Genomic DNA, 57671 nt, shown 5'->3' on the forward strand with positions numbered 1-57671 from the left:
TCCACTTTACTATGCATGATTTGTTTTTCTTTAAATTGAATCTTCCCCTCATACACACCTGCACAATAATAATGAAAAATCGTTTGATTCAAATATGTACTCATGTAACCTTTCCTCTCTTACCCCCAAACGGCTTCAAATACTCTCAGCCAATTTCCCCTGATGATTTTCCTAAAACAGCCTCCATTATTTTGAAACACGATGCCATTGTTAACAATTCCTCTACTTCTTGTTGATTAATCACTAACAAATTGCCCACTCCCGTTAAAACACCGTTATGGATAACTTTTTCATAATTTCATTTATTGTATCGATAATTTTACGAAAATTCAATCACCGAGGTTAAAAGTAAAGCAGTAGATAGCTATCCTCATAAAAAAAATAGCATGGTGAGAAATTGTTACCCCTCTCCATGCTATTTTTTATTTGCTTCGGTAAGTTATTATTGATGCTTCATTACTCTAAAATTCCTACTTTATTAAATCCGTTTGCAGCTGCGGCCACTTCTGAACTTCCTTCTCCATAAAGGTCTACAGCTGATTGGATGATAGATTTACGAGCCGCACTAAAATCAGATGTTGGTGTTAAATAAGTAGTTAATGCGCGGTAGTAGATTTTGCCTAATTTTTCACGACCAATATCCTGTGCTGTCAGGTATGCAGCATGGTTGATGATCGAGGAATTAATATGAACGCCTCCATTATCTAAATTTCGTGGAAGATCGTAAAACTCATTCATATGAGAAGGATATTTACCCTTTCCATTCCCATATGCGACATAGGCTGCTCCAACTCGATATTTACTTGGGTCACTTAAGCTGCGCAACGACTCTCTGCCATCCGCTTTAGCACCAGGTCCCATAATATCTTCTCCAATTTCCCAATTAGCATCATCAATTAGAGCACCAAAAATATCCGAAAATGCTTCGTTTAACGCTCCAGGCTGAAAACGATATTGTAAATTTGCTGTATTTGTCGTAACACCATGGGTCATTTCATGGGCAGCTACATCAAGGCCAGCAGAAAGAGAAATCATGTATGATCCATCCCCATCGCCATAGGTCATTTGACGGCCATCCCAAAAAGCGTTGTTGTAGTTCGTTCCATAGTGAACGTAAGAATTGATGGCCATCCCTTTATCATCTAGTGAGTTTCGGCCGTGTTCATCAAGGTAATAGTGATAGACTTTTTCTGAATTATAATGAGCATCGACGGCAGCCCTGTCATAATCCTTTTTAAATGAAGCACTATTACTTGTAAATAAAGAACCTGTTGGTGCATCATAGGTAAAAATTCCACCTAAGTTATTATGAGCATAATCTGCTAATTGAAAAACGGTACCCTCTTTTGGATTTTTCTTTTGAGAGATATGTAGAAGTCTATGTGCCCCTAGTACACCTGTACCATTCCCAGTTTGTGTGTTGATTTCATCAGCATCCATTATCGCATTATATTGGTCAATGACTTTACCTGTATGGGCATCGACAAAAACAAACCAATTGCCGGGTTCTTTCCCATGAAAATTAACATTTACTTTATAGGCTAAACTATGCTCTCCCTCGAATGGATAGACGACAAGTTCCGTCGTTGGGTCGTATTGTAATTGGGCTGGAGCGTCTACAGATTTTTTTGCCACCGCCAACGCATTCTCACTGTTTACTTCAGGTTTTGTATTTAGGTTTAAATTATCTAAATCGGTGTTAACGGAACCGTTGACCGCAACAATCTGATTATTTTCATTGTAATGGACGATTACTTCAGCACCTTCTACAGGTACACCATTTTTCGTTTGATTAAAACGAACATGCGTCATTCTAAGATGATCTTTATTCGTATTTTTCTCTTGAAACTCTGCTTTTGGATTCTTGATTCCTAGTTGTTCCTTCTTTTCTTCCAAATAGTTAAGAGCATCGCTAGCATTACTAGCATTCCGTTTTTCTAATTGTTTCTCACGAACAAAGATTGGAACATTCGCCTTTTCACTCCATTTTTTTGTTACAGAAATGGCTGCAGTTTCCTCTGGCTGTTTCGCTAGAACATTACTAAATGGAATGCTCCCTGCAAGAAGTACAGTAGATAAAACAATTGGTGCAATAAGTTTGTTCTTCAAAATATTACCCCCTTTTGATTAATCAAATTTAGTATATGTTTATTCGTTCACAATTGCATGAATAGTTTGATTTATCTTTTAATTCATCTTTGCTAGGACTGAATTTCTATGAAATACTCTGTTTCTATGAAAAATGAAGGATAGATGGCGATTATTCAATAAATTTCGATTCTCGTAATAATTCAATAGAACTAATTTATGTCGAAATTTAGGAGGAGAAAGAAATATGTCTTTTTTCGGGGGTGATGTGCGAAATATACAAGTTGTCAACGTATTTTACTAGGTCTAAGTGATTAGAAAAAAATTTTATTAATAATAATTAAGAGCACCAATCACCAGCCAATCTTTGGATGAGTGAACTTAATCCAGGAAAATAATAAAAGGATCAGAAGTCACGGGTTTTCATATTTTCTTCTGTCTCCGCATATCGTTTTATGATGGGAAAGGAGAATAAACTTATGGTCAGTATTGGAGTAAGCAAGAAAATTGATAGCATCGCTCATCCAAAGGTACGTAACATTGTTAGAATATGCGTGGAACAAGGCTGCATGTTTAAACCACATCCAAGCAATCCTAATTTAGTTCATTTGTTTGATCCTGTACAAAGAAAAAAAATCATTGGAGATATTAACCTGTTAAGTGAGCGAGGGTATTTTACCCTAGAAGTGAATAATGGACGGTTCAAAACCTTCAGAAATGAAATTTTGGGATTGGATATAAATCACGAAAATTTTGAAGAACATGTACTAAAACGGTTGAAACGATAATCCTGTTTATTCCACTCAAATTCGAAAAAAGGGAATAGTGCTTAACACCGTTCCCTTTTTTTGGGTGCAAAATAGATTTACTTACTTCCGGTTTCATTTCTTTTTCTAATAGGGCGATCTGAACGACGATTATACTCTGATAAAAGGAACTGTTCACTCGATGTTCTTGACAGTCCATAATTGAGCTTGAATATTATTCTGGGTCCAGAGACGTAAAAAGGGTCAGTCTCTTATGCACAAAAAGTACTAAAAGACTGACCCTCTCTAGTCACAAAAATTAACCATGCTAACCAAATAGCGGTAAAGTTACGATGACCATCAAAAGAAACAAAATCGTAATATAATTGACCGAATAAATAAAAATCACGCGCGCCCATTTTTGATCATTTTTCGTAAAAAATCCGTATATTCCCAAAGCTAACCAGGTGATATTTAACAAGGTGGCAATAACAATAAAAGTTGTCCCAAGCGATACTAAATAAAACGGCAATGGCAGTAAACAGGCAACATAGACAAAAATTTGCCGTTTCGTCATCGCAAATCCGTGTACAACCGGAAGCATCGCAACCCCTGCAGCTTTATATTCATTATTTTTCCGCATTGCGATGGCAAATGTATGTGGCATTTGAAAAATAAATAATATAAGAAACAACACAACTGGGACCAAATGAAAACCAGATTGAATTGCGGTCCAGCCAATTAAAGGTGAAACCGCACCAGAAACACTTCCAATAACTGTATTAAGTGTATATCTTCTTTTTGACCACATCGTATACAAAATCACATAGGTAAACCATCCTACGAATGCCCAAATGGCTGCTTCAATGGTTGTAAAGAGCAGAAGGATAAAGCCAAATACAGAAAAGGCAATTCCCAACGTTAAAACGACCTTTAAGGAAATATTCCCTGTTACGGTAGGGCGATTCTTCGTACGATCCATCACCGTATCAATATCAACATCGTACCAGTTATTAATAATGAGTGCCCCAGCTATAACCATCGTTCCACCAATCATCGTTAACAAAAATAAATTCCAGTTTGCGCTAAACGAAGTATTGGAAAAGGCTAGTGATAACCAGTAACCTGTAAAGACTGGCAGCACATTAGCGAGTAAAACATTGGCCTTAAAAAGTGCTTTTAAATCTGTTATTAGGGTAGAAGTATTATTCTCCTTCGAAAATGCATCTAACCCATCCTTCAGTGGAGAAGGTATTCCCTCTTTATTCAATTAATATCCTCTCCTCGGATTTGATTCTAAAATTTTTTACAATGATAATGTTTTTCACTATTTTATTTTAACATAATTATTACCTAACCCCTACAGAAAAACTCAAAAAGCCCTCCTTAGAAAAGCTCCTTACTATTAAATAATGAAGCCCACCAGAAGTGGTGGGCTTTAATGGGAATAATTTATAAAAATCTGCTCAATGAACGTGGTGTCCGTGATGGCGCTTAAATAATCCTTGGTCGCTGTACTGATTGATAAACAAAAATCCGAGGTTTATTTCAACAAGACCAACTCCTAAAAATGTTGGCTGCAGCCAGCTTTGCCAGCCAATCCAATACACTTGAACCGAAATCCAGATTATCATGGCAATTCCGAGTACAAACGTTGTCTTTCCAATAAACCGGTGGGTTCTAAATGCTAAAAATGCGCCAATTAAACTAGCAATTCCATTAATAGAAAACAAAGCTATTCCTGGGATTAAGTAGTCAGCAAATGGAGAATTCCCCAAAAAATCAAGCGGTAATCCTAGAGCTTTTCCGCTCGGTTCCATAATTAACCCCCATCCAGCGCTAACTGCCCCTACACCAACAAATGCCAATAACGTACCGGTACAGTAGGATAAAACCTTTAATTTGTTTACTTTATTCACTTTCTCCATCTTCCTTCGATTAGATTTAGAAATCTTTGCCGAAACTAATGGAGCAACTTTCCTTTCTTTCATATTACACCTTTTTGCAAAAATGATGAAAATTAACTCAAAAATGTTTTGCATCCTCCTTAGCTTTTCCCTTTATATTAAAAATAATAATAGCTCTAGTGTAAAAGTCACAGTGAATGAAATTTTTATTTTTATATGATTTTTTTGTGAATATTCTTCGTAATACCCCAAAAAGTCTGTTCTTTATTTTAAAATATTTCTAGATTACGATAAATGAGGGGAATCGCTTTGAAATCGCTGCAGTTATTACAGGATAATCTTTTGATTGATGCTTATCATGATGCCATACGGCTCAACCTTTGTTCTGACTTTATTGACATACTTCTAATTGAGATAAATCAACGAAATTTATTGAATGATTAAATATTACAAGCAAAAATAACCACCCATATTGAATAAAGGGTGGTTATTTTTACTTGTTCCAAATGGCCCTATAGACAAACATATAAACGGTGGAATTTTTTTATAAACCGTTTATCTTTATTTAAAACGGTACATCTTTTTTATAAATGGTACGACTTTATTTCAAATTAAAACCAAACCACATTACCCTTAATGTATGTCACTATCGGATAAATTTTTTTCACTAATAAACAATTTCCCTATACAAAGAAAACCTCAGCAACGTAGATTATTAGGAGAGGTGGAAGTGCGGAGACAAATATGGTTTTATCGGTTTTGCTCTTCCCTTTTAAAAGAAAAGAGGTGAAAATATTGAGCAATTTTACTCCAGATGATATTCAAAATGCGGCAGAAGAAGTAAAAAATTCTGGGCATGGTGACTTCATGTTTAGGGATCCAGGTTTAACGCGTAGATCACATCAAAATAAACATTCCAGACGAAAGCCTCCACATCCTCGCAGGTCTGCAGGAAGATTTACTTCGAGACTTCGAACTCTAGAACCTGAAAATACATCCCATAGGAATACCTCTAGAAGAAATACTTCTAGAAACCTTCCAACTTCCGTTATTTTGACTTCCAGACATAATACTTCTAGAAACCGACATCCTTCTGTCATCGTGACTTCCAGACATAATACTACTAGAAACCGACATCCTTCTGTCATCGTGACTTCCAAACATAATACTTCTAGAAACCGACATCCTTCCGTCATCGTGACTTCCAGACATAATACTTCTAGAAACCGACATCCTTCCGTCATCGTGACTACAAGACAGCGTAAAAAATCACGCCGGAACAATATTGGACAAGGAAACTGGGGATGGAGCACAACTCCAGATGATGATTTCCAAATGGAAGGATATTATCGTGAAAATAACATCTGGTGGCCAAAAAAGAGCTAATTCTCTTTCAAGAGAACAGTGGAATAATTAAAAAGATGCCAATTGGCATCTTTTTTGAAGTAAATTCAATAAAAAAATGTAAAATCCTTTTTTATTGCGTGAATTGTTCATTTCTGTGTAAACGGGGCAGAGAGACGCAAAATGAATCCATTTATTTTGCCTTAATGAAAAATATACATGTATCACATTGAATGGGGTAAAACTTAGCTCTGCTCACACACCCATTATTATGTGGGTGTACCACTCTATTCAATTCATTTCGATGATTGGGGTGGGAGTTGAAACTTAGGATAGATTTAATAAAAATAAAAAGGACCTAAGATGTCCTTTCAGATTTTCATTAACTATTGATTTCTATTCTAATTTTGTTAATTTCCTCTGCAGGTACTTTCTTCTTTCCTCAATATACTCTGTGATAACCGCTAATTCCTTATCAAAGTCATCCATATTTTGCTTTTTGTATGGGTCCTGTTTGACATACGGCCGAATCAATTGAAGTAGTTTCTCAACCCTTGGAATCATAAATTCAACTGTGAATTGATGATTCAATGTGCTTATGAGCAAGCTTCGATATTGCTTTCGAAAACCATCCACGTCTAACAGCCTTGCTGTTAAGGTATTAAAACCATCAATAGGGACATAATTTGCTTCCATTCGTTTACCGTTTACATCCCTTCCCCATGTGGCATCGTAATCCCATGGGATAACTTCAAATAAGCCCGTTTCCCTATTCCTGTAAAGTGCATAGTTATGCACGAACCCATCATAGTTTGATGTAAATATAATTCCTGCAATCCAACGAAGATACTTTTCGACATCGACAAATTTTGAAATTTCCTTTTCAAATTCACTATTTGAAATCGTATTGATTTTATAGATAAATTCCTGTAAGTAATAATCATCTAATTTACTCCCACATTTTCTTTCATAGCCTAATTCAAGTGATTTTTTTGTTTCCTTATCTAAATCACTCATGAGAGAGAAGTTTGCGTCACCATCAACTGCATAAAAAATGCTGCCATTAGGTAGGTTTCTCTTTTTCAAAAAATTTTCATCAACTGATTCGATTTCCAAATAAACCCCTTCTACTTTACCGTTTTGCGTTAAAAAAATATGGTGTGTTTGTGGCGCTAGGACGCCTAATTCTGAAAAAAAATCAAATGACAGCTTATTTCTTATCATGGACGGATCCTTGAATTCGGCGTTAAGATGAATTTGTTTTGCACCTTTGAATTTTAATGGTTTATAGAAAGAAATTTGATAAGACTTTTTCGAAAAATCTCGGATATGGGATCCGCGATAACTTAAATCAATTTCAAGCCTTTTTCCCCCCACCGTTAACTGAGCAGGAATCGGATCGTTTATCCAAATATCTCTTCTAAGCTCTTTTAAGTCAAAGGGTTTAATAAAAAGCTTATAGTGCAGTAATTTTTCAGCCTCGTCCATTTTATATCCCTCCTTGTTTATTCGTATGTAAGAAAAAAGAAGGAGGTAACCCCAAAATAGCATTTTTTCTTTTATTAGGCTTATGTCTTATACAAATGCATTCAAACAAACGTAAATTGGTAAAAGAAGAGTGAGTTTTATAGACGCATGGTTTAACAGTTTTCGTGCTCCCTTTTCTACATCAAAAGGAGGTGCAAAAATGAGTGAATTTTCAGCAGAAAATATTCAAAATGCAGCAGAAGAAGTGAGACGCGGCGGTTTCGGGGATTTCATGTTCAGAGACCCTGGTCAGAATCGTGGTAACTCGCGTAGAAGAACTTCCAGACAAAGGACTTCTAGACAAAGGACTTCTAGACAAAGAGCTTCCAGACAACGGACTTTTAGACAAAGGACAATTAGACAAAGAACTTCCAGACAACGGACTTTTAGACAAAGGACTTCTAGACAGAGAACTTCCAGACAACGGACTTCTAGACAAAGAGCTTCCAGACAACGAACTTCCAGACAAAGGACTTCTAGACGACGGACTTCTAGACAACGAACTTCCAGACAACGGACTTCTAGACAACGAACTTCTAGACAACGGACTTCTAGACAACGGACTTCTAGACAACGAACTTCTAGACAACGGACTTCTAGACAACGGACTTCTAGACAACGGACTTCTAGACAACGGACTTCCAGACAACGGACTTCCAGAAAAAGGACTTCGAGACAAAGGACTTCACGAAGGAACACTTCTAGACGTCGATCAACAAGAAGGAATACATGCAGTCAAAGACGCTGCCAAACTACGATTCAAGGCAATTGGCAAATTAAAAAATGTTGGGATGGCAGTAATCAGTCCTATTTTAGATTGAAAGGAAAATAACATCTTAATCATTCACAAAAAATGTTCCAATACACTATTAATAGGAAAAATGGGAAAGGAAATGTATCGTTCCTTTCCCATTTTTATTTTCTCAAGGATTGTTCTCCTGTTTGTAACATTTATGATATCGACAATCCTATTTTTTTTCTGGAATGATACAGTTCCCATCTGCACAGCTTGCATCCTCATTGGTTGAAAGATCCTGTAGTACTGGGGAAGCAGACTCTTCCTCCCATACTTTTTTTAGAGCACCGATGAAGGTTTCGGTGGGTTGGGCACCGGAAATGGCATATTTTTGATTAATCACAAAATAAGGAACACCGCGAACCCCATATTGCTGGGCAAGGGATTCATCTTGACGGACATCATTGGCATAAGCATTTTTATCATTAAGCACATTTAATACTTCTTGAAGATTTAAACCTGCGGACTCGGCAATATCTGCCAAGGTCTTATCCTCGCCTATATGCTTTGACTCTGTGAAATAAGCATGGAGAAGTTTTTCAGAAACCAATGCCTCTTTCCCTTGTGTTTTAGCAAATTTCGCCAAGCGATGTGCATCGAATGTATTGGTTGGTTTCATCTCATCAAAATTAAAGGTTAAACCAACCGTTGCTGCCTGCTGGCCAACACCCTGATTCGCTTGTCTTGCCTGTTCAATACTCATTCCATATTTTTTTGCTAAAACCTCGTGAATATTTTGACCAATATTTTTTGGCGAATTTGGATCAAGTTCAAAACTTTTGAATTCAACCTCCACTTGATCCTTATTCGGAAATTGTTCTAACGCCTCTTCTAACCTTCTTTTACCTATATAACAAAAGGGACAAACATAATCAGACCAAACTTCAATTTTCATGCCAACACCTCGTTTTACTTTGATTAGCTATTATAGTAACACATGAAGAATAAAAATCATTAAAAGTTGCTCAAGGTGAAAATGGTTGATTTTACCTCTAATTGGGGTGAAATCAACTAGTTATCATAATTTTCTTAAAAATGGAGGTGTCCAACAATCAGATACTTTTTAAAAGGCATAATCGGCTTTGTTGTTTTAGATTATATTTTTACTTAGACTGATGTTTATCTTTGTCCTTTGGTTTAGTAGTTTTTATTCATTTCGCAAAAATTCTGAGCTGAATATCCCATTTTCTGCATAAGGAAATCTCTAAAAAAAATCGAAGAAGTGCCCTGTACTTTTGATACGGGCACTTTTGTTTATTTTTTAAAATTATTCCTTTTCATGCTCAAACTCATCTTCCAATCTTTTAATCTCTTCAATTGATTTTTCAAGGGCAGCTTGCGGACCTTTGAAGTGGTTCTTGTAATAACCTAAGTCCATGATAATCAACAGGATTAACATTCCACCCAAGGCATAGGCGGCCATTTGATTTGGCGGAATCACCATCATAATGGAAATAAAAAGAATCCAGATGATGCTGAGAATATTAATCGGCTTACTCCATCTCCCAAGACTCCAAGGTCCGTAATGTTTTGGTAAAAAGATTCCTTTCGCCTCGGCTTCTAGTTTAAGGTATATCGGAATTCCATAAGCAACATACAACCCAACCACACTAACCCCAGTCAAGAAGGCAATTGTTGAATAACTAGCATTTGGATTCATGATTTTTGTAAGGTAATCAATTAACGCTAAGGCAAAAGAAAGAATAACAGCCAACCAAATTGCTTTTGCCGGTGTACGGAATTTGCGGCTGATTTCTGCCCAATGACGGCTAAATGGCATGCCTTTGTCTCTAGAAAAGGCATACATCATCCGCGAAAATGAGGTAATCGATGACAAACCACAGAAGAACATGGCGAAAGTGACGAGCCAGAGAACAATAGAACCAAATGTCCCCCCCAATGCCTGGCTGATAACATAGATAAAGGCATTGTCAGAGTTGACCGCGCCGGCGGCATCATGAATCGAAAGGGTAACAAATGAAAGCATGATAAATCCGAATACAAATGAAAATGCTACTGAGTTGTAAATTCCCCATGGAGCACGAACACGTGGATGAACAGTTTCTTCAATTGTATGGGCCGAAGCGTCATAGCCCGTAAAGGTCCATTGTGCCTGTAATAATCCAATTAAGAATGCTAAGAAATATGGTTTATCGGAAAATGTTTGCCCAACTTGGAATAAGTAATCGATAGGCTGCAAACCATTTTTTGTGAAAAATGCTAAACTAACAACTAAGATAGCGACGACTATCATATGATACCAGGCAGAGAAGTCATTTAATTTAGCAACGATTTTAATGCCAACGTGGTTGAGGATACCGTGTAATAGGAGAATTACGCCAAAGACAATTAGAATCGTAGTATCAGTGGAAGAATAACCAAAAACTGTTGCTAGAAGTGGGTCGGCAAATAAGGCGCAAGAGTAATCAATTCCGGCGACAATTCCAATTTGTCCAATCAGGTTAATCCAAGCGGTATACCAGCCAATCCTTCTACCTTTTAGGGTGGCAGCCCAGTGGTAAAGAGCACCAGCGGTTGGAATCGCCGATGCCAGTTCAGCGAGTGAAGCGGCGACTAAAAGTACGAAAAAGGCGACAATCGTCCAGCCAAAGCCCATCATCCCCGGTCCGCCATAAAGTAATCCATGACCATAAAGTGAAACGGCACCTGTTAGAATGGAAATGATTGAAAATGAAATGGCAAAGTTTGAGAATCCACCCATGTCACGCAATAGCTCTTGTGCATATCCATAACGGTTTAACTGCTTCCTATCCTCCAGCAATTGTTGGTCTTTACTTTTCATTCCTTTCTCCCCATTCCTGTTTAGTTTCTAGCATCCCTATCGACAAAAATTTCATGTTCTTCCTCTTTAAACGCTCGAACGTTTTTATTTGCATTCATTCCAATGGCAGTTCCTACGCAAAGGGTAATCACCACTAAAGCAAAGCCGATAAATACCTCCATTCTACTAACCTCCTTTCTATTTAGGTCATTTCCTCTCTAATAAACTTAGATGTACTTGTGCCAGAATCACTGCCAACTCTTGTATTAGCTTCTGGGCCCAAACCCATCTTACTCCCATACTAAAAGACGTCTCGGATTCCCCCTGGGTGCTGTAAAATAAATTTTGCAACTTTCACCAAAGCGATTCTGTTTTTCATACTATATTTTCTCATCCATTGATAGGACTGCTCCTCAGTTAGCAGCCGTAACTCCATTATTTTTCCCTTTGCCTTTTCAATCAGCTGGCGCTCTTCTAATTTTTGCTTAAGAGACTGTAAATCTCTTGAAAGACACTCAAATTGTTGCTTTTGACTCATCGCGATTTCGATAGCAGGAATTAAATCAATCTCAGTTACAGGCTTGACAAGATAGGCCGTAACCCCTGATTCCTTTGCATCTTCAATCAGCTCCCTCTGACTGTAGGCTGTTAATAATAGAATTGCCGTGTCCAATTTTTTCCGAATAACTTTTGCTGCTTTTATCCCGTTTAGAATTGGCATTTTGACATCCATAATGATTAAATCGGGTTTTAGCGCAAGGCATTGTTGAACTGCTTCTTCCCCGTTTTTGCATTCCTTAACAACCTGATACCCCTCATCCTTTAGCATTTCACGCAAATCCATCCTGGTGATGGGATCATCATCCACTATCATGATTTTATAGGTCATCCTCTTCCTCCTCCCCTTCTGGAATTGGAAAGCTAATGGTCACGTTTGTTCCTTTTCCCGTATTTGTGAATTGAATGGATCCATTTAAGTCTTCGTGTATTAAGGTATGGCAAATTTCTAAACCTAGGTTTCCTACCTTTTCAGAATTATAATCGAATCCCCTACCGTTATCTGAGACGATCATTTCAACCATTCCGTCAGCGTTTCTTATCCCAATCATTATTATTCCCGTAGAAGCCTCCGTAAAGGCGTGGTTCATTGCATTTTGGACAAGTTCATTGATAATTAATGCCAAAGAGCTGGCAGTCCTCGAGTTCAGAAATAGGGAATCCCCCTCGACCACGACACGAATTGATTGCTCGTTATCCTTCATTGAAGTTACAATCCCTTTACACATGTAGTCAAAGATTTCCTTGCAATCTACTTCATCTAAGCCATCCTGTGATAAAACCTCGTGAATGATGGAGATGCTCATAATTCGATTGATGCTTTCGCGAAAAACTCGTTCAACCTCCTCAGAGTTTGATCGTCGCATTTGCAGCCTTAAAAGACTAGCAATGGTTTGCAGATTGTTTTTCACCCGGTGGTGAATCTCTTTTATGACCGCGGACTTGAATCTGATTTCTCTATCTTTTTCTTTCATTTCCGTTAGGTCCCTCAATAGTAGAATTCCTCCAACTTTTTGCTCTCCACGATGGATACAAACGGCATTTATTTTTACAAAAAGATTCCCCCGTTGAAACTCCTCTGATACTATGCCATGCTGTTCGATTTGTTCCATTGCAAACCTGCCGAAGCAAAGCTTGTTCACATTCGTTCCAATCAGCGGGCTACAATGACCAAATTCTATTAAAATAGAATGGGCACGGTGGTTAGCAAAGGTTATCAAACCCTCGGCATTGAAAAGAAGCAAACCTTCATGAATTAATGCCGGGATCTTATTTTCGGTCATCGCCTGCTGAAATATGGTTTCACTTAGCTGCTCCGTTGTTTCCAGGAGTACTTCAACATGTTTTTCCTGTTCAACCATGTCAGTAATGTCTCGCTCCATAATGAGAGCGGCAATGGTTTGATTTTTGGTATTTTTGATAGGTGTCACATTCTGCTGGATATTTACATTTTCCTGTGAAATCCCTCTTGAATCGATAACAGATTCCCCTGTTTGCAAGCAATGGAGCACGCCTGGTTCATTTTGTCTTAAGGCGATTTCACCCTTGACTGACAGCTGATATAGCGACTTTCCTGTTTGTGGATGTGCCTCTGCTACAACAATTGCCGCATCTTTTGTAGGAATCAAGCAATCGATAAACACATCTGCTTGGGAAACATCCGCCCATAATTGGAGCTTGCTGGAAATTTCCCAGATGATGCTAACATCTTCCTCTGACAGCATGGTTTGTTCCATCACCATTTTAGACATCAAGTTTGTACCACTCCTTCGTGGTCAAGTTTGTACCATTTTATTCTAAGTATTCAAACAATATTCGCTATGGTCCGAGATAGGTGAAAATTGTAGGTAATCGCGACGTCCACATCAATAGGGGCATTTTTTCGAAGGGTAACGTAAATGCCGGAACTCGTTTGACATCCATATCCTTACCTCCCAGAAAACAAAAAAGTGCCCTAAGAACAGTACTAGACTGCATCCAAGGCACCATTGCCGACTTCTATTCACTTTTATAATAAATTCTATTTTTTAATTTCTCATTTATGACTTTTATTAAAAATCTTCCAGCCTTAATGTTTTTCAACCAAATAATCCTAAAAAAGTTTTCTTTTTCATTTACCAATAAATTTTTCACTTCTAACAAAACTCCGCTCTGATTCTCTTCAACTCTTTTAATAGAAGTGAAGAACATCATTAAAGGAATTGGACAATCAAAGGAGAATAATCATTAGGTAAGAGAATTTTCTGAACATAATGCAAAAAAAGAATAAAAGAGGTGTTTATATGAAGTCATGGTCAAATGAAATTAATATTGATGCCCCAATTGAGCAGGTTTGGGGATTATTAAATGGCTCATTAGAGGAAATGCAAAAAATTATGCCCCAAGTAGTTGATCATCAACCTGTTAAAGTGACAGAGATTGGAGTAGGCAGCGTCTATCGTCAGAAATATAAAGAAGGTAAACGGATTGAGGAATACGATGTTGAAACATTAGAATATGTAAATACTCCAGAAAAGAAAAAATTAAAAGTGGGCTTCACGCTAGCAAACATGTTTGAAATTACTGCTTTGTATGAACTAAGTCCAATCAACGAACAAAAAACGATGTTTAGATACACATGCACCAATCGTCCTTTGAAATTATTTCTCAAATTATTTTTATGTTTTGCAAGCGATAAGATAGTGGTTCAATTTTGTGAGAGAGTTAAAAATGTAGCTGAAGAAGATAATAAAAAAACAAAAATGTTGATAAAATAGTGTTAATAGTTTGGTGATTTTACTTACCACCTATCTTTACTTACTCTATTTAATGAATAATAATTAGCAGATAGCTACTATTCTAAAAAAGAGCCCCGGTTGTCGTGCTGGAAGCTCGTAATGCAGCTAATTGCAGGAAGTGCAGTGGCCATTTAGAAGAAATAACTCACCCAGCTTAGCCGTAGCGGAGTGGGTTATTTCTTTTTAGATAAAATAACAACTCACATACTGCCACGATTAAACTTCCAAAACCAATCATAAATTTTCTCTAATTTGGAAATAATAACCTCGATAAATATGAAGGGATGGGATGTTTGATGTCGTTAGAATGGTTTGACAGAGTTTGTGGGGAACTTCAAGAGCACCTTGAGTCTATTTGTGAAGAATATGATCAGGTTGGTCAAATGAAAATGGAAAGAGCTGCCAAACATCCAAGGATTGAGTTTTATGTTGATATCTCCGATGTGGATACCGAAGAACTTGAGCGTGATTATTTCTGCACGCTGTTCTTTGATCCGCAAAATGAAGAATTTTACATCGACACTTTTGATGTTGATAGTGGTCATACAGCGAAAATCATCCTTTCAGACATAGAGGAGATCATCGGGGAAGTTCACGATAGTCTTCATGATTATTTGAACGATGATGATGACTATACAGATGACGGTGTCTACCTTCAATCAACTGAAGTGTTTGAGGATGAAGAAGATTGTGAAATACTTGACGGAGAAGAGTACTATGAAACGGCACAGGTCAACAGCGACGACATTTTCGAGGAAATTGATGTCGATTGGTCAACACCAGAGGTTACCGCTTTTAAGCATAAAGATGAAGTGGAAATTACTTATCAATTTGGGGTCGTTCAAGCGACCGGTGACGGTGTCCTCAAACGGATCAATCGTATTTGGACAACGGAAGACGAATTAATCAAGGACGAATCCCATTTTATTTTTAGCCGAGAAGAAGCAAGTACGATTATCGCGATGATTGCCAGCCACATGGATCAATTAAGCGCGTTTGATTTCGATAACAATCTATAAATTACAATGGGAGCAATCCAGTTAGGATGCTCCTCTTCCTTACTCAACCGTATAATCAATTTCAATTAGATCCCACGGAGTAATAATCCCTAGCGGAAACTCATCGTTGTACCCATTTTCGGTAATAATGACACCTTCTAATTTCCGTTTCTTTTTATGTGCTTTTTCAAAAATATTTTCTACCTCAAATATATTAATATCTTTAGCAACAATCTCAATTGAATGTTCTTTTTCGTACTCCATCATATCCGAAACATGGATATCTGATAGATTTACTAGGCTGCTTTCCATATTTTGCGCCATCCATTTTATGATGGAACTGACCGTCAGTAACCCGACACATTTTTTGTTTTTGTAAATTGGAAATTTTGAATAGCCATGCTCTTTTATGGCTGTGGTCACTTTTAGAATACTATCTAGATAGTCAAAGAAAACAACGTTTTTAGTGGCGATGGATAGTGCGTAATTAGGCTGGCTTAATAAGTTAGCGATTCTTTCAATATGATGGACGACCTTTGTGTTAGGTTCTGCAATATAAAAGCCCACCTCCATTTTTTCATGCACAATCGCATTTCGAAGTCTTGCGTACTGCTCTAGGTCTTTCTTAAATGTTTCTATCACCTGGTATTTTTTTGCTCCAACCTTGACGAGAACCACGAATCTATCATCATTGATTTGAACAATATCCCTCAGCGCATCATGTACTTGATTGTAGGCCACTTCAAACCGTTCAGATAGTGCTTGTCCATGTTTATTGATTGTTTTCATTTTCTTCTCCCACTTGAAATACTTTTCTTTATTATATAACCTTTGTTTTAATAGGAAAATCAAAACTTAGCATTTTCCCTTTAACCTAATAATCATTACATCAGAAAAAGAGCCATACCATTTAGATAGTGCCCTCAACATTGTTATTATTGACTGGCTAAGACCATCACCATTTTATCCTCAATCATTTTCCCTTTCTCTTCATCCAGCAAATTATTTAACAGAATTGAAAATATCAATGTTTGCTCACTTTTCGTATTGACATAACCAGATAACGAGGTGACAGTCGAAAGAGTACCAGTTTTAGCTTTTACTTTTCCTTGGACAGTTAAATTTCTCATGCGATTTCTCAGAGATCCTCCCTCCAACTTGCCATTAACACCTGCAACTGGTAATGAATAGAAATAAACTGGAAACCAATCTTCCTTCTGTACCGCAAATAAAAGCTGGGAAATTTGGCTGGCTGGTATTAAATCAACATGTGATACGCCAGATCCATCCCGGAGGACCATTGTCTTTGTGTTAAGCCCGAATTTGGTTACCTCTGTTTCCAACACCTCTAACCCCTTTTCCCAGCTGCCTTCCCCTTTAACAACTCTCCCCATTTCCTTGATCAGGACTTCGGCATGGACATTATTACTAAGCTTCATAAACGGGACAAGCAGTTCAGACAAAGGCATTGATTGATGGGCAGCTAAAGTTCTTGCATTATTAGGCACCACCCCAATTATTATTTTTCCTGAGACTTGGATTCCCTGTTCTAGTAGTGATTGCTTAAATAGCGCTGCCGCATAACGAGTTGGTTCCCAAACGCCAACCCATTCTTTTTTAGCCTTTGATTTCAATGGCAGGGTCCCTTTAATAATGATTGTATTCTTTGCATGTTCCCGTTCAATAGTGATATCCTTTTTACCTTTTTCCCCAACGGTTACCGCATGATTGATTATCTTCACATATTCGGTCTTCGGGGTAATTTCTACTTTAACCTTGTTTCCTTCGCTTTTTCCTGGTTTGACCTCGACCTCCACGGAACCTGCATCATAATCCGTTGATGGTGATGCTGTCAATGCGGAAATCTGCGCACCGTAATAAGTCGTTTCATCGCTCCAGGGTAGGTCAAGTGAATAACGGACATCATCATACCATGAATCATCCACAACAAGATTTCCCTTTATTTTTTTAATACCTAGTTGCTTAATGGCAGTAGCAAATGTATCAAAATCTGATTTTAATAGTGTCGGGTCACCTTTTCCTTTTAGATAAAGGTTCCCTTTTAATGTTTTCTTTTTTACCTGAGAGTCTGCAAGGACTTCAGTAGTGAAGGTATAATTCTCACCCAAGACATTCAGAGCGGCAGCTGCCGTTAAAAGCTTCATATTAGAAGCAGGTCGTAATCGGACATCGCCCTGATGCTGATAAATAATTTCACCGCTTGAAGCAGTCCGGATGCTCACTCCTGCAATTGCTCCTTGTAAATCTGGATCATTCTTTATGAGTTGATTGAGCTGCTGAATCATTTTCTCATGTCCATTAATGGCATTAACTTGAATGGAGGGGAAAAATACAAAAAGTAATAGAAGTGCATATTTTAACACTTTTTTAATCACTCTTTATCAAGCCTTTCCTTTTTTCCTAAGAGTTTGTCCAAAAAAACCAATTGTATTATTACATGACAGCACTGAAAGTTTTTTCATCATTTTCCACATCATAAATAATCAAATAAAACCGTTTACAATATAGAGAAAACAAAAGAAAAAGCACCCAAGAAATTGGACAAAACCAAAAACCCCTTATGAAGAGACCATTATTAAAATGTGTTTTTCACTATTTCTTCACTACAGTTATCTTTTTACTGAGATATGCCCAATTCTGTGGTGCCGGCAGGCTAATTTGCCAAAAGGTTGTGCCGACTAATTGATAAGTATCAATTAACCGATACTTTTCAATAAAACTTCGAATATCTTCAAACCAAACTACATGCTCCTCCACTCCATGCCAGTATCGATACCAGGGTGAACTAGCAGTTTTGTCGAAATCAATTGCCGTACCAGTTGAAATAGCTTTATTCTGGGCGGCAAGAACCGATAGAGCATGGGTAGCATTCGTATGAACAACTTTGTCATATCCATAAAGCGGCATTGCAATTTGCAGTTTACGAGGATTGATCTGGGTGATAGAGTATTCAATTACTTGTTGCATCCAGGTTATCGGAGCAATCGGATTGGGTGGGCCGCCAGGGTAACCATAATCAATCGTCATCACCGCCACAATATCGGCCACATTGCCAATCGCGGCATAATCGTAGGCACCGATGATTCGATTGGTAGGAATATCGGCTGTTTTTGCGTGAACATTTACATGCAAAATAAGCTCGCCTAATGCATTCTTTAAATCTTTTAAAAATATAATAAAATCGCTGCGTCTTGCCGGCGGAATAAATTCAAGGTCGATGCTGACACCGCCAAAACCTCTCTGAACGGTTAAATTCACTATACTTGCTACTAGGTTTCCTCGATAGGTATGATTTTCCAGCACCCTCCCTGCCAAATCCGCACTGAAATCACTGACTGTAAAATTTCGAATCATTAATAATGGTGTGATGTTTAACTCTTTGCACTTAGACACAGTGGCCGCATCCTCAATTTCATTAAAAGCGAATCCATCTTCCGTAAACGAATAAGCTACAATCGCTAAATAAGTTAATAGCCCTGCAAGACTATCAAGTGTTTCGAGGTCCTTACTCTCAGACGATGGTACATTAAATCCAAGTGTGGCCATTTCTAATTTTAATTGGGATGGAATGACGATAATTTGTCCGATAAAAAGTTGGTTTGGGTTAATACCAGGATTGGCCGCTAAGATTGTTGGAATGTCAGTATTGAATTGTTGAGCCAATTTCCAAATATGATCACCTGGTTTTATTTGATAGGAACGGAGTAGCGGCATGGTATCAGGAAGATATAGCGCAAGGCCTGGGACGAGAGTACTCGCTGAAGGTAACCCATTAACCTCCACAATGGTTTGAATAGAAACTCCATACAAAGCAGAAATCGTCCACAAGTTTTCGCCAGTCTTAACAACATGAACAGCCATAACCTCTCACACTCCTTATTAATCATCATATGACCTTAAACCATAAAGTTATTACTCCAAGAAAAAACGAACTTACCAATGGCAAGTTCGTTCGACTTCACTATAACCTCGGATCAATCGGATCGGCTTCTAACGCCAAAACTCCTAACACACATTCATGGTACCGCTCTAACGGCTCCCGTCGAACAAAGCGATTCACAGCTTCAACTCCTAAGGCAAACTCCTTCAAGGCATTGCGCTGCTTCAACCGCGAATATGGAAATGAGCGTGACCAATCCTCGCACTTTTCCTTAAACTCTGCTCTTGTCCATTCAAAAGGGTGATCCCTTTGTCGCAATAAATCATCTATATCGTATACGACATTATTATCTTAAAACTCATAATCATCTTCATACCGGTATCTTCTATACTTTTCCCGGTAGCAGGATTCACAAGTTGGAAACGAATGATCCCATGGCAGTTTTTTGCCGCAGGTCTTACATTTTTTAACGAATTTCTTTATATCCGTTTTTAACCGTTCCTGAACCTGATTACTAACATCCATTCGCAGCCGTTCCCAATAAATTGTTTCTGTTCGCTCTCCTAACCGGTATAGAAATAAGAGATGAAGGCCAATCGCTTTGTAGCTGAGTTCTAATTCTTCCAAGCTCCTGTCCTTTAGAATTGGTTCAGGGAGCTCTCTTCCTTGGATAATTGCGAACATCGTTTCTTCCCACTGTTTTGTTAAAATCGACTCGTTTTTTGAAAAAGGTAGGTGTAAAAAACCATAAAGATCCATTAATGACAGCCTTGCTTCAATTTCCGTACCAACTATCTTTTGATAAAGAGCTTTTTCCTCTGAAAGTGAGGCTTTTTTCGTACCTTCAGGGCTTTCAAATTTTCCCCATAATTCAAAAAAGGTACCAAGGTCGCGATAATAGCCTTGGAAGCGTTCAAAGACAGAATTCGTTGGGGCAATTGCAAACGTATGAACAGGCTCATCCTCCTGCAAAAGCAAGTTCCTCATTTTTTTGATATCGCTAGTAAAAGCCACTTTCCCGATATCATATTTCCCTTTTCGGCCAGCACGCCCGGCAATTTGCTTCACTTCTTGTGATGTAAGCAGACGCCTGCGGGTTCCATCGAACTTTTCATTTTCTAAAAAAACAATCCGGCGAATCGGTAGGTTTAAGCCCATTCCTATCGCATCTGTCGCGACAATGACCTTTGTCATGCCTTGATTAAACTGTTCTATCTGCCTTTTTCTTGTTTCGGGAGGCATACTGCCGTAAATCATGCTGACAGAATGACCGTCATTTTGCAGTCGTGAGGCTGTTTCAAGCACACGCCTTCTAGAAAAACAAATCAGAGCATCCCCTTTTTTAATGTGTTTAATATGGAACTCTTTCGATTCGACCTCGAGCGGCGTATCACGGCTGTACTCGTGAATTTCAATATTTGAATCTCCCAATAGCTGCAGGAGCATCGATTTTGAATTTTTGCTGCCAATAATATGTACTTCTTCCGCATTAGCTTTCGTGATTGCCTTATACCAGGAAAAGCCGCGGTCCTTATCGGTGATCATTTGTGCTTCGTCAATGACGACCACATCATAAAATTCTTTTTCATGAAACATTTCTACTGTGCAGGAAGTATGGTGTGCATTGGGAACGAATTTTTCTTCCTCACCTGTTTTTAAGGAACATGGAGTCCCCTCAGCATTCAATTTATCATAAACCTCAAGAGCTAACAGACGAAGCGGTGCCAAATACAAGCCGCTATTTGCTGCTTTCATCTTTTCTAAGGCATGGTGCGTTTTCCCAGTATTCGTTTCGCCAATGTGAAGGACATATCGAACATGCCGTTTTAATGAAGGGTCGTATTCTGCTCCAAAGATGTCCTTCATCATCCGGTCTTCTGCTTCTCTTTTTCGCTTTATTTCTGCTTGCTCTTCTTTTTGCTTTCGATCTCGCTCCTGGAAATCCTGTTCATAAATTTGCTTATGTATTTTTTGCTCAAATGGAATGTCTGCTAATCTTATTAAGTCAGCCAGGTATTCCGCCTGAATATCCTCTATAAAATATCCCTCAACATCGTATAATAGTTGTGCAATACTTCCTTTTACAAAGGAAGGGGATAGTTTTTCGTGAAAGGTTTCTTGAAAGTCATCTTTAAGCTTAGAAGGAAGCAGCTCAAGTACTTTTTGAGGTAAAAGCTCTGACAAATAATCTGAAATTAAGCTTTCATAGACAAAGAAATAGGTTTGGTATTCATAAGAACTCCTCCCCCAGTTCAGGGTCTTATGGATATCGCCTGTCAGTTCTTCAAAAAAAGTGGCTACTGTTGTATAGGTGTCAGGATTAAATCGGCCTTCATCGACCAATTTCTCTTCCAATGCAAAGGCATCAACTGATTGAAACTTACTATTGTTTTCGATATCCGCCCTTAATTGCGTAGCAACGAAGTGCCTAACATTTAGGTAGAACCATTCGTAATTTTGTTCAATCATTTCAACAGCAGACTCTTCTATTTCATTTCGGATTGATTGCTTTTGTTCTTCAAGGTGTTTCTGTTCTTCCCGCTTTAAAAAATTGTCCTTTGCATCTAGGTAACGTCTTTCCCACTGTTCATTACTTACTGCAAATGTTTGTTTCATCCACCCCATAGCATCGAAAGGCTGGTACGTCCTCATTTCGTCGCGAAAAAGTTTATTCAGTAATTTTCGATCGATTCCATGGACAACATACCCTTTCTCACTTAAAAATTGCTTTTTTTCATTTTTAGGAACATCGTTTGTCGATTTATTCAACCAAACATTCGCCCAAATTTGTTCAATAAAATGTCCCCGCTCTGCCAAGTATTGGTCAAAGGACGGTAGTGATTCTTTCGTTTCAAGATAACGATCAATATCTTCAAATACTTTCATTTTTGTATGTTCTACTGCTTGAGGGTAAATGGCTATTAATTTGCTCATAAATTTCCCTCCTTTTCTAAAAAATATTTTCCTGAATTCATTCTATCACAAAACAAAAAACCGAACGAGTATTCGGTTTTAAATATCGTGTTGATTGCAATATTGATCAACCAACTCTTCGATTTGGTCTAACTCCGGAAACTTGCCTGAAAACTGAAATTTGATTTCTTCGATAAATTGATCTTTGGTGTAGATGTGGACCGCTCCGTTTTGTTGAATGACACTATACTCCGGTACAAAACGATAACCGTTGCGTTCTATTGCCCCCATTATGAGTCCCCCTTTGAATGATTTATTATAGTATTTGCAGTAAATGGCGGTCTAATCCGATTTATGTCGATTGTAAATTGGATGCATTTTTGAATTTGGCTCATTTTTCGAAGGTAATGGCTGACTTTTTGACCTGATTGGCTCATTTTTTATCTACTTTGGCTGATTATACTTTTTTCCCCAATTTAAAAATAACTAAATCAAGAGGATGGTGCTACTGCACACATCCTCTACCTTTATTTATGCTGTTGTATAAACCTCTTTTTTATTTTGTTCATGACGAATCGTTGCTTGTGCTGCAGCCAATCGTGCTAGCGGCACGCGGTAAGGGGAACAGCTAACATAATCTAAACCCATTCTGTAACAGAAATCAATTGAGCTTTTTTCTCCCCCATGTTCGCCGCAAATACCTGTTTTTAAGGAAGGCTTTGTCGTGCGGCCAAGTTTCACTCCTGTTTCTACTAGTTTACCTACACCCTCTTGATCAAGTACTGCAAATGGATTTTCTGGAAGAACTTTATTTTCGATATAAGCTTGGAGGAATTTACCCTCAGCATCATCACGGCTATAGCCGAAAGTTGTTTGTGTTAAATCATTCGTTCCGAATGAGAAGAAATCGGCTTCCTCGGCAATTTGGTCAGCAGTTAAGGCGGCACGAGGAATTTCAATCATAGTTCCGATGGTGTACTCAATGCCTTTACCTGTTACTTCCTGAACCTTAACGGCTGAATCAATCACTAACTGACGCATTTGTTTCAACTCATTCACATGGCCAACAAGAGGAATCATGATTTCTGGCTGTACTTCCATACCTTTTTCCGCTAATTTTGCAGCAGCATAGAAAATGGCTTTCGCTTGCATTTCATAAATTTCCGGATATATCATGCCAAGTCGGCAGCCGCGGTGGCCTAGCATTGGGTTGAACTCATCTAATTGGCGGACCTTTTTGAGCAATTGCTCTTTTTTCTTTAATTCCGCAGATTGAGGGTCAGTGATTTGAAGCTTCGTCACTTCGACTAAAAGTTCCTCTTTATCTGGTAGAAATTCATGAAGCGGCGGGTCCAATAAACGAATGGTGACTGGGAACCCTTGCATGGCTTCGAAGATTCCTTCAAAATCGCCCTGTTGCATTGGTAATAGGTCGTTCAATGCTTCCATTCTTTCACCATAGTTTTCAGCAAGAATCATTTTTTGAACAATCGGAATCCTTTTTAAATCCATAAACATATGTTCAGTCCGGCACAATCCAACTCCACCAGCACCAAATTCAAAGGCCTTCTTCGCATCTTCTGGGTTATCAGCATTAGCACGGACACCTAATTTCCGTTCTTGGTCTGCCCAAGAAAGCAGTAGCTGAAACTCATCCGAAAGCTCTGGATCAATCATTGGAATTTCGCCCAACATGATTTCACCAGTTGACCCATCAATGGTGATGACATCTCTATAGTTGACGACGGTAGTGCCAACCGTAAATTGTTTTGCTTTCAAATCTATTTTCACCGCCTCACACCCGCAAATACAGGCTTTCCCCATACCACGTGCAACAACTGCGGCGTGACTTGTCATACCACCACGGCTTGTCAATATCCCTTGGGAAGCAACAATGCCGTGGATATCATCTGGTGTTGTTTCCGGTCTAACAAGAATCACTTTTTTGCCTTCATTTCCAAGAGCTTCTGCTTCATCGGCGTCAAAGACAATTTCACCTGTCGCCGCGCCTGGCGAGGCTGGCAAACCTTTTGCTAAAACTCTTTTTTCAAAAGAATCGTCAATGCGGCGGTGCAAGAGCTGATTTAATTGATCTGGATCCACACGAAGTAATGCTGTCTTTTTATCAATAATTCCTTCTTCGACCATTTCAACCGCAATCCGAATCGCCGCTTGTGCTGTACGCTTGCCGTTACGTGTTTGAAGAATGAATAGCTGACCACGTTCCACTGTGAACTCAATGTCTTGCATTTCTTTATAATGCTGCTCAAGACGCTTGCATGTATCGGTAAATTGCTTGTAAACACCTGGCATTTCATCTTTTAAAGTAGCGATTGGCTGCGGTGTACGAATCCCTGCGACCACGTCTTCCCCTTGGGCGTTAATTAAATATTCTCCGTATAGGACATGTTCTCCAGTCGATGGATTTCTCGTAAACGCGACACCTGTACCGGAATCATTTCCCATATTCCCAAACACCATACTTTGGATATTTACAGCCGTTCCTAAATGATCTGGTATTTTATTAAGTCGGCGGTAGACAATCGCACGCTGATTATTCCAAGAATTAAAGACAGCATTAATCGCAAGGAAAAGCTGTTCATTCGGATCCTGAGGAAATTCTTTTCTCGTATGCTTTTTAATAATATCCTTATAGCCGATAATAACCTCTTGCCAGTCTTCCGCACTCATTTCCGGATCAGATGAATAACCTTTTTGTTCGCGTGTTTCTTCTAAAAATTGCTCGAAATAATAGGTATCAATTTCAAGCACGACATTACTGAACATTTGAATAAAACGACGGTAAGAATCATAAGCAAAACGCGGATTATCCGTTAATTTTGCCACTCCTACTACGGTTTCATCATTCATGCCAAGGTTCAAAATCGTATCCATCATTCCCGGCATGGAGAACACAGATCCGGAACGAACAGAAACTAGCAATGGATTTTGCGGATCACCTAATTTCTTGCCCATTTTTTCTTCTAAGCGGACAAGAGCTTCTAATGTTTGTTTCTCTACTAAAGTTGGTATTGTTTTGCTAGCTTCATAGTATGCATTGCAAGCCTGTGTTGTGATAGTAAATCCATAAGGAACTGGAAGGCCAATTCGCGTCATTTCTGCTAAGTTAGCTCCTTTTCCTCCGAGTATTTCTTTCATTTCTCCATGACCTTCATGAAATAAATATACAAACTTATCCATAATTAAAAACTCCTCTCTTTTTTCAATATGTCTAAAATCAGTCCTGCCGTCTCTTCTACTGCTTTATTGGACACATCAATGATCGGACAGCCGACGCGCTTCATGATTTTTTCAGCATGATCTAATTCTTCTAGTATTCTCTCAAAGCTGGCGTAATTCGCTTGTGAAGCTAATCCTAATGCCTTTAAGCGCTCCTTACGAATTTCGTTTAATTTATCTGGTGAAATGATTAACCCAATACAATTTTTCCTTGGAACAGTAAATAATTCATCTGGCGGTGGTACCTCTGGAACCAACGGTACATTGGCTACCTTGAACCGCTTGTGCGCCAAGTACATCGAAAGCGGTGTTTTCGAAGTCCGAGAAACACCGATTAAAACGATGTCGGCCTTTGTAATTCCTCTCGGATCACGACCATCATCATATTTGACAGCAAATTCAATCGCTTCGATTTTTCGAAAGTATTCTTCATCTAGTTTTCTCATAAGACCTGGTTGATGATTCGGCTGCTTGTTAAACCTGGTAATAAATGCATTCATTAATGGACTAAGCAAATCGACTGCTAAAATACTTTCTTCAGATGCCCTTTTGTCCAAGTAATCCTTTAGAGAAGGAATGACAATTGTATAGGCAATAATCGTATTCCCTTTCTTTGCTAACATAATGATATCTTCAATATCTTCAATGTCATCAACATAGGAATTTCGGCGAATTTCAATCTGGCTGCTGTTAAACTGTGTTGCCACTGCTTTAACGACAAACTCAGCTGTTTCTCCCACTGAGTCAGATACAACGTAAACAACCTCTTTATATACCAAAATGGCAGCAACTCCTCTGCGTTTTATTTTTCCATGATTTCTAAATATGCCCGCGTTATCGTTGTTTTGGTAATCCGTCCTAACAACAAATATGTATTCTTTTGTTGGTCCACTTCCTTCACTACAGGAAGGGAGTCAATGTGATTTTGAATCATTTTTTTCGCTGCTTCGAGCAAGGTTTCTTCAGAATTAATAGTAATAATATTAGGCATTCTCGTCATAATGACACTTACTGGCAATTCTTGCAGATTTTTGTTTCCAAGTGATGCCCTGAGCAAATCCTTCCTTGATATAACCCCTGCCAAATGCCCCTCTGAATCAACAGCGTAAAGCGTGCCTACGTCCTCTAAAAACAACTGGACAATCGCATCATAGACGGGGGTTGATTTTTCAACGACAATTGGGTGCGCCTTATAATCCGTCACTTTTTGATGAAGGAACTTATCCGCTTGGCGTTTGACTTCATAATTATCATTAAAAAAATAGCCGACACGTGGTCTTGCATCTAATTTTCCCGACATAGTTAAAATAGCAAGATCTGGTCTTAGCGCTGCTCTTGTTAAGGAAAGCTTTTCTGCAATTTCTTGTCCCGTAATTGGTCCATTCTGTTTTACAATATTAAGAATTTCATCTTGGCGTTTTGTTAATTTAATCATTACTCCCCCCTCGCTTCACTTATATGTCTATATTTTATAGGAAACAATATAAATGTGTTATACTTATTTGTATATAGTATATTACATTTGAAAGAATTTCGAAACAATAACTTATACTTTTTTTTGACAAAATAAGAAACAATTTTAATATCCATTTCGGAAATGAGCTATTTTGATTGTTAATAAATAGGATAAATGGACAATAATCGGTTGTTCACAGACAGAACCCCTAAAGGATAAATGAGAAAAAGGATTGCGGGTCCAGTCATCAAGACTAACCTCACAATCCTTGTTATATCTCGCAGAGAAAATGCGGGTTTTAGTATATAAATCGCATCCATATGAAAATAAATGGATTGAACCTACGACTGTTAATTTTAATTGGACTCTTTGTATTTCTTAGTAATTGCTTATGCAAATCGCACACCCATAATCCCAGTGACCAAGCCGAAAAAAATGCCGAATATGCAAGCCGCCAGCCAGATTTTTCTGCTGCGGGCCTTATTCAAGAAACACCACCCTACAATGCCTAATAAAATCCCCTCGATTAAAAACCACGGTTCAAAGAGCACTAGATCCCACAACACATAGGCATCTTCATGGAAGTGAAATGATCCCGACTCCAAACCGACTACCCATCTGATTTGAAGTATTCGATAAACAATTCCATAAATGCCGTGCGAAGCGGATAACGAACATCCTGCCCAGGATATAAATAGCAACATATATCTAGAAACTCTACCCTTATTCCAATAAATAAATGCAAGACCAATGAGTCCGGCAACGGTTAGAAATACGGATGCAATCCAATTAATCAATTCAAAATGGATCGATTGTACTATATTAGGTTTTAGTATACCCTCCCCCATCTTGCCGCCTAAAGCCCAATAAAGGTGTGGAAACATATAGACGATGGACCAAATAAAAACTGCGTAACCCGACCAGACCAGCGATTTTGTTTTCGATTGTTGAGTTTGCGAATACATGTCTATCGAAAATACCTCCCCCGATTTTCGGATGTGCCCATTTTCAAACAATAGATGCAACAAATCGACATTGACATCCATTAGGTACTTTTAAAAGCCGTATGTTAATGAGAATTAAATCGAATACCAAGATGCTTCAACGATTAACCAGTTAGCTTAACCCCGCCGCCCAAAGTCTACAATTTTATTTTCACAGTCTAACACTTTTTTTCAATCTATTACTTTATTTTCCAATCTATTACTTTATTTTTCAATCTATTACTTTATTTTTCAGTCTAATACTTTATTTTTTTATACAGTTAACACAATGCTTTAATTTGTTTTGTTTAATCTTCGAATGAATGATAGAAATTCTCAAATTTTATGAAACAAAATATTCCTCTATACGTAAAAATAGTAATACTTTTCGGAAGGATCAAAAAATGCAATTGACAAGACGGAAAATTTACCGTTTGCGAGGTAACACCAGATGGCAAGGATCCTGGGCATTTGATGTGCATGGCAATGGAATACTCCTGTAAAAATTAAATTATTTTAGAGGATGTAGGACCTATAAGACATGTAGTGGAATAGATCGTTTTAAAAAAATATCATATTAACATTTGTTTTGTTTACATATTTCTGTTAATACAGCTATTGCTTCCCGCCCATTAAAAGAAAACACAAAAAAAGCTTTACACAATTAAGTGCAAAGCTTGATTTAATAGCTTTTTTAATACCGATGGTCGGGGTCGAACCGACACTCCTCACGGAACACGATTTTGAGTCGTGCGCGTCTGCCAATTCCGCCACATCGGCAAAAAATAGAATAAATAAATCTATTATCTAAAACAGAAGTTGTCATTAAGGATGAATTAACAGGGGCAGTAGGAATCGAACCCACACTGAAGGTTTTGGAGACCTTAGTTCTACCTTTAAACTATGCCCCTAAAGTGGTGGAGGGGGACGGATTCGAACCGCCGAACCCGGAGGGAGCGGATTTACAGTCCGCCGCGTTTAGCCACTTCGCTACCCCTCCACATATGAACATAAAAAATGAAGGAGGAAGAGGGATTCGAACCCCCGCGCGGTTTAACCCGCCTGTCGGTTTTCAAGACCGATCCCTTCAGCCAAACTTGGGTATTCCTCCATTATAAAACAAGAATTACATAAATGAATTTGGTAGCGGCGGAGGGGATCGAACCCCCGACCTTACGGGTATGAACCGTACGCTCTAGCCAGCTGAGCTACACCGCCAAAATATTAATGGTCGGGAAGACAGGATTCGAACCTGCGACCCCTTGGTCCCAAACCAAGTGCTCTACCAAGCTGAGCTACTTCCCGAAATTGAACGATGCCGAGGACCGGAATCGAACCGGTACGGTAGTCACCTACCGCAGGATTTTAAGAACTGTGCGTCTGCCAGTTCCGCCACACCCGCAAAATAGGTTAATAATACATTCATGACTCCAAACTATAAATTACATGATTAATATTAATGGAAAGTTTTGTTTAGAAAAATAGAGCCTGGGAATGGTTTTGACCTTGGTATTTCATCTAATTTCACCATTTTGGAACAGCGACAATACATATAATACTATCCAATACTCGTTTCGTCAACCATAAATTTTCATTCTACTAAAGCCCTTTCATCCCTTCTTTTTTCACTATAAAAAACAAACTACCTTTTATTCTTTTGTCACAATTTTTTCTCTGGTCAATAGGATATTTAACTTATAAACTACAACATAGATATGTTACGATTCATCAAAACAAATGATACATAATGAGGTGCATTAAAAGTGAAACACACTTTAGTCCAAACCGTAGCGGTAACTTTTTTCACAATAATCATGGCCTATGCTTTAAATACCTTTCTTATTCCCCATAAAGTTTTAACAGGTGGAATTGCTGGTATCGCAATCATAATCAATAATTATCTCCCGCTTAATACAGGTTGGATAATCCTAGCTATTAATCTTCCTTTATTTGTTTTGGGCTATTTTCATTTAGGAAAAAAATTCATGTTCCTAACTGTTTATTCCGTCATTCTATTATCTGTATCAATGAAGCTGATTCCTGTCCATGCTTTTAGCGATGACATTTTGTTATCGAGCGTATTTGGCGGCGTATTGTTCGGTTTAAGTGTTGGTGCAAATATTCGTGTAGGTGCTTCAGCTGGCGGGGTTGATATCATTAGTTTAATCTTAGCCAAAAAGAGGGATATTTCAGTTGGCTTTATAATAACATGTTTGAATTATGCTATTGTCATTATTTCAGCACTTGTATTTGGTGTTGACAAAACGCTTTATACACTGTTTGCGATCTTTGCATCTGGAAGAGCTGTTGATGCTGTTCATACGAATCATACAAAACTAACGGTCACGATTGTCACCGAGAAATGGCAGGAATTGAGTAATGCGTTACTTCAATTACATCCACGTGGGATTACGATGACCGATGCAGAGGGCGTTTATTCCCATCATCCAAAAAAAGTGTTAACCACAGTCATAACTAAATATGAATTAGCGGAGACAAAAGAAACGATTAAAAAAAATGACCCCTCCGCATTTGTTCATATTACAAGAGCCATAGAAGTGATGGGGAAATTTCGGAGAGATTAAATATAGGTTTAGATCTTTCCTATATGGGAAAAAATACTTTAGTAAATCTTTCTTAAAGGAGATGCTACTACTGTGAATTTTTATCAGCAAAAAAAAGAGGATGATCAAGGATTTGTTTATCCAATCGATCAGGATCCATTAGAGAATTCAAGTCAAAATGAGAAAATACCTGAGTTTGATGAAATTGGAACCGCGCTTAACGACATATAGTAGGTTTTTAACAAATCCTTTACAAAGAGAGATTGCTCTCTTTTTGTAAAGGATTTTTTTTATCTTTTTAATGCCTTTAGAACGATTGCTTCCCCTTGAAAGGAAACAACTTGATTATTTTCAATGACAATCCTAAATTTATCTTTCACTCTTTGGGATGCACTGAGTATATACTCAGATAATTTTTCCTTTTCGCTATGAGGTAAATTCATTCGATTGCACCATGGTTCAAAACGAAAGGTTTTTTCAAATCGATGCCATTCGCTTATTTCAAAACCAGCCGTTTCAAGCATACGAAGCCATTCTGTTTTTCTCCAGGCCCGAAAATGACTGTAATCACGCCATTTTTCAATCGTGTTATAAAACAGATCAAAATCATCGTCTTCAGGGACAACATTGTCATCAAGCAAAAATTGCCCGTTTGCTTTAAGAACACGATATGCTTCCTCGACAAACCTGTTTACATTCGGAAAATGGTGCGGGGCAATCCTACAGGTCACAATCTCAAATGCTTCAGTTGCAAAAGGAAGATTTTCAGCGTCTGCTTGTATAAAATCAACATTTTGATAACCATTTCCTCTGATGAAATTTTCTGCTGCTCGTAACATTTCAGCTGTCAAATCCACTGCGGTAATTTTTTTTACAACAGAAGCAAAGGCGTTTGCAGTATGCCCACCGCCTGTCGCTATGTCAAGTAGCTCTTCCTCCCCGCTAATCGTCACTATCTGCAATAACTTTTGTAAGTCCTTTCCTTCTTTATGAATGGTGCTGCTGACATAGGAAGCAGCACTTTTTCCAAATTGCTGTTGAACATCATTTTTAATATCCATGATTCATTCACTCCCTGAAATTTCCTTTTCTATTTAACTATAAAACAGAAACAACATAAAGAAAATTACAGTTTTTTTATAATTTAACATAAGAAAAAGTTATCGGTACAGATTATTGGATTTCAAGAACTACTGGACAGTGATCACTACCCATTACATCGCAATGAATGTCGGCATTTTTCAGTCGCTCTCGCATCGTTTCAGATACAATAAAATAATCAATCCGCCAGCCAATATTTCTCTCTCGTACCTTATTCATGTACGACCACCACGTATATGCACCCTCTTGAGTTGGATGAAAATGGCGATAGCTATCCACGAAACCTGCTGAAAGTAAGGCGGTCATTTTTCCTCGCTCTTCTTCGGTAAAACCAGAGTTACCTACATTGGATTTGGCATTTCTCAAGTCGATTTCTTGGTGGGCGACATTTAAGTCGCCGCAAAGAATGACCGGCTTAACTCCAGCTAATGCTTGCAAATGTTGCAGAATTCGCTCTTCCCATTCAAGACGATAGCCGATTCTCGCTAAATCTCGCTGCGAATTCGGTGTATAAACATTGACAAGGAAAAATTCAGCAAATTCTAGGGTAAGGATTCTTCCTTCCCCCTCGCTTTCTTCAGTTCCTACCCCATATCTGACAGAACGTGGTTCAAATTTGGTGAAAACAGCCGTACCGGAATACCCTTTTTTAATGGCATAATTCCAGTATTGGTGATATCCTGCTAAATCCAGGCTAATTTGCCCTTCTTGTAATTTTGTTTCCTGAATACAGAAAATGTCTGCATCTACTTCATTAAAATAATCTAAAAATCCCTTTTTAACGCACGCCCTGAGGCCATTAACATTCCAAGAAACCATTTTCATTTTTTCAATTCCTTCTCCCTTAGTGATTCTTTGTATATTATTTTGATAGAAAACATTTTACCAGAAAAAATAAATTCAGCAAAAAAAGGCAGCTTGCAGCCGCCTTTTTATTTTGGAAAAAAAAACTTTTCAGTTAAGTTACCTGAAAATAGTTCTGAGACTGGAACAATTTTGATTTTCCGCTTTTCAAATTCTTTCATCGACTGAAAAATGCCCACCGAACAAACTTTACCGGTCACCCCTACATGGCCAATAGCAATTCCCTTGCCTTTTATTTCTGTTACTCGTGCCAGGCGGATCATTTGTTTTCTTACATTGGTAGAGGATGAGATATCATCAAGAAATACATCTCTTTTTAAAAGCGGGACCCCTAGTTCTTTAGCAATTTGCGGGAATTTTGTTCCTGGGCTTGTGCCACTGTCAATAATAAAAAGATTTTTCTCCTTTACTACCTCGACAATTGCCCGGACAATTTCTTCGTTTTCCACCGCTAGTGATCCCATATGGTTATTTAGTCCGACTGCGTATGGAACACTCTTAATCGCTTCTCTTACACGTTGTTTTACCTCGCTCTGAGAAAGATCAACGGTTATTGGCTTCGGTCCTAACCATGATCTTTTCCCTCGTTTTGGCTCCATCGGTAAATGCACCATAACTTCAAAACCATTTTTATGAGCCCATTCTGCATGTTCTATTGAGTTTTCCGTAAATGGCATGACAGCAGCAGTAATCGGTATGTCACCTTCTAAAAAGTCCCTTACTCCGCCTGTACCTCCGCCAAAATCATCAATGATTATGGCAGCCTTAAGTTCTTTGGTTTCATTTTTTACAAATGAAGCATTTACGTCAAACGATAAAAATAACAACGGCAAGAAAAATAAAGTAAACTTTTTCATATTAACCTCCAATAGCAAAGCATTGAAGTTAATTTACCCCGATAAAGAAGCTAAAATTCTTAAAAAAACACCAAAAAAAGAGAGCTGTTTTAGCTCTCTCATTCTTACTTATTCAGCATCATATACCTTAACTTCTTGCATTTTGTCACCATTTTTCATTGCTTTTGCTGCTTCTAGACCAGAAGTAACTTGACCAAACACTGTATGAACACCGTTTAAATGCGGCTGTGATTCATGGACGATGAAGAATTGGCTTCCCCCTGTGTCTTTACCTGCGTGAGCCATTGATAATGCACCAGGAATATGCTTGTGTGGGTTTCCTTCTGTCTCACATTTAATTGTGTAGCCAGGACCACCAGTTCCACGGCCATCTGGACAGCCACCTTGACTTACAAATCCCGGAATAACACGGTGGAAGGTTAATCCATTATAGAATCCTTTGTTAGCCAATGTTTCAAAATTTTCTACTGTACCAGGTGCTTCATTCGAAAATAAATCAAACTCAATCTTTTCTCCGCCGTCCATCAATATGTATCCTTTTTTTGCCATTTCCAACACTCCTTATGTAAAAAATCAACTTAATCATACACTTTTCATAAAAGAAAAGAAAGTTTTGTCACTTTTGACTACTATATTTCTACAATGATTGTGGTAAAATAATAATTAGGGAACCCCTTCCGAACATTCGCTTGTTGCGGGACACTTAACCACTGTACGGACGGAAGGGGTCCCAACAAAAAGCCGAGACATCGTCCCGGCTTTTTGTTTTTTACCTAGACTGCTTTTCTAACCATTGATAAAATGCAGCAATAATCGTTAAAAACAACAAATACCCAAAAAACGTGTAAAGATGATTCCACTGATTTGCATGGACAAAGAAGCCAAGCACTTCCGCAAATTTTTCAAAAATGGGCATTAATAAGCTAACAAATAAAATAATTCCCGCGCTTCCCCATTTATTCACTTTGGAAATGCAATAAATAAATATCATGACAAAAACAGGAAGGCCAATTAAAGTAAAAGCAATATTAATAGAAAAAATCCTTGGCAGCAGCCTTACAGGAAACTCATACATCTGTTTCCCAACAAAAAATAGGTCTAAATACGTTCCAAGTAAGGACGCAAGCATCATACAAGCAAAATAGTTTTTATTCCAAAAAGTTAATCGTCTTTTTTGCGAGGGCTGCAACCTCGAGTCGTTCAAGAGTTTTACAGTATTCATTCCTTATCTCCCCATCAATCATTTCGTTGTCCTCCACTAAATAATCCATCACCCGCCAGTTTTCAAACCAATCCCCTTTTTCCGCCTCCGGCTGGCTGACATTTTTCCAGGCATTTTCAAGGGATGGGCTGTAGAATCTTCTTGCCCCTTTCCGGAGCTGACAGGATTTTAATCGAATCGGATAAGTAAACCCTGGAATTCCTTCTTTAATATTATTAAAGATATGGGGCCAGTAGTCTTTTCTTGACCCGGTATGTGGATGATTTTTTGCCCAGTCCACGATAATCCTTAAAAAATCTTTATTTTTAAAAAGGACAGAATATAACCTTTTCCCGAGTAAAATTCGCTCATTAACAGATTCAAACTGATGAAGTGTCTGCCCAGCTAGTTCACCATCTTCATATGGAAAAAGAATATGGTTAAACGATAAAAGGTCCTGCAGAAAAAATTCAAATTTGTTCAACACTTCTTTTTGATATACCGGATTCTGAACCACTCTTTTTTCCAAATAGCTTTGCTCATTGATAACTAGTGCCATACAAAGGATATATCGATCTTGATTCCTCCAAAAATGATTCCATATCGTCTCCATGAAGGTAGAAATATTTAAAAAAGATAATAGGTAGAAGAAAGGCTTATTTTGTTTCAAGCTTTCCTTGTAAAGCAAGAATTGCGGATAAACATCTTGAAAAATTAACCAGTTGCCACGCTCTAAAAATTGAAAAAATGAATTCCGATCCTTTTTTGATAGTAAGCGCGTAAGGAAGTCGCCCTTTAAATCCGTCATGTTCCACCCGCCGTTCCGGGAAACCATATGCCCTAAAAACGCCCATTGAATTTCAGGATACTGCAAGTAAAAATCCAAATAGGCCTTCGTCCTTGTGACATTGTTTAAATTATTCTCCTTCGTCTCAGTTCTAACTTTTTCTAATAAATTCCGATCCCTCAAGGTTAAATGAGGGGAGGTAACCGCTGGGTTTTTGCTTTTTTTCTTTAATTCATCTTGTAATGCCTCAAGAGGAGTTATTTCGCGACTTCTCGTAAAAAAAATGACAGATTACCTCCCTTACGAATGCTCCCAACCTAAAGGGAATATGTATTAGTTGTGAATACTTTTTGGGAGAGGAATGATAACCTGGGATGTTCGATACAAGAAAAGGCATGGACTGGTTGATTGACGTACTTAGAAAAGACCAATCTCCCGACGGCTCGTGGGACTATCCATTTGATACAGGCATTTCAACAGATGCTTATATGATTATTTTATTACGAACATTAGAGATTAATGATGAAGAATTAATTCAAGGACTTACAAAGAGAATATTAAGTAAACAAGGAACAAACGGTGCGTGGAAACTTTATTATGATGATGGCGAAGGTAATATAACGGCTACCGTGGAGGCATATTACGCGCTTCTTTATTCCGGGTATCACCAAAAGGACAACAAACACCTAAGGAAAGCAAAAAATTATATATTAGCAAACGGAGGGTTAAAAGAGACTGGCACGTATACAAAAATCATGCTGGCTTTAACTGGACAGTATAAATGGCCGGCATATTCCCCACTTCCCATTGAGGTTATTCTTTTACCAGAGATATTCCCAATCAATTTTTATTCCTTCTCTGTTTTTGGTAGAGCAAATTTAACTCCCATAATGATTCTAGCTGATAAAAAATTAACAATCAGGACTTCAAAAAGTCCGGACCTGTCCGAATTGCATTTACAGCGGGATGAAGAGGACCCCTGGGTTCGTTCAGCAGAAATGCGCTCGTTGTTATCTTTTATCGAAGATGGTGTGAAAAGTTTAATTGGCATTCCTAAAGAACTTCGTCGTTTAGCAATAGAACGAGCGAAAAAGTATATGTTGGATCATATTGAACCGGATGGGACCTTTTACAGTTATTACAGCTGCACCTTTTTGATGATCTTCGCCTTGCTATCATTGGGGTATAAGAAAACAGACCCTGTTATCATAAAGGCGATCGAGGGCATGAAGTCGATGAAATGTGAAATCAACGGCTTTCCACATATGCAATATACAACAGCTAATGTCTGGAATACGTCCTTGATTGGCTTTGCTCTGCAATCGGCGGGAATTTCGTCAGATGACCCGATGGTGGTAAATTCCAATCGTTACCTACTTAACCGGCAGCAGCATAAATTCGGAGATTGGGTGATTCATAACCCTAATAGCATGCCGGGCGGCTGGGGGTTTTCCAACGTGAATACCATCTTACCTGATGTTGACGATACCACCACCTCCTTAAGATCGATTTCAAGAATCGTTCCAAGTGAGCTTGCTGCTTGGGAACGGGGTATTAGCTGGACGTTATCGATGCAAAACGAGGACGGGGGCTGGCCGGCGTTTGAAAAAGAGGCTAATTCAAAGTTAGTTGAATTTTTACCACTTGAAAAAGGTGAATTTTTGCTGGTGGACCCTTCTTGCGCCGATATTACCGGAAGAACATTAGAGTTTTTCGGTAATTATACCAATTTACCAAAAGATCACCCCTCGATTAAAAATGGTGTCAAATGGCTGATGAAGGATCAAGAAAAGGATGGTTCCTGGTATGGTCGCTGGGGTATTTGTTATCTTTACGGTACATGGGGGGCAATGACTGGTTTGTTAGCAGTTGGGGTTTCCAATAGCCATCCCAGCATTCAAAAGGCTGTTGGCTGGTTACGGGAAATTCAAAACGAGGATGGGGGCTGGGGAGAATCATGTCATAGTGATAGTAAAAAAAGGTATATTCCATTACGTGCAAGCACTTTAACACATACATCGTGGGCACTTGATGCCTTAATTACCACGTCAGATAAACCAACAGCCGAAATTCGTAAGGGTATCCAATATTTATTAGATTCGCTTGATAAAGTGGATTGGACTACTGCCTATCCTAAAGGGCAAGGAATGGGAGGCGCTTTTTATATTCATTATCACAGCTATCGTTATATTTTCCCACTGCTCACCCTATCACATTATCGAAAAAAATTTGAACTTTAAGGAAAAACATCGACGGTTAAGTGGTTCCGTCGATGTTTTTTATTTTGATAATAAAGCGGTTAATTGTTTGTATATATCCACCATTTCTTCCAACCTCATTCTTACTAGCCCGCTTGTGGATGGGGCAACAAAGTCAATGATCCCTGGCACCACTGATTCCACCTGTACTCCCCATGCTACAGTTTTTCTACCGCTATATTGTTGATAGACACCTTTTCCGACAAAACAAACGACTTTTGGTTTCAGAAAGGCAATCTTCCTTATTAATATCTTTCTCCCTTCTTCATATTCTTCCTTGGTAATTTCATCTGCCGCTTTTGTTGGCCGTGAAACAATGTTTGTAATCCCCATACCCAAATCAAGGAGCTGAAAATCCTCTGTATGGGCATATTTACGAGGTGTTAATCCAGATTCATGAAGAATTCGCCAAAACCGATTATTGGGATTGGCAAAATGGTGTCCTGTTTCACTAGAGCGAATACTTGGATTAAAACCAACAAATAAAATCTGTAAACCTTCTTTTACGTGATCACGGACTGGATTCATACTCTTCCTCTTTTCTGTGCATTTCTACCTTATTCCACAACATGGTCTCACTATTTTTTCATTTTACCATATCCTTTTCAGTTTCTTTTCAGAGTGTTGGGCTAAACTTCCTTTTAAAAGAGGCAAGGAGGAAATAGATGTGAACACTAGATGGAAAAAATTAATGTCAATGCTTGCTGTCATGTTGGTGTCATTATCACTTGGAACTAGCGTTATCGCTGACGACCACGACGATGATGATGACAACAAACATGAATACTTTCAAAAAGATCATGATAACGATGATGCGGATGTTCGCACTAAACAACAGCGGCTAAATAATTTAACTCAACAAACGGAATATTGGAGCATTTGGTCACGGGAACCACGGAATGATCCTAATAATGCTTTGCCAATTGCTAGTCCAGAAGAACTCATTGTTATCGTAAATGGGAATGAGACAAGTATCTACTGCATTCCCCAAGATGGTCAGTTACTTGTGTCCGGAAATGCTATTGCGGAAATTATGGGGGCTCAAGCAAAGTTCTATCCCCAACACAAAATAGCTGTATTAAACAAAGGAAATCTCGAATTAATTGTCAAAGCAGGTTCGAACGCCGTGTTTGAAAACAAGGTTAAAACACCAATGCCTACAATCGCCACTTGCTATGAAAATTCAGTGTACCTGCCTGTTTCGGTTGCGGCAAACGCTCTTGGTTACCGTGTTACCTGGGATATAACTAAAAAGGCGATGGTTTTACAATCAATTTAAAGGATGTGTTGATGTTGGCAAAATCAAAAAAGGCAAAATGGACAATTGGTCTTACAGGAACTGCACTTTCCGCATTTGTGATTAGCCAAATTGGAGGAAATCAACCGAGTCAGAGTTTACATCAATCTGAAAAAGTAATAACAAAATCTATGAGTAAGCAGGAGAAGGAATTCGTGCAGCTTGATTGGTCCAATTATGAAATCAATGGAGTTGTCGTTTCGGGAGGTGTCGAGCAAAGTGACCGCCAATCACGAAGGTCCTGATGGATTTGACAATTTGACCATTGAGGCAATGAATACAACCTTTTACTTTTCTGTGTCCAATTGCATGATTTCGAATTGGAAGGAAGTTGTTTCGGGGTGGGTGCAATATGTTGAAAAGGAATGGTCCCGTTTTCTCCCAGATAATGAGTTAGGCAAGGTTAATCGATTAGAAATAGGCGCAAAAATGCTCCTGACACCACCACTTTTCGATGTCCTACAAAGCGCGGAAGTTTATCGCAGAAAAACAAATGGGTTGTTTTCACCGTATTTATTGCCACAAATGCAGTATCACGGTTATGAATCCTCTTTTCCGTTCCATTCCAGTGATCCTGAAACTTATGTGATGCCTTCCGTGTATGACCAAGAAATCTGTCCTTTCACATTTGACCTGAGCACTAGAACAGTTACGCGTACAGCTGAAGGGAAAATAGACCTCGGCGGAATCGGCAAAGGCTATACGGTACAGGCTACGGCACGGTGGTTAAAGAACATTGGAGAGGCCGAGTCTGGAATCGTGGATGGCGGTGGTGACATAACTGTCTGGTCAAACGGGAAAAAAGAATGGAAAATCGGGATTTCCCACCCTTATCAACCTAATGTGGAAATCGCCCGATTTCGGATAACAAACGGAAGTATCGCTACTTCTAATGTCGTCTATCGCAGTTGGAGCCAAGGAAATGTGATAAAACATCATCTATTGAATGGAAAAACTGGGTTACCTGTTGAAACCAGTATCATTCAAGCTACTGTCACTACCGAGACCTGTGTTGATGCAGAAGTTATGACAAAGCTCTGCTTTATGGAAGAGGTTGAAAAGATACCAGACATGTTGAAAAATTTTGATCTCAATAGTTCCTTTCTACTTATTACTGAAAAAGGAACGGTCATCAGAAGTTGAAAGGAGGGAAACGATGAATATTAATGAGTATTTTTCCGTCTGGAACCTTATTCGCACTTCTGGCTTTTTAGGGTTTTACTTTATGACACTTTCGCTATCGCTCGGGTTATGCAGTTCACTTTATGTGATGAAAAAGAAAAAGGCATTGCTCGTATCTCTACATCAAACAAGTAGTTGGTATGGGCTGCTTACAATCATTTTTCATACCGTCTTAATCTGGCAGGATCAATACGTTCCCTATTCACTTGGTGAGCTATTTATCCCCTTTTATGCTGAAAATGAACCAGTTTATTCTGCGCTTGGTACGCTCTCGTTTTACTTATTTTTCATGGTAATTGGCTCTTCCGATTTCTTTATCAAGAAGTTAGGTTTGAAAATTTGGAAAAAAATCCACCTAGCTGTGATTCCTGCCTGGGTTTTTATGATGATTCATGGACTGGCAATTGGAACGGATTCCACCGAACCTTGGGCATTATTTTTATACGCCAGCGGAAGTTCTCTCATTATTGTACTCGGGTTCATCAGATATTTGGAATCCAGTATGGTCCGGCAATCAGCCAACCGTCAAAAGCCGAGCAAATAGAAACGACAGCCTCTTAGCTGCCGTTTTATTTTTTATTTGAAAATAACCGTAAAAACGCTACCCTTTCCAATCGTACTGCTGACAAATATTTCACCGCCATGTGCTGTAACAATAGCGTTTGCTATAGAAAGTCCTAACCCAGCACCCCCTTTTTCCCTCGTAACATCCGCACGGTAAAAACGATCAAAAATAAACGGAAGGTCCTCTTTAGCGATACCGCATCCTGTATCTTCGATGGTGATAACTTTTTCGCCAGCTTTTAGCGTTAAGGTTACGGTTACCTTCCCCTCCTTTGTATAGCGTAATGCATTATCTAAGAGGATATAGAGTAATTGTTGAATCCTTGTTTCATCACAGACAAGATATATTCCAGACTGAACTTTTTGCTCAAATTGAGTATTATTCAATACTTTTCTGAAAAATCTTTTACAAACAGAGGTCAAAAGTAAGGAAAGATTAACCTCTTTCTTCACTAGAATTAATTGGTTCTTATCACTTCTTGCCAGAATTAGTAAATCATTTACCAGCTTGTTCATGAGATGTGCTTCTGTTTTCACATCCTGAAGGACTTCTTGTCCAAATCGACTTAAATTCGACTTTTCTTCTCTCATCAATAAATCTACAGAACTATAAAAAATACTTAATGGGGTCCTTAATTCATGGGAAGCATCGGAAACAAATTTTTCTTGCTGATTAAAAGCTGTTTTAATCGGCTTCATTGCCTGCCCTGCAAAATAATATCCTAAAAACGCGTAAATTAGGCTAAAAAATAATGTAAGGGCAAAGAGGGTCCAAGTGATATTTTCAATAAGATGCTTTTCACCTGTAATATCCATTCCAAGTATAACAAACCCGTGTGTATCAAGAGGTTGTTTTATGATAAGAAAATGCTGTTGTCCCCAGTCAATCCTTTTTGTAAATATACTTGCTTTCGAATCGGAATTTCCTTCTATAAATTCGAAAAAAGATTGTACAGTTTCTTTCCCATAAACCAACTCACCTTTTTGATTGTAAATATAGTAAAATATCGATCGATTTGGGTCATACTCAAGAAGATGATGCTTTTTTTCAAAAAGATCCTCAATAAAATCGCCTTTTTCTTTATCATAATATACTCTTATTTCCTCTACCTCATTATCATTGATCTCATGTGATATAAGGAAATAAAGTACTCCGATGAATGAAAGCAGCAAACAAAGTAAAGATAAGGTAAAAATAACGGTTAATTTCGCTTTCAACTGGTTAAACATGGAGTGCTCTCACTTTATAACCAATTCCTCTAACATTTTGTATTAAGGATGGAGTCCCTGGTACATCAACTTTTTTTCGAACTAATTTTACTAAAGCATCTAAAGCGTTATCGGAGACTTCAATTTCATAGCCCCATAGTTTATCAAATAGGACTTCTCTTGTAATGACTTGTTTGTGGTTCCGCATTAATATTTCAACCAGCTGGTATTCTTTTTTTGTTAACTCAATAATGGTATCATTTCGTTTTAATTCATGGCTGTTTAAGTTGAGGGTAAAATCGTTGATGGTAACGGAATCTTCTAGAGGCTTTTCTTTCCTGCGGCTGATTGCCCTTATTCGTGCTAATAATTCATTAAATTCGAACGGTTTTACGATATAATCATCCGCTCCGGAATCCAGACCTGTGATAATATCTTCATTCGCATCCTTTGCGGTCACAAATAATATTCCGCTATTAATTCCTTTTTCTCGAAGTCTTTTACAAACGGATAATCCGTTTTCCCCCGGTAGCATCCAGTCTAAGATGATGACATCATAATTTGAACAGCGGGCATTGTTGTAAGCTTCCATTCCATTAATAACCCAATCAACAAGATGAAATTCCTTTTGCAGCAGGTGGGTCATCAGCTTCCCGAGCCGAATATCATCCTCAGCCAATAATATATTCACCGTCGCCACTCCATTTCAAGAAAATTCCTTTTACCATAATCATAACAAGCTTTTCTGAAAAGGGAATGAAATAAGCGTGAACTTTTCCAAGATTTATTTGCAAGTTCATTCGATGGGAGGAAAAATAGAGAAAAAAAATAGAACCCCTTACTGACGGCTCCACAGTCATTAGAATGTATTATATACATTTGCACATGTTTCAGATGTTGGTTCATAAAAACAATGAAGCTTGTACCGAGCTACAAACGGCTGATCATACCAACGTTTCGTGAGTTAGCAGGAAAACTCCCTGATTAAGCATTAGGGAGTTTCCTTTTTTTATTGTTATACGATTTCATCTAACTGAAGATACAGGCTTTCACGCTGGTTTTCTCTCAACTCTATTTCCTGATAAATTTTTTGAAGCAATTCAAGTTCGCTTTCGGCTTCAAGCTGTTGTTTTAGTGAGTGGATTGCCATTTCGATTTCCTCAATTTTATCCTCGATACTATCCGTACTTACCCGCTCTTTAGAATTTTTTACCTTTGGCATAATTAAATTTTTCGGCAAGGACTTTTCAACTGGTTTTATCTCTTTTAAAATCAGCTTTTCTTTTGCCCAATCATAGTTACCATCGTAAAAGTGAACAGTCCCATCTTGCACCCAATAAATTTTATTAAATAATTTATTAAGAAAATAACGGTCATGGGAAACAGCTAAAATCGTGCCATTAAACTGTTCAAGTGCTTCTTCTAACACTTCACAGGAATCAATATCTAAATGATTGGTTGGCTCATCCAAAATAAGCAGATTGATATCCTGGTACATGAGCTGAGCAAGGCGGAGACGCATTCTCTCCCCGCCGCTTAGCTGATTGACCTTGCGGAAAACCGCTGGACCGTAAAACAGAAACCTTGCTAAAATATGACGAGCCTCTCCCTCATTCACCGTAACCTCAGAACGGAATACGTCAATGACCTGCTCATCACCAATATTCTGAAATACATGTTGTGACAGGTAGCCTATTTTAACGTTACTACCAATCTTAACAATTCCACTGTCCACTTTACATTCCTTTAAAACTATTTTTAATAAAGTTGATTTACCCGTCCCGTTTTCGCCAACAATTGCTGTGCGATCCTTATATTGAACGAGCATATTCACTTGTTCAAAAAGGGTGCGGCTGCCATAGCTTTTTGAAACGTCTTCTAGGATGATAACGTCTTTACCGCTGCGGTCAATTGCTTCAAAGTCAATCCCCATTTTCTTAGCATCCATTTTCGGTCGATCAAGTTTTTCCATCCGATCTAGAGCCCGTTGCATATTAGTTGCACGCTTATGGAGCGCAGCACTTGGTGGATTCGAACGATTTGCCCAATCTCGCAGCCGCCTAATGGCTTCCTTCATTTTCTTTATTTTCCGCTGCTGTTCTTGATATTGTTGGAATTCTTTTAACAGACGTTCTTCTTTCTCTGTAACATAACCGCTAAAATTCCGATGGAACAGATTAATTTCTCCATCTTCCATTTCAAGCACCTTATTAACAACTTCGTCTAAAAAGTAACGATCATGGGAAATTAGAATAATCGTTCCCTTATATTCCTTCAAGAAGGAGCCTAACCATTCAATCGCCATCAGGTCTAGGTGATTAGTCGGCTCATCCAGCAATAGAAGTTCTGGATTCTTTAATAAACTTAACCCAAGTCCTACCTTTGTTTTTTCACCACCACTTAAAGTTGAAAAAGCTTTATCAAGCAGGTCGGTAATTTGCAAGCCATTCGAAATTCGGTCCATTTGGGCCTCCATTTCGTAGCCACCGCTTAAGATGAAATCATCCTGAAGTCTGCCGTACTGATCCATTAATCTTTGAAGATTTTCTAGAGCAATTTGTGTGCCCATTTCCATTTCCAACTGTTGAAGCTTCGTTTCTGTTTCCGTTAATTGTTCAAATGCCGTTTTTAGAACTTCCTTTACTGACAGGTCTTTAAAGTCAGGAATCTGGGCAAGGTAACCAATTTTCAGCCCCTTTTTCCAGTGAATAATCCCTTCGTCCACTGATTCTTGATTTGCCATCAGCCGTAATAAAGTGGTTTTTCCGCTGCCATTCCGGCCTACTAAGCCAATTCGGCTTCCTTCATGTATTTCAAATGATAAATCCTTAAAAATCAAATTTCCACCAAACGATTTCGCTATTTGATTAACACTGCAAACAATCATGTTCATTCTCCTTTTATGTTAAAAATTCGATGAACACTCTCTCAAAAATAAAATAGCCTTAGGCATCTATGACAACCCGCGGCTAATATAAAGGCATGAAAAAAGAGTGCGGGCGATGCACTCTCTCATTTGACCAATTTATTGTGGGTTTAGAGATGTGTTATCGTTCAAAATCAATATGAAGTTTCGAAAATAGGACAGACTCCCCCCCTTTGAAACTTACCAAATGAAAAATTGCACGATAAATAGTAAGGGCTTCAAGCCACTGTAAGCGTGCAAAAATAGAACGTTTCATCTCTTCCCCACCTCCGTTTCCAAACAAGTTATTTCTATTGTAAAGTTTCACGGTACTGATTGCAAGCCTGTTTTTTCTGATTTGTCTAAAGGTTGGCAATTTAAATCCGCGGGAATGAGCAGTCATTCCCCCAACTTTTCACTTTATTCCGCTAATAACTTTAATGAAGGTACTTTTTTCGGGCCCCAAACCTTCTTCGGTAAACAAACCTCCTAATGTCATCATCCTTTAAATTCCCGTCGTAGAATAAGAACAATAAGGATCGAACCTCTGGATATCGCTCCATGACGAAAAGGGCGAACTCCTTTCGTTCGCCCTTTACTATATTTTTAAACTCTAGATCATTGATAATTTCTTGAAGCTGTTTCTGATAATAGACCTTCGTATCTTCCCACTTTTCCATACGATTCTCTAAAATATCACGAGCATAAACCGGTAATTTATCGATTACAAGTTCAATATAGTCTTCAGACCACATAACCATTTTATCCTTTTCGGCGAGCTCAAAGACCATATTCATCAGTTCTAAATCATCAGCTTCTCCGCTAGCTGCATACCTACCAACCTTGTTCATCTTCTTGTCACCTCAAGACCAATTGGGATGGTCTTATTATCTCTGAAATCATGCCCCTTTATTAGCTGATAATTTCGCCTTCAAAGTAATCTGCTTGCCGTCACGGTAAACCTCAAATTTAATTTCATCACCGGTCTTAACTTTTGAATATAAATATTTTCGTAATTCCGAGGAATTAGCTATTTTCGTACCATTCATCGAAACAATTATATCCTTCGGCTGAAATCCAGCAGTGGCTGCTGTAGAATTAGGATCAATATTCATCACCAAAACGCCCTGTTTAACGTTGTTTGGAAGGTTTTGCCAATATACTTGTGGTACCTGGTCTAAATCGGCAAGGCCAACACCAAGGTACGGTCTATCGACTTTTCCAGCTTTAATTAATTGGTTCACAATTGGAATGAGATCATTACTTGGGATAGCAAAGCCTAAACCTTCGACACCACTCTCAGAAATCTTTAAGCTATTGATACCAATTACCTGACCCTGTTGATTGATTAATGCACCACCGCTGTTTCCAGGATTAATGGCTGCATCGGTCTGAATAACATTTGTATCCCAGTTACCTGCTGATGTCGAAACGGAAATGCTGCGGTTAATGGCGCTGACAATACCTTGTGTGACCGTTCTTGATAAATCAAGTCCAAGTGGATTCCCAATCGCATAAACCTGATCACCAGGTCTAAGGGTAGACGAATCCCCGAAATCAGCCGTTGCTGTGACGTATTTTGCATCAATTTTTAATACAGCTAGATCAGTTAGGGCGTCAGTCCCAACGACTTCAGCTGTTGTTTTTTGGCCATCAAATAAAGAAATCTCAAGCTTCGAAGCGCCCTCGACTACGTGATTATTTGTAACAATATAGGCGATGTCGTTATTTTTTTGAAAAATAACCCCTGAGCCAGAACCGGATTGCACACTTTTTTGATTACTAGAATTTCCCCAAGGATCATTGGTTTGCTGTTGCTGATAATTAACAACACCCACAATTGCTTTTGATACTTTTTCAACGGTATCAGCAATGGAACCGGAAGATGCCATTGTTGGCTGCGCTACTACTTGCTTTACCGATGACCCAGTACCACTAGTCACTTGATTCTCTGCATTCGGATAAAAGCTTTTTATGTAATCCGTATGCGGGAGAATCGTTAACGTTAATACAGACCCAATCACCCCTGCAGCAAGGGTGGATGCAAACCCTTTTACATTCCGTTTCTTATCCTTCTTTTGCTCAACTTGGTTCGTTATCCGAGTTTGTTCCATAATCGGAGGAACGGCTGCTTCTGCTTGTCCTTCAAATTCTGTTGACTTTCCACTTTCGTCCGTATGGATGGATTCATGAGGCTCAATCGGGAACTCAGCATCCACTGCATTCATATTTTCCTCCATATTGCCGAAATCGCTTATATCCTTATGTGACGCTTCTTCACTAGTATTTTCAGTCATCTCAGATGAATTTGTTTGATCCTTATCGAATTCATTTTCATTTTTAAATTCCATCTCATTCGCTCTCCTTTAAGCATTGTTTAATGTCTTTCTTATCTGTCTTTACTTTACCTGACAAATCTTAAGAAATTGTTAACAAACTATAACGAGTTTTGGAATTTAATACGAAATTAAATGGAATAAACACGAAAAAAGCCGCATTTTCAACCCGCGGCTTTAAAGAAATTATTCATACTTGAATCGGATGACAAATTTCGTTCCTTTTCCTTGTTCACTATTAACTTCAATTTCGCCATTATGCAGGAGAACTAATTGCCTAACAATAGACAGGCCTAGACCAAATTCACCATAGGGGTTACCTGTCCTTGAAATATCGGCCTTATAGAAACGACGCCAAATATTTTCGATTTCATTCGAATCGATACCAGCACCAGTATCTTCTATCTCGATAATCGTATAGTTCTGGTCTGTTCTTCCCCGTAGCCAGATTGTCCCATCTGATGTAAATTGAATACTATTTTTAGTGATATTAATTAAAATTTGAATTAAGCGATCATAATCAGCATTCACCATCACATCAGGTGCTGCTTCCACCAGGATATGATTATTTTTTTCTTCTGCTTGGAGCAATAATTGCTCCTGAATGATTTCCAGCACTTCCAACAGCTGAATATCTTCTTTAAATAACTGGATTTGATTCGAGCGAATTTTTTCATAATCTAGATTTTCATTGACGAGGCGAATCAGTCTTTTTGCTTCATGACTTACTAAATTGATCCCTCTCTCTTTATCTTCTTCGGGAATCATGTTATTTTTTAACCCTTCAACCACTCCGCTAATTGTCGTTAACGGTGTCCGCATTTCATGGGAAACATCGGCCATAAACTGACGTCTCCGATTTTCGAGACTCTCAATTTCCTCCATCGAGGCATTGATTTTATCGACCATGTGGTTAAAATCGTTGGCTAATTCACCGATTTCATCAAAATTAGCGGAATTTACCTTAACATGATAATTTCCCTCAGATACAAGTGACGCGGCATCACGAAGCCGTTTAATCCGATGGACATGAATTCTCGACAAATACCAGCTTTGTAAAAAGGCAACACCGAAAGCAATCAAGATGGTATACAGTAAAAATTTATTTATTTGTTCGATCATTTTACTCGAACCGCTGATTGGCGAAATTAAAATTACACCGCCATAAAACCTGCCTTTATCTACGTAGGGTTTTACTACAAATGTAACACCTTCCTGCCCAAAACTTTTATAATCAATGGGGATAATCAGAGTTTCTCCCTTTGTAACCAAATCCCATTGTTTAGGAGACAAGTTCTTAATATTCGGTCCATTTTTGTCTGTCAAATACACGCCATTCTGATCGAACCAAGTAAGTCTCATTTTTCTCGCTGCCAACATATTGCTGTATTGGTTTATGATCTGGTTAGCGGCAGGAGGATTCTCCTTCATATCTGAAATAATAGCCTCACCAAATGAAATCAGTTCCTCTGCTTTGTTTTCATAAATCAAATTTTCAACATAATGGGTAAAAATGATGCTTAACAATAAAAATGCAATTATGATGACGCTAATATGACTAAAAAACTGTTGGTAAATATACTTAAACTTCATCTGCTTTGATTGTGTCATCGAACTTATAACCTACTCCCCATACTGTATGGAAGAATGGCTGCGAAGTGGTTTCAACCTTTTTCCGGAGCCTTTTGATGTGGACATCAACGGTTCGCTCATCACCGTAAAATTGATATCCCCACACCCGTTCAAGCAGCTGCTCTCTCGAAAAAACCTGCTTCGGATGCTCTACCATATAAAACAGTAAATCAAACTCTTTTGGCGTTAGATTTGTAATTGGCGTTCCGTCAACAAACACTTCTCTCGTGATTTTATTGACCTTAAAATGGTCAGTTTTTAGGAAATTGTCTTGCTCCTGTGGCATTTGTGTCTGGACTCTTCGTGTTACCGCTTTAATTCTCGCCATTAGTGTCAATGGGCTAAACGGCTTCGTCACATAATCATCCGCGCCCATCTCAAGCCCGAGCACCTGATCGGATTCACTGTCCTTGGCTGTTAACATAATAATTGGAACGGTAAACTTTTCTTCTCTTATTTTCCGACAGATTGAAACCCCGTCCATTCCCGGGAGCATCCAATCAATAATGAGACCATCCCATGTCCCAGTTTTAAAACAGTTGTAGCCCTCTAAGCCATCATTTACAAAAACACCCTCAATTCCTTCCTTGGCAAAAAACATCTCAATCATCGAGCAAACACTTTTATTATCTTCAATCACTAATATTTTCAAAACTCTTCAACTCCCAACTTAAAAAAACTTACCTCTTTAGTGTAATCGAATTTTTTTGTATATCAAACCATCTGCCTAAATCTTCTCTACTATTTAACAGTTTGTTCATAAATTATTAAAGATTAACGCAAAAAAGCCTTGAATTTCTTCAAGACCCTTGTTAACAACTATGAAACCTTTTATTGCTTTGGAGCCCCCTCTTTCATGGAAAAAAATCATGGCTCTAAAATCAACTTGCCCTGTGTCTTACGTGATTGCATTAGAGTATGAACATTTGCTGCATCCTTTAATGGAAACACGCCACCAATGGTAAGTTTCAGTTTTCCTGCTTCTAAATAAGTAAGTAGGTCTACTAAACTTGGCTGCAGCAGTTCTGGTTTTCTCATAATTTGCGGCAGGAAAAAACCAATAACCGATTGATTTCTGCCCATCAGTGTTGACGGATAAAAACGAGCTTGCTCCCCACTTGCGACACCGTAAATAACAAGTCTACCAAACGTTGCCAGGCATTTTAATGTTTTATGAAAAATTTCCCCGCCTGCCATTTCGAGAGCAATATTCACCCCTCTGCCACCTGTTGCCTCAAGAACTTGCTGATCCCAGTTAGGTTCGGTATAGTTCACGAGGACGTCGGCTCCCATTTCACGAGCCATTTCCAATTTTCCAGCTGAACTTGCAGTAGCAATCACCTTACCCGCACCAAAAAGCTTGGCAAGCTGCACAGCGATGGTTCCGACTCCACCTGCAGCCGCATGAACGAGGACACTATCGCCATGTTCCAAATGGCCCATGGTTTTTAATATATGGTAGGCACTTAAGCCTTGAAGTGGCAAGGCTGCAGCATGCTGAAAGTCTAATGACTCAGGTATTGGAATAAGCGAGCGCTCATCAGCAACGGCAAATTCCGAATAACCGCCCGATTCAATCAAAGTGACTACCCTCATTCCCCGTCTAACATTTGTTACTTGATCACCCACTTCTACGACAACTCCAGCAATTTCAGCTCCGGGAATGAACGGAAGCGGTGTGGGTACGACATACTGACCTTCTCTTCTTGCTGTATCCGCATAATTGACACCAATTGCCTTAATTTCAATTAATACTTCATGTCCATTGGGAATCGGTTTTTTCATTTCAATCAAATGTAATACTTCTGGACCACCGTATTCTTTCAATTGTATAGCTTTCATGATTATCCACCCCTAATTTCCTTTAAATGCTGGTTTCCTCCTACTTATTTCCATCTTCCTTCCAGCTAATTATTTGATCATTCAACTATTGCTTTAGAAAAGGAATGATACTCTCTTAAAGCTGACTTAGACAGAGCAGGTTGTTTCAATTACAACTTTTCCATCCTTTAGAATAGGTACTATCGATGTGATTCCTTTTGAGGCAGCCATCTTAACGTCAGCATGGTGATTATGTTTACCTAACAATTTACCAACATAAGAATCTAGCAAAACTTCGTAGGAATCTTCGTGTCCTCGGTAAAAATAAAGGGCTGCTTTAGCTGCATCCGTTAATTCGTATTGGCATAAATTCAATAAACAATCAATTAAATGACCGGCACCATAAAAATCCTCTAAGCTTATTTCACCAGAATTCCCAGAGCAAATAATGAGAATCGTTTGTTTTTCTCTCATTTTTTGAAGGGAAGCGGCAACCGCAGGACTATTTAACAAAGATGCGACATAGACCTTATTTGCTGAAGACGAGTTTCTTAAAGCAACCGTTCCGTTCGTTGTCGATAAAATAAGTGATTTTCCTTTGATAGTTTCTCCTATCAATATAGGACTAGGATAGTCAAACCCGTTGATCGGATAAGCATCCAATTCTCCAGCAAGTATGTACTGCCCATGCTGAAATTCCTTAACAACCTCCATAGCTTCTTGGCGATGTAATACTGGAATGACTTCTTTTGCACCATCCTTTAAAGCTGAAACAATCGTTGTTGTTGCCAGAAGAACATCAAGTACGACAGCGAGTTTTTTCCCATCTGCGATTTTCTCTTCTTTGATATCTTCTTTCCTCATTAGGAGGTGAATTTTTGTCATTCTTATCCAGCTCCCTTATAGCTTTTCATCAGCAACATTTGCTGCATGCAAAATTAGATTTTTAACAAAATAATTAAAATTGGCAAAACGAGCATCATGTGTTTGCCCTTTTTTATAGCGATAATAGATTTGTTGGCCAATCACGGCGAGTTTAAAGTAAGCAAACGTTAAATAAAAATTGAAATTGGCGATATCTCGGCCGCTCTTTTTCGAATATAGTTCGATAAATTGTCTTCTCGTTAAAAATCCTTTATGAACAGCTGTCACTGGCGCCTTGCCTAATCCCATTTTCAAAAGGTCAGAATCATCTGGCTGATTCCAATAACTCATTGCTACTCCAAGATCAGCAAGCGGGTCTCCTACGGTGGTCATTTCCCAATCGAATAAACCTACCATTTCCGTTAAATTATCGTTAAACATCGCATTATTAAACTTAAAGTCGTAATGAATGATGGCTGCATCGTGGTTTTTGGGGATATGGTCTATCAGCCATTTTTCCAAGGAATCGACGACAGCAATTTCATCGGTTTTCGCCCGTTCATACCGGCCAACCCAACCATGGACCTGTCGTTCCATAAAGCCCTCTGGCTTGCTTATTTCAGCCAACTTAGTCTGTTTGTAATCGATGTCATGTAATTCCACAAGCTTATCAACCATTATTTCCGATAGGCCCCGGCAAACGTCTTTAGTTACTGTGATCCCATCTGGGAAGAACGTATCGACGACAATTCCATTTTTTCTTTCCATAAGGAAAAACGGGCTGCCTACAATGTCAAGATTGTTTGAAAAAAGGTAAGGCTTTGGGGCGGCAGGAAAAATAGGGTGCAGTTCTGATAGGATTTTAAATTCGCGCTTCATATCATGAGCCTTCGGTGCGACAGGTCCTAGTGGTGGACGGCGTAACACTGCCTCCCAATTTCCCATCTTTAGTTGGTAGGTTAAATTCGAATGACCAGCAGAAAATTGTAAGATTTCAAGGTGACCATCTGGTAATGATACGATGTTCTCATGTAAAAATTTTTCTAAAATCGATAAATTTAATTCTTCTCCTTTTCGGACAGGGATCGTATCTTTACTTATTTGATGAGGCATATTTATCCTCCTTTTTATATTGAAAATTCAGATTTATGATGTTGTAGTTTAAGTACTCAGAAATTGAATATTACCTCAATACTGACCGGTTGGTATTTTTTAAAGAGAGGGGATTAATCATAAATAGCCCTCTCTCACTTTTTCTTCACTTTACTTGAATTCCCTTTAAAATCATTTCGACAAAAATCTCAGCTACCTCCATATCAGAGCACCTCCCACTTGGATTAAACCACTGGTAACTCCAATTGGTTATCCCCAGGATTCCAAATGTAATGATCGGGGCATTTAATTCCGGTCGAAATTCACCTTTTTCCATTCCAGCTTTGATTAATCCTTCAATGTTTAGCCTAAACTGGTCACGCTTTGGGTCAATTATGGCAAGGCGTTCTGGACTTAAATTTTTCAATTCTCTAAAAAATATTTTCGCTGCAGACCCTCGGTCTTTAATATCTGTGAGCAGCATATAAACTATCTCAAATAATTTTTCTTTACAGGTTTTCATTGCGTCATTAAATATCCGATTTTGTTGAAGTAGCAATTCATCAATGTAACCAAGATGGATATCCATTAATAATTCTTCTTTACTCGAGAAGTAATAGTAAAATGTACCCTTTGTCACACTAAGGGAATCAACAATATCTTGAATTGATGTTTCACTAAATCCTTTTTTTTCAAATAAGCGGATGCTTTGTTCCGTTATTTTTTCTTTCACCGTTATGTCCTCACAATCTGTAAAAAGTCTATTAAAAATTATATCATATTCTATATCTCTCCTTTATACACATTCCATTGAAACTTCAAGAAATTCCCCTATCCACTCGTGATAGTAATAGCAATAAAATATGAACTTGATTATGCTGCAAGGCTGAAGCAAAAGCTAGAGAAAGGGAGGATAATTGCTGGTATGATAACTTTTTTCCATAGAAGGAAAGCGCATTATTTGTAGGATATTTTGCCGTTGTTTCTTGAAGAATTTGTCCTAAAGGTTTATTCGGCATCTTAACATTTATTGCGATAGATTCAGGGTAAAGAATTCACCAATTTTTCTTTTCACTCATGAATCTTCCTCCATCAATTTTTTCTCTACCATTGACTAATCGTTAAAAAGTCAGACCTCCTCCATCAACTGAAAGAGTTGCGCCGGTAATAAATGAGGCTTCATCCGATGCTAAAAATAGAACCGCATTGGCTACTTCATTAGGAGTACCAATTCTGCCTAGGGCATTGGCTCGTGAGATAATCGGCCACTTTCGCTCATTTTGCTTCCATAAATCAATAATTTTTGTATCTATGACTCCTGGAGCGATGGCATTGACCCGGATATTGTATTTTCCGTACTCAAGGGCCGCGTTTTGGGTCAGCACAACCACTCCCGCCTTTGAAGCATTGTAGGCAGACATATATTTTTGCCCTTTAAGTCCGAGCAAACTTGAAGTATTAATAATCGCACCGCCGCCTGCTTTCACTATCTCAGGAATAGCATATTTGATTCCAAGAAATACACCCTTTAAATTAATATCGATTACCCGGTCCCATTCCTCTTCTGCCAAATCAACACTTCTAACCTCTGAATTGCTTATTCCCGCATTGTTGAACATGATATTTAAGGTCCCAAATGTATTGGTGGTAACATGGATTAAATTTTTCATTTGTCCTGATTCAGAAACATCTGTTTTAACAAAAATAGCCCTGCCTCCGAGAACTTCTATTAAACTTAGCGTTTCCTCTCCTGCATTGGAGTCAACGTCAGCAACTACGACATTCGCGCCTTCTTCTGCAAATCGAATTGCGGTCGCGCGTCCAATCCCGCTCCCTCCGCCAGTAACGATTGCTGTCTTTCCAACTAATCTCATAATCTATCCCACCCTTACCATCTCACTCTTCAATCCTGGACTAACTCCCTGACTTACTAAATGTTATCCAAAGAAGTCAGTTCTTAACACGCTTACAATATATGCGCCATTGGAGGCAGCTTCATACACTCCCTTCTCATACTAACCAGTTGGTATGTTATAAATAAATTATACATTCTAAATTTAAATATTCAAACTTTTTTCTAAATATTCTAATAAACATCAACATGTTTTTTTATGTAAAAAATAAAACAGGCCAAGAAACGAATGGTTCTCTCTCGACCTTGTCAACCTATTAATATCTCCGATTCGATTTCTTTTGTTTATTCATTACTTCATATGACTTTTCGATGATATCCGTTAAGACATCACCTTTATAGATCCTACCAAGCTTTATCCCTTGTTGATAATACTCGACAATTTCATCCAGTTTCGCCGAGGTTTCCTTGGTAATTCTGATATTTAATTGAATTCTTTCGGTTTCAGTCATGGAAGACACTCCTATTCTTCTATTAGCTAATTGCTAGCAGATATCTATTTACTGCTAATATACTATAATTCTTCAAATTTTTCATTACAATCAAAAAAAGGCCGTCATATTGACAGCCCAGTCCTAATTAAACTAAATAATATCCGATTGCTGAGAAGCATTGATTATAAAATGATTTTGTAGCCAAGCCTCTAGGGATTTAATAAGTTCAGGATGTAACGGCAGATTTCCTTCCGCTATGATATCTTTTTTAGCCGTAAACATGGTTGACGTTTTCGTAATATACTTACAGGAATGCCCCATGTTATCCACAATATGATATTGTGCATCCCCTTTTACATAATGCGACAAATCTTTTAGCACCTCAGCATTTGCTTGAATATCTCGCTCCCCGGTAATCGCCAGAACAGGGCAAGTAACTTTCACCAAATCTTCTCTCACATTATAGGTAAAATGCTCGCGCATCCACTTGGCATTTGTTTTAACAAAACTTACCTTCATTACATCGCTTGTCGAGTTAAGAACCTTATCTATATATTTTTGTGCCTGTTTTTCAACTTTGTTTTGTACTCCCAATAAGCGAAGTAAAAATCCTTGAAATCCTTTTGCATTGATGATGTCCTGAGTAGCAATGTCCCTTTGTCTTTTTAACGCTTCGCTCAATGTCTCTACAGCACCTGCTAGTAAAATCAAGCCACCTAGCTCTTCACGGGAGGCAACTGCCGTACCAAGCATACTTCCTTCACTATGTCCAAAAACTATGACTTTATTAGCGTCCACTTCGGGGAGTCCTTTTAAGAACCGTACTGCTGCCCTGGCATCCTCTACTAAGTCCCACAACCCAGTTGTTAAATAATCACCTTCACTTTCGGCAACACCTCGTTTATCGTAGCGCAGGTTAATAAAACCAATGGAAGTTAAAAAATCGGCTAATTGTCGATAGAGCTTTAAATCCAACTTCTTATTCACTTTTCCATTACGATCTAATTTGCCGGTTCCCGGAATGATTAATACGGCTGGGTTCTTTTCGACGCGAGTTTCAGGGATACTTAATGTCCCCTTTAATGCTACTTTACTTTGTATCGTAACCTCTTTCTCCATATGATCAAGGCCCCCTATTGTTCTTTCGATTGTTCTGGAATGATAATCGTTGCAAGCGTTCTTCTTCTTCTGTCCCTTTGTGGCTTGTTCAGCGTAACCTTCGTATAAACCGCGGTTAAATCCTTAATAAATTCAGCGAATTCCTCTTCACTTAAGTAAAGGGGCGCCTGCCGGAAGGATACACCGTCTCTTCTTAAATCAATTATTTCTTGGTTTAGATACCTATCATATTCACCCATTAAATTGGCCATGAATTTAATAAACAAGCCCATATGTTCATCCTTAGAGAGTTTATTTATTTCTTCAGGACCAATTAAAGCTTTGTTTGGATTATGAATAGAATACACTTTTTCGATTGTGCCCCGATTTGGTATTTCGTCCACGATATGAATGACTTCTGCTTCTACAAGTTTTTTTATGTGCCGGTACAATGACGCTTGAGGGATATCTGCGAGCAATTCTTTTAATTGCTGGGCTGTTAGTTGTTGATTAATTAAGTATTGTATAATTCTCATCCGTACTGGGTGTAAAATAACCTCAACCGTAGTTTCATTCATCATCAAAATTAGCTCCTCAACTTTATTATCATTATTAATAATGATAATAATATGTTTTTTATTTTTTGTAAAGCTTTAGTTGGAAAATTTTTAAATTATTTCTTACACCTTTTGGATTACATAAAATGGCAAAATACTACCAATATTATAATGAGGAGGCTTGCAGGTTATGATTTTAGCTTTGATATTGGGTTTTTTTCTGGGGACTCAACAAGTTAATTCTCCAGATAGTTTAACCATTACAAAAGATGGCAGCAATGTGACAAGCATCAATCGATTAGATTTTTCCATTCCTTATACGGATTTACCAATCATTGATTCCAATCGATACAATCAATTTTTGGACAATTTAGACAAAAAGTTTTCTGTAGAACCTGAAAATGCCCGTTTAGACCAAAATGGAAGTATTATCTCCGAGCGTGTAGGTTATCGCATCCATCGCGATTCCTTTACGGAACAATTCTATGTTTATTTTTTTTCACATAAACAGTCCAGTATTGAATTACCCATGCTCAGAGTCCCGCCAAAAGTGGATAGTGAATTACTTGATGATATCCGTTACAAGCGGATTGGCCGCTATGTTACTTCTTATAATTCACATAATAAAAACCGTTCCACCAATATTCAGTTAGCAGCAAACGCAATCAATAATTATGTTGTTTTCCCTGGGGAGACGTTCTCATTCAATAAAGTTGTGGGTAAACGCACAAAAACACGGGGTTACCTGCGAGCTAAAGTTATCGTAAGAGGAGAGTTTACCGAAGATATTGGTGGTGGAATCTGCCAAGTATCCTCAACACTCTTTAATGCTGTGGATAATGCTGGACTCGAGGTAACGGAGCGCTTTTCACACAGTAGAGCGGTTCCTTATATTCCACCAGGACGTGATGCCACAGTTAGTTGGTATGGACCAGATTTTGCATTTAAAAATAAGTATAATCAACCTGTGTTAATTCAAGCGAAAACACTGGGTCATTTGTTAATCATAAAACTCTATTCTTCAGAGAGTATCCAATACATACCACGTAAAGTTCCTGGTGCAACTTAACATATTTAGAAAAGCGCAAGCGCCCTGTTCAGCGACGTAAGAGCTGGACTG

General features: G+C 38.4%; 57 protein-coding genes, 6 tRNA genes and 2 pseudogenes (1 of these 65 only partly in view). 15 read left to right on the top strand and 50 right to left on the bottom strand.

Annotated elements, in window-relative coordinates; all coding sequences use genetic code 11:
- Nucleotides 1-104, bottom strand: the 5' portion of a protein-coding gene (locus RTR43_RS09635; protein ID WP_312471427.1) for a CocE/NonD family hydrolase. The gene continues 2029 nt to the left of window position 1, outside the view; the window shows 104 of its 2133 coding nt (coding positions 1-104); its start codon is at nt 102-104; its stop codon lies off the left edge, out of view.
- Between the two features lie 352 nt (nt 105-456).
- The gene (locus RTR43_RS09640) at nt 457-2109 is read right to left on the bottom strand and encodes a M4 family metallopeptidase (RefSeq protein ID WP_312471428.1); all 1653 of its coding nucleotides are present in this window, start codon (nt 2107-2109) and stop codon (nt 457-459) included.
- 458 nt (nt 2110-2567) lie between these two features.
- On the opposite strand from RTR43_RS09640, the gene RTR43_RS09645 reads away from it, so the two are divergent.
- The gene (locus RTR43_RS09645) at nt 2568-2876 is read left to right on the top strand and encodes a hypothetical protein (protein ID WP_312471430.1); all 309 of its coding nucleotides are present in this window, start codon (nt 2568-2570) and stop codon (nt 2874-2876) included.
- 286 nt (nt 2877-3162) lie between these two features.
- On the opposite strand, the gene cyoE is transcribed toward RTR43_RS09645, so the two are convergent.
- Both cyoE and RTR43_RS09655 read right to left on the bottom strand, forming a co-directional pair.
- A complete protein-coding gene (gene cyoE, locus RTR43_RS09650) occupies nt 3163-4104 on the bottom strand; it encodes a heme o synthase (protein ID WP_312471432.1) in 942 nt (313 codons plus the stop codon).
- A gap of 196 nt (nt 4105-4300) precedes the next feature.
- Nucleotides 4301-4876 (bottom strand): hypothetical protein, encoded by a 576-nt coding sequence (locus RTR43_RS09655; RefSeq protein WP_312471434.1) that lies wholly within the window; start codon nt 4874-4876, stop codon nt 4301-4303.
- Between the two features lie 159 nt (nt 4877-5035).
- Between RTR43_RS09655 and sda the strand changes: the two genes are divergently transcribed.
- Both sda and RTR43_RS09665 read left to right on the top strand, forming a co-directional pair.
- Nucleotides 5036-5185, top strand: a complete 150-nt coding sequence (gene sda, locus RTR43_RS09660) for a sporulation histidine kinase inhibitor Sda (protein WP_312471435.1) — start codon at nt 5036-5038, stop codon at nt 5183-5185.
- A 351-nt stretch (nt 5186-5536) separates the two neighbouring features.
- Nucleotides 5537-6127, top strand: a complete 591-nt coding sequence (locus tag RTR43_RS09665) for a CotG/ExsB N-terminal domain-containing protein (RefSeq protein ID WP_312471436.1) — start codon at nt 5537-5539, stop codon at nt 6125-6127.
- Between the two features lie 354 nt (nt 6128-6481).
- On the opposite strand, the gene RTR43_RS09670 is transcribed toward RTR43_RS09665, so the two are convergent.
- Nucleotides 6482-7573, bottom strand: coding sequence for a CotH kinase family protein (locus RTR43_RS09670; RefSeq protein WP_312471437.1), 1092 nt, complete (start codon nt 7571-7573; stop codon nt 6482-6484).
- Between the two features lie 199 nt (nt 7574-7772).
- Between RTR43_RS09670 and RTR43_RS25640 the strand changes: the two are divergent.
- Nucleotides 7773-7847, top strand: a pseudogene (locus RTR43_RS25640) (CotG/ExsB N-terminal domain-containing protein); the annotation flags it as partial.
- 22 nt (nt 7848-7869) lie between these two features.
- Nucleotides 7870-8433, top strand: a complete 564-nt coding sequence (locus RTR43_RS09675; protein ID WP_312471438.1) for a hypothetical protein — start codon at nt 7870-7872, stop codon at nt 8431-8433.
- Between the two features lie 147 nt (nt 8434-8580).
- Here RTR43_RS09675 and RTR43_RS09680 read toward each other — a convergent pair whose 3' ends face one another.
- The 5 genes from RTR43_RS09680 to RTR43_RS09700 all read right to left on the bottom strand — a co-directional run bounded on the left by RTR43_RS09680 (nt 8581) and on the right by RTR43_RS09700 (nt 13499).
- Nucleotides 8581-9303 carry a DsbA family oxidoreductase gene (locus RTR43_RS09680; RefSeq protein ID WP_312471439.1) on the bottom strand — a complete coding sequence of 241 codons (723 nt, stop codon included), beginning with the start codon at nt 9301-9303 and terminating at the stop codon, nt 8581-8583.
- 372 nt (nt 9304-9675) lie between these two features.
- Nucleotides 9676-11211: an amino acid permease gene (locus RTR43_RS09685; RefSeq protein ID WP_312471440.1), complete on the bottom strand. Its 1536-nt coding sequence runs from the start codon at nt 11209-11211 to the stop codon at nt 9676-9678.
- Nucleotides 11212-11231: 20 nt separating this feature from the next.
- On the bottom strand, nt 11232-11372 hold the full coding sequence (locus RTR43_RS09690) for a hypothetical protein (protein WP_248737254.1): 141 nt from the start codon (nt 11370-11372) through the stop codon (nt 11232-11234).
- 119 nt (nt 11373-11491) lie between these two features.
- A complete protein-coding gene (locus tag RTR43_RS09695) occupies nt 11492-12079 on the bottom strand; it encodes an ANTAR domain-containing response regulator (protein WP_312471441.1) in 588 nt (195 codons plus the stop codon).
- Nucleotides 12069-13499 carry a sensor histidine kinase gene (locus RTR43_RS09700; RefSeq protein WP_312471527.1) on the bottom strand — a complete coding sequence of 477 codons (1431 nt, stop codon included), beginning with the start codon at nt 13497-13499 and terminating at the stop codon, nt 12069-12071. The genes RTR43_RS09695 and RTR43_RS09700 overlap by 11 nt, the downstream gene beginning before the upstream one ends.
- 531 nt (nt 13500-14030) lie before the next feature.
- Here RTR43_RS09700 and RTR43_RS09705 point away from each other — a divergent pair.
- Nucleotides 14031-14504, top strand: coding sequence for an SRPBCC family protein (locus RTR43_RS09705; protein ID WP_312471443.1), 474 nt, complete (start codon nt 14031-14033; stop codon nt 14502-14504).
- Between the two features lie 317 nt (nt 14505-14821).
- Nucleotides 14822-15544: a hypothetical protein gene (locus RTR43_RS09710; protein WP_312471444.1), complete on the top strand. Its 723-nt coding sequence runs from the start codon at nt 14822-14824 to the stop codon at nt 15542-15544.
- A gap of 39 nt (nt 15545-15583) precedes the next feature.
- On the opposite strand, the gene RTR43_RS09715 is transcribed toward RTR43_RS09710, so the two are convergent.
- The 16 genes from RTR43_RS09715 to RTR43_RS09790 all read right to left on the bottom strand — a co-directional run bounded on the left by RTR43_RS09715 (nt 15584) and on the right by RTR43_RS09790 (nt 29321).
- Entirely contained in the window at nt 15584-16312 is a 729-nt protein-coding gene (locus RTR43_RS09715; RefSeq protein WP_312471445.1) for a CBS domain-containing protein, read from the bottom strand.
- A 146-nt stretch (nt 16313-16458) separates the two neighbouring features.
- Nucleotides 16459-17916 (bottom strand): D-alanyl-D-alanine carboxypeptidase/D-alanyl-D-alanine endopeptidase, encoded by a 1458-nt coding sequence (gene dacB / locus RTR43_RS09720; protein ID WP_312471529.1) that lies wholly within the window; start codon nt 17914-17916, stop codon nt 16459-16461.
- A gap of 220 nt (nt 17917-18136) precedes the next feature.
- Nucleotides 18137-19405, bottom strand: coding sequence for a LysM peptidoglycan-binding domain-containing protein (locus RTR43_RS09725; RefSeq protein ID WP_312471446.1), 1269 nt, complete (start codon nt 19403-19405; stop codon nt 18137-18139).
- A 100-nt stretch (nt 19406-19505) separates the two neighbouring features.
- A complete protein-coding gene (locus RTR43_RS09730) occupies nt 19506-19742 on the bottom strand; it encodes a hypothetical protein (protein WP_312471447.1) in 237 nt (78 codons plus the stop codon).
- A 33-nt stretch (nt 19743-19775) separates the two neighbouring features.
- The gene (locus RTR43_RS09735) at nt 19776-22358 is read right to left on the bottom strand and encodes a DEAD/DEAH box helicase (protein ID WP_312471448.1); all 2583 of its coding nucleotides are present in this window, start codon (nt 22356-22358) and stop codon (nt 19776-19778) included.
- A gap of 78 nt (nt 22359-22436) precedes the next feature.
- On the bottom strand, nt 22437-22628 hold the full coding sequence (locus RTR43_RS09740; protein ID WP_312471449.1) for a YbxH family protein: 192 nt from the start codon (nt 22626-22628) through the stop codon (nt 22437-22439).
- A gap of 240 nt (nt 22629-22868) precedes the next feature.
- Nucleotides 22869-25538, bottom strand: a complete 2670-nt coding sequence (gene ppdK / locus RTR43_RS09745) for a pyruvate, phosphate dikinase (protein WP_312471450.1) — start codon at nt 25536-25538, stop codon at nt 22869-22871.
- A gap of 2 nt (nt 25539-25540) precedes the next feature.
- Entirely contained in the window at nt 25541-26356 is an 816-nt protein-coding gene (locus RTR43_RS09750; RefSeq protein WP_312471452.1) for a pyruvate, water dikinase regulatory protein, read from the bottom strand.
- Between the two features lie 23 nt (nt 26357-26379).
- Complete coding sequence (gene ccpN, locus RTR43_RS09755; protein ID WP_312471455.1) at nt 26380-27012, bottom strand: transcriptional regulator CcpN; 633 nt, start codon at nt 27010-27012, stop codon at nt 26380-26382.
- A 410-nt stretch (nt 27013-27422) separates the two neighbouring features.
- Nucleotides 27423-27998 (bottom strand): DUF3995 domain-containing protein, encoded by a 576-nt coding sequence (locus RTR43_RS09760; RefSeq protein WP_312471456.1) that lies wholly within the window; start codon nt 27996-27998, stop codon nt 27423-27425.
- A 716-nt stretch (nt 27999-28714) separates the two neighbouring features.
- Nucleotides 28715-28796, bottom strand: a tRNA-Leu gene (locus RTR43_RS09765).
- Between the two features lie 60 nt (nt 28797-28856).
- Nucleotides 28857-28927 (bottom strand) — tRNA-Trp (locus RTR43_RS09770).
- A gap of 4 nt (nt 28928-28931) precedes the next feature.
- Nucleotides 28932-29016, bottom strand: a tRNA-Tyr gene (locus RTR43_RS09775).
- A 21-nt stretch (nt 29017-29037) separates the two neighbouring features.
- Nucleotides 29038-29127: transfer RNA gene (locus RTR43_RS09780), tRNA-Ser, on the bottom strand.
- A 30-nt stretch (nt 29128-29157) separates the two neighbouring features.
- Nucleotides 29158-29234, bottom strand: a tRNA-Met gene (locus RTR43_RS09785).
- Between the two features lie 10 nt (nt 29235-29244).
- Nucleotides 29245-29321 (bottom strand) — tRNA-Pro (locus tag RTR43_RS09790).
- A 458-nt stretch (nt 29322-29779) separates the two neighbouring features.
- Here RTR43_RS09790 and RTR43_RS09795 point away from each other — a divergent pair.
- Nucleotides 29780-30601, top strand: coding sequence for a YitT family protein (locus RTR43_RS09795; RefSeq protein WP_312471458.1), 822 nt, complete (start codon nt 29780-29782; stop codon nt 30599-30601).
- Nucleotides 30602-30673: 72 nt separating this feature from the next.
- Nucleotides 30674-30811 (top strand): hypothetical protein, encoded by a 138-nt coding sequence (locus tag RTR43_RS09800; protein WP_312471459.1) that lies wholly within the window; start codon nt 30674-30676, stop codon nt 30809-30811.
- A gap of 59 nt (nt 30812-30870) precedes the next feature.
- Here RTR43_RS09800 and RTR43_RS09805 read toward each other — a convergent pair whose 3' ends face one another.
- From RTR43_RS09805 to RTR43_RS09830, 6 genes are all read right to left on the bottom strand, one after another.
- On the bottom strand, nt 30871-31641 hold the full coding sequence (locus RTR43_RS09805; RefSeq protein ID WP_312471461.1) for a class I SAM-dependent methyltransferase: 771 nt from the start codon (nt 31639-31641) through the stop codon (nt 30871-30873).
- Nucleotides 31642-31753: 112 nt separating this feature from the next.
- Complete coding sequence (locus RTR43_RS09810; protein ID WP_312471463.1) at nt 31754-32506, bottom strand: exodeoxyribonuclease III; 753 nt, start codon at nt 32504-32506, stop codon at nt 31754-31756.
- Nucleotides 32507-32613: 107 nt separating this feature from the next.
- On the bottom strand, nt 32614-33402 hold the full coding sequence (locus RTR43_RS09815) for a divergent polysaccharide deacetylase family protein (protein ID WP_312471465.1): 789 nt from the start codon (nt 33400-33402) through the stop codon (nt 32614-32616).
- Nucleotides 33403-33510: 108 nt separating this feature from the next.
- Nucleotides 33511-33951: a peptidylprolyl isomerase gene (locus RTR43_RS09820; protein ID WP_312471467.1), complete on the bottom strand. Its 441-nt coding sequence runs from the start codon at nt 33949-33951 to the stop codon at nt 33511-33513.
- Between the two features lie 220 nt (nt 33952-34171).
- A complete protein-coding gene (locus RTR43_RS09825; RefSeq protein WP_312471468.1) occupies nt 34172-34624 on the bottom strand; it encodes a CBO0543 family protein in 453 nt (150 codons plus the stop codon).
- Nucleotides 34551-35675: a DUF2515 domain-containing protein gene (locus RTR43_RS09830; protein ID WP_312471532.1), complete on the bottom strand. Its 1125-nt coding sequence runs from the start codon at nt 35673-35675 to the stop codon at nt 34551-34553. Before RTR43_RS09830 ends, RTR43_RS09825 begins: the two co-directional genes overlap by 74 nt.
- Nucleotides 35676-35764: 89 nt before the next feature.
- Here RTR43_RS09830 and shc point away from each other — a divergent pair, with 89 nt between their 5' ends.
- Nucleotides 35765-37630 carry a squalene--hopene cyclase gene (gene shc / locus RTR43_RS09835; RefSeq protein WP_312471469.1) on the top strand — a complete coding sequence of 622 codons (1866 nt, stop codon included), beginning with the start codon at nt 35765-35767 and terminating at the stop codon, nt 37628-37630.
- A 39-nt stretch (nt 37631-37669) separates the two neighbouring features.
- Here shc and RTR43_RS09840 read toward each other — a convergent pair whose 3' ends face one another.
- Entirely contained in the window at nt 37670-38176 is a 507-nt protein-coding gene (locus RTR43_RS09840) for a mismatch-specific DNA-glycosylase (protein ID WP_312471471.1), read from the bottom strand.
- Nucleotides 38177-38315: 139 nt separating this feature from the next.
- Here RTR43_RS09840 and RTR43_RS09845 point away from each other — a divergent pair, with 139 nt between their 5' ends.
- From RTR43_RS09845 to RTR43_RS09860, 4 genes are read left to right on the top strand one after another with little or no spacing between them, the layout of a single operon-like run.
- A complete protein-coding gene (locus RTR43_RS09845) occupies nt 38316-38927 on the top strand; it encodes a copper amine oxidase N-terminal domain-containing protein (RefSeq protein ID WP_312471473.1) in 612 nt (203 codons plus the stop codon).
- Nucleotides 38928-38938: 11 nt separating this feature from the next.
- Nucleotides 38939-39190: a hypothetical protein gene (locus tag RTR43_RS09850; RefSeq protein WP_312471475.1), complete on the top strand. Its 252-nt coding sequence runs from the start codon at nt 38939-38941 to the stop codon at nt 39188-39190.
- On the top strand, nt 39165-40088 hold the full coding sequence (locus RTR43_RS09855; RefSeq protein WP_312471476.1) for an FAD:protein FMN transferase: 924 nt from the start codon (nt 39165-39167) through the stop codon (nt 40086-40088). The genes RTR43_RS09850 and RTR43_RS09855 overlap by 26 nt, the downstream gene beginning before the upstream one ends.
- 13 nt (nt 40089-40101) lie before the next feature.
- On the top strand, nt 40102-40671 hold the full coding sequence (locus RTR43_RS09860; protein ID WP_312471477.1) for a ferric reductase-like transmembrane domain-containing protein: 570 nt from the start codon (nt 40102-40104) through the stop codon (nt 40669-40671).
- Nucleotides 40672-40703: 32 nt separating this feature from the next.
- Here the strand turns inward: RTR43_RS09860 and RTR43_RS09865 are convergent, their stop codons facing one another.
- From RTR43_RS09865 to RTR43_RS09945, 17 genes and pseudogenes are all read right to left on the bottom strand, one after another.
- Nucleotides 40704-41921 carry a sensor histidine kinase gene (locus RTR43_RS09865; RefSeq protein WP_312471478.1) on the bottom strand — a complete coding sequence of 406 codons (1218 nt, stop codon included), beginning with the start codon at nt 41919-41921 and terminating at the stop codon, nt 40704-40706.
- Complete coding sequence (locus tag RTR43_RS09870) at nt 41914-42591, bottom strand: response regulator transcription factor (RefSeq protein WP_312471479.1); 678 nt, start codon at nt 42589-42591, stop codon at nt 41914-41916. The genes RTR43_RS09865 and RTR43_RS09870 overlap by 8 nt, the downstream gene beginning before the upstream one ends.
- A gap of 168 nt (nt 42592-42759) precedes the next feature.
- A pseudogene (locus RTR43_RS09875) lies at nt 42760-42855 on the bottom strand (cell wall hydrolase); the annotation flags it as partial.
- A 60-nt stretch (nt 42856-42915) separates the two neighbouring features.
- Nucleotides 42916-44787: a ribosomal protection-like ABC-F family protein gene (gene abc-f, locus RTR43_RS09880; RefSeq protein ID WP_312471481.1), complete on the bottom strand. Its 1872-nt coding sequence runs from the start codon at nt 44785-44787 to the stop codon at nt 42916-42918.
- Nucleotides 44788-44947: 160 nt separating this feature from the next.
- A complete protein-coding gene (locus tag RTR43_RS09885; RefSeq protein WP_264760440.1) occupies nt 44948-45082 on the bottom strand; it encodes an RAxF-45 family protein in 135 nt (44 codons plus the stop codon).
- A gap of 160 nt (nt 45083-45242) precedes the next feature.
- Nucleotides 45243-45656: a hypothetical protein gene (locus RTR43_RS09890; RefSeq protein WP_312471483.1), complete on the bottom strand. Its 414-nt coding sequence runs from the start codon at nt 45654-45656 to the stop codon at nt 45243-45245.
- Between the two features lie 48 nt (nt 45657-45704).
- Complete coding sequence (locus RTR43_RS09895) at nt 45705-47156, bottom strand: S1C family serine protease (protein WP_312471484.1); 1452 nt, start codon at nt 47154-47156, stop codon at nt 45705-45707.
- Between the two features lie 171 nt (nt 47157-47327).
- Nucleotides 47328-48752: an ATP-binding protein gene (locus tag RTR43_RS09900; protein WP_312471486.1), complete on the bottom strand. Its 1425-nt coding sequence runs from the start codon at nt 48750-48752 to the stop codon at nt 47328-47330.
- Entirely contained in the window at nt 48724-49425 is a 702-nt protein-coding gene (locus RTR43_RS09905) for a response regulator transcription factor (RefSeq protein WP_248734541.1), read from the bottom strand. The genes RTR43_RS09900 and RTR43_RS09905 overlap by 29 nt, the downstream gene beginning before the upstream one ends.
- 215 nt (nt 49426-49640) lie before the next feature.
- A complete protein-coding gene (locus RTR43_RS09910) occupies nt 49641-50615 on the bottom strand; it encodes a quinone oxidoreductase family protein (protein ID WP_312471488.1) in 975 nt (324 codons plus the stop codon).
- 126 nt (nt 50616-50741) lie between these two features.
- Entirely contained in the window at nt 50742-51479 is a 738-nt protein-coding gene (locus RTR43_RS09915) for a 2-phosphosulfolactate phosphatase (protein ID WP_312471489.1), read from the bottom strand.
- A 15-nt stretch (nt 51480-51494) separates the two neighbouring features.
- On the bottom strand, nt 51495-52571 hold the full coding sequence (locus RTR43_RS09920) for a phosphotransferase family protein (protein ID WP_312471490.1): 1077 nt from the start codon (nt 52569-52571) through the stop codon (nt 51495-51497).
- A 145-nt stretch (nt 52572-52716) separates the two neighbouring features.
- Complete coding sequence (locus tag RTR43_RS09925; RefSeq protein WP_312471491.1) at nt 52717-53283, bottom strand: TetR/AcrR family transcriptional regulator; 567 nt, start codon at nt 53281-53283, stop codon at nt 52717-52719.
- Nucleotides 53284-53671: 388 nt separating this feature from the next.
- A complete protein-coding gene (locus tag RTR43_RS09930; protein ID WP_312471492.1) occupies nt 53672-54424 on the bottom strand; it encodes an SDR family NAD(P)-dependent oxidoreductase in 753 nt (250 codons plus the stop codon).
- Nucleotides 54425-54719: 295 nt separating this feature from the next.
- Nucleotides 54720-54914, bottom strand: coding sequence for a hypothetical protein (locus tag RTR43_RS09935; RefSeq protein WP_312471495.1), 195 nt, complete (start codon nt 54912-54914; stop codon nt 54720-54722).
- Nucleotides 54915-55046: 132 nt separating this feature from the next.
- Nucleotides 55047-56015 (bottom strand): alpha/beta hydrolase, encoded by a 969-nt coding sequence (locus RTR43_RS09940; RefSeq protein ID WP_312471496.1) that lies wholly within the window; start codon nt 56013-56015, stop codon nt 55047-55049.
- 14 nt (nt 56016-56029) lie between these two features.
- Nucleotides 56030-56575, bottom strand: a complete 546-nt coding sequence (locus RTR43_RS09945; RefSeq protein WP_312471497.1) for a helix-turn-helix domain-containing protein — start codon at nt 56573-56575, stop codon at nt 56030-56032.
- A 166-nt stretch (nt 56576-56741) separates the two neighbouring features.
- On the opposite strand from RTR43_RS09945, the gene RTR43_RS09950 reads away from it, so the two are divergent.
- Nucleotides 56742-57620 (top strand): VanW family protein, encoded by an 879-nt coding sequence (locus tag RTR43_RS09950; protein ID WP_312471500.1) that lies wholly within the window; start codon nt 56742-56744, stop codon nt 57618-57620.
- The last annotated feature ends 51 nt before the right edge of the window (nt 57621-57671 follow it).

This window comes from Neobacillus sp., from assembly GCF_031988165.1.
Classification (GTDB): Bacteria; Bacillota; Bacilli; order Bacillales; family Cytobacillaceae; genus Neobacillus; species Neobacillus rhizosphaerae.

Excerpts from the sequence above, each read along its gene's own strand:
- RTR43_RS09910 (WP_312471488.1), bottom strand. The coding sequence starts at position 50,615 with ATGAAAGCTATACAATTGAAAGAATACGGTGGTCCAGAAGTATTACAT.
- RTR43_RS09890 (WP_312471483.1), bottom strand. The coding sequence starts at position 45,656 with ATGAACAAGGTTGGTAGGTATGCAGCTAGCGGAGAAGCTGATGATTTA.
- RTR43_RS09850 (WP_312471475.1), top strand. The coding sequence starts at position 38,939 with ATGTTGGCAAAATCAAAAAAGGCAAAATGGACAATTGGTCTTACAGGA.
- abc-f (WP_312471481.1), bottom strand. The coding sequence starts at position 44,787 with ATGATTGTTTGCAGTGTTAATCAAATAGCGAAATCGTTTGGTGGAAAT.
- RTR43_RS09915 (WP_312471489.1), bottom strand. The coding sequence starts at position 51,479 with ATGACAAAAATTCACCTCCTAATGAGGAAAGAAGATATCAAAGAAGAG.
- RTR43_RS09920 (WP_312471490.1), bottom strand. The coding sequence starts at position 52,571 with ATGCCTCATCAAATAAGTAAAGATACGATCCCTGTCCGAAAAGGAGAA.
- RTR43_RS09825 (WP_312471468.1), bottom strand. The coding sequence starts at position 34,624 with ATGAATACTGTAAAACTCTTGAACGACTCGAGGTTGCAGCCCTCGCAA.
- RTR43_RS09645 (WP_312471430.1), top strand. The coding sequence starts at position 2,568 with ATGGTCAGTATTGGAGTAAGCAAGAAAATTGATAGCATCGCTCATCCA.
- RTR43_RS09860 (WP_312471477.1), top strand. The coding sequence starts at position 40,102 with ATGAATATTAATGAGTATTTTTCCGTCTGGAACCTTATTCGCACTTCT.
- RTR43_RS09710 (WP_312471444.1), top strand. The coding sequence starts at position 14,822 with ATGTCGTTAGAATGGTTTGACAGAGTTTGTGGGGAACTTCAAGAGCAC.
- RTR43_RS09695 (WP_312471441.1), bottom strand. The coding sequence starts at position 12,079 with ATGACCTATAAAATCATGATAGTGGATGATGATCCCATCACCAGGATG.
- RTR43_RS09815 (WP_312471465.1), bottom strand. The coding sequence starts at position 33,402 with ATGAAAAAGTTTACTTTATTTTTCTTGCCGTTGTTATTTTTATCGTTT.
- RTR43_RS09655 (WP_312471434.1), bottom strand. The coding sequence starts at position 4,876 with ATGCAAAACATTTTTGAGTTAATTTTCATCATTTTTGCAAAAAGGTGT.
- RTR43_RS09950 (WP_312471500.1), top strand. The coding sequence starts at position 56,742 with ATGATTTTAGCTTTGATATTGGGTTTTTTTCTGGGGACTCAACAAGTT.
- RTR43_RS09725 (WP_312471446.1), bottom strand. The coding sequence starts at position 19,405 with ATGGCTGTTCATGTTGTTAAGACTGGCGAAAACTTGTGGACGATTTCT.
- RTR43_RS09680 (WP_312471439.1), bottom strand. The coding sequence starts at position 9,303 with ATGAAAATTGAAGTTTGGTCTGATTATGTTTGTCCCTTTTGTTATATA.
- RTR43_RS09840 (WP_312471471.1), bottom strand. The coding sequence starts at position 38,176 with ATGAATCCAGTCCGTGATCACGTAAAAGAAGGTTTACAGATTTTATTT.
- ccpN (WP_312471455.1), bottom strand. The coding sequence starts at position 27,012 with ATGATTAAATTAACAAAACGCCAAGATGAAATTCTTAATATTGTAAAA.
- shc (WP_312471469.1), top strand. The coding sequence starts at position 35,765 with ATGTTCGATACAAGAAAAGGCATGGACTGGTTGATTGACGTACTTAGA.
- RTR43_RS09945 (WP_312471497.1), bottom strand. The coding sequence starts at position 56,575 with ATGATGAATGAAACTACGGTTGAGGTTATTTTACACCCAGTACGGATG.
- ppdK (WP_312471450.1), bottom strand. The coding sequence starts at position 25,538 with ATGGATAAGTTTGTATATTTATTTCATGAAGGTCATGGAGAAATGAAA.
- RTR43_RS09900 (WP_312471486.1), bottom strand. The coding sequence starts at position 48,752 with ATGACACAATCAAAGCAGATGAAGTTTAAGTATATTTACCAACAGTTT.
- RTR43_RS09820 (WP_312471467.1), bottom strand. The coding sequence starts at position 33,951 with ATGGCAAAAAAAGGATACATATTGATGGACGGCGGAGAAAAGATTGAG.
- RTR43_RS09690 (WP_248737254.1), bottom strand. The coding sequence starts at position 11,372 with ATGGAGGTATTTATCGGCTTTGCTTTAGTGGTGATTACCCTTTGCGTA.
- RTR43_RS09865 (WP_312471478.1), bottom strand. The coding sequence starts at position 41,921 with ATGTTTAACCAGTTGAAAGCGAAATTAACCGTTATTTTTACCTTATCT.
- RTR43_RS09685 (WP_312471440.1), bottom strand. The coding sequence starts at position 11,211 with ATGAAAAGTAAAGACCAACAATTGCTGGAGGATAGGAAGCAGTTAAAC.
- RTR43_RS09810 (WP_312471463.1), bottom strand. The coding sequence starts at position 32,506 with ATGAAAATGGTTTCTTGGAATGTTAATGGCCTCAGGGCGTGCGTTAAA.
- sda (WP_312471435.1), top strand. The coding sequence starts at position 5,036 with ATGAGGGGAATCGCTTTGAAATCGCTGCAGTTATTACAGGATAATCTT.
- RTR43_RS09715 (WP_312471445.1), bottom strand. The coding sequence starts at position 16,312 with ATGAAAACAATCAATAAACATGGACAAGCACTATCTGAACGGTTTGAA.
- RTR43_RS09895 (WP_312471484.1), bottom strand. The coding sequence starts at position 47,156 with ATGGAATTTAAAAATGAAAATGAATTCGATAAGGATCAAACAAATTCA.
- RTR43_RS09805 (WP_312471461.1), bottom strand. The coding sequence starts at position 31,641 with ATGGATATTAAAAATGATGTTCAACAGCAATTTGGAAAAAGTGCTGCT.
- RTR43_RS09885 (WP_264760440.1), bottom strand. The coding sequence starts at position 45,082 with ATGAAACGTTCTATTTTTGCACGCTTACAGTGGCTTGAAGCCCTTACT.
- RTR43_RS09760 (WP_312471456.1), bottom strand. The coding sequence starts at position 27,998 with ATGTATTCGCAAACTCAACAATCGAAAACAAAATCGCTGGTCTGGTCG.
- RTR43_RS09670 (WP_312471437.1), bottom strand. The coding sequence starts at position 7,573 with ATGGACGAGGCTGAAAAATTACTGCACTATAAGCTTTTTATTAAACCC.
- RTR43_RS09705 (WP_312471443.1), top strand. The coding sequence starts at position 14,031 with ATGAAGTCATGGTCAAATGAAATTAATATTGATGCCCCAATTGAGCAG.
- RTR43_RS09930 (WP_312471492.1), bottom strand. The coding sequence starts at position 54,424 with ATGAGATTAGTTGGAAAGACAGCAATCGTTACTGGCGGAGGGAGCGGG.
- RTR43_RS09940 (WP_312471496.1), bottom strand. The coding sequence starts at position 56,015 with ATGGAGAAAGAGGTTACGATACAAAGTAAAGTAGCATTAAAGGGGACA.
- RTR43_RS09700 (WP_312471527.1), bottom strand. The coding sequence starts at position 13,499 with ATGTCTAAAATGGTGATGGAACAAACCATGCTGTCAGAGGAAGATGTT.
- RTR43_RS09740 (WP_312471449.1), bottom strand. The coding sequence starts at position 22,628 with ATGGGGGCAATAGAACGCAACGGTTATCGTTTTGTACCGGAGTATAGT.
- RTR43_RS09935 (WP_312471495.1), bottom strand. The coding sequence starts at position 54,914 with ATGACTGAAACCGAAAGAATTCAATTAAATATCAGAATTACCAAGGAA.
- RTR43_RS09735 (WP_312471448.1), bottom strand. The coding sequence starts at position 22,358 with ATGAGCAAATTAATAGCCATTTACCCTCAAGCAGTAGAACATACAAAA.